Raw genomic sequence first — 55,996 nt, 5'->3', positions numbered from 1 at the left:
GCCTTGGCGAGTTCCGCAAAGCGTCCGCCTTTGGCCACCAGTTCATCGAAAGTTCCGCTTTCGATCACCCGTCCATTGTCGAACACGAGAATGCGGGTGGCGTTGCGAATGGTCGAAAGCCGGTGTGCGATCACGAAAGTGGTGCGGCCCTTCATGACCTCGTCGAGGGCTGCATTGACCTTGGCCTCGGTGACGGCGTCGAGCGCGCTGGTCGCCTCGTCGAGGATCAGGATCGGCGGATCTTTCAACAGCGCGCGGGCGATCGACAGCCGTTGCCGCTCGCCGCCGGACAGCATGCGGCCGCGCTCGCCGGCATGGGTCTCGAATTTCTTGTCGCTGCGTTCGATGAATTCCAGCGCCTGCGCGCGGCCTGCCGCGATGCGCATTTCCTCTTCCGTCGCGTCCGGCTTGCCGACGCGCAGATTGTCGGCGAGCGAGCGATTGAACAACAGCGCCTCCTGGAACACGACGCCGATGTTCCGCCGCAGCGCGGTCAGCTTCAGGCCGCGGATATCCATGCCGTCGATCTTGATGATGCCGGATTGCGGGTCGAAGGCGCGGTGCAGCAGCGCGATCGCAGTGGATTTGCCGGCGCCGGTCGGGCCGACCAGGGCGATGGTCTGGCCGGGCAGGGCGGTAAACGAGACGTCCTCGACCGCAGGCCGCTTGCCGTCATAGGAGAACGAGACGTTGTTGAATTCGACAAGGCCGGAGAGCCGTCCGGCGTCCATGGCGTTGGGCCGGTCGCGCACGGCGGGCACCGCGTCCAATACGTCGAAGAATTCCTGCAGGCGCGGCGCCTCCATGAACACGCTGTTGATGAAGCTCACCACCTGTTCGAGCTTCTGGATCAGCATGGTCGCGAAACTCACGAACATCACGATCTCGCCGACCGTGGTCTCTCCCCGGCCGTGCAGGTAGATGCCGGCGGAGAAGATCGCGAGCACGGTGATGGTCGTCGAGGCGCGGGTGATGACGGTGACCAGCGCCCACCAGCCCAATACCGGCATCTGGACGGCGAGCAGCTTGTCGGCGACGAAGCGCAGGCCCTGAACCTCGGCGTCGATCCGCACGAAACTCTGCACCAGCGCGACGTTGCCGAGCGCGTCGGAGGCGCGCGCCGAGAGATCGCTGTAATGCGCCTCGACCTCGCTCTGCATGCCGTAGGTCTTGCGCACCACCAGCGTGGTCAGCACCGTAAAAATCACGCACAGCGCGAACAGCAGGATCGCCAGCCGCCAGTTGATGTAGAACGCCAGCGGCAGCAGCACCACCAGTGACAGGATCGCCGCAAAATGCTCGCGGAAGAAGCTGAGCCAGAGCCGCCACAGCGAGTCGGTGCCGTTCAGCATCACCTTCATCAGCCGCCCCGAATGAGTGCCGGTGTGGAAGGTCAGCGGCAGTTGCATGATGTGCTCGAAATAATCGGTCAGCACCGCCTGGCGCTGCCGGTGCGCCAGCTTGTCGGCATGGAGCGCGACCAGCGCGCTGCACGCGATGGTGAACAGGCCGAACGCCACCCAGGCCGCCAGCAGCGGCCAGGCCGAGTTCGAGGCCAGCGGCCCGGTCTGCGGCTTGCCGGAGAGCACGTCGACGATCTTGCCGAACAGCACCGGCTCGGCGAATTGCGCACCGGCCAGCAGCAGGTTGGCAAAGGCGAGAATCCAGCCCAGCCGCGCCTCCTTGCCGAGCAGCTCGAGGACGCGGATGTAAAGGCGCAGCATGGACATTCGGGTAAGGACTCAAAAGGAAGCGATCAGCGGCTACTATACTAATCAGGGATCGCGGCGGAGAACCAGAGCGGGATGAATTTTGTTCCGATGGCAGACACACCCACCGACCTCGTCCTGAGGAGGCGCGAAGCGCCGTCTCGAAGGACGGGCCACGGGCTTCATGGTTCTCCCGGCGATGCGAAGCATCGTCCGGACGGCGCTACGCGCCTCCTCACCATGAGGATTTACATCTTCCCTAGTTGATCAAACGGCCGTTGAGCGGCGGCAGGAACTGGTCGTCGAAGATGTCGGACGCCTGCGGCCGCTTCTGAAACTTGAAATCTTCCCCGACCTGGTCGATCGAGCGTTCGAAGCGCGCCGGATCGATCGCGCCGATACCGTTGCGTTTCACTTCGCTGGTCAGGAGGTTGTCGCGCAGGATGGCTTGCAGGCGTTCGAGTTCGAGATCCTTTGAGCCGCCGTCCATGCGATTGGCGACTTCCGCCGCGGCACCTGCAGGGTTCTTGATCGTCAGATGCAGGCCGCCGATTACGGCCCGCACGAATCCCTTCACCGCGTCGGGCCTGGCGGCCGAAAGCTGCGGATTGACGATAACAGCGAAGCCATAGGCCTCGCAGCCATAGTCGGCGAATTTCAGCACCGCCAGATCGTCGGCCGGCACGCCGCGGTCCTTCAAACTGATCGCCGACAGATAGGAAAATCCGGTCACGGCATCGATCTGGCCTGCCGACAGCATCGGCTCGCGCACCGCGGCGCTGATGCTGCTCTGCTTCACGCTCTTGATGTTGATGCCGTTCTGTTTGGCCACCGCCGGCCACAGCCGGATCGACAGGTCGCCTTCGGCGACGCCGAGATTCTTGCCTTCGATGTCGGTCAGCGTGCGGACGCCGCGGCTCTTGCGGGCGATGATGGAATAGGGCGCCTTGTTGAACAGCACGAACACCGCCTTGATCCTGGGGCCGCCCTGCTTGTCCTTGTCGCGAAACCGCATCAACGCGTTGATGTCGACCAGCGCGAAATCGCTGGTGCCTGCCGCGACGCGCGCAATCGCATCCGACGATCCGCTGGCGATGTTGGTCGTGACCGCCAGCGCTTCCGGGCCGAACAGCCCGCCGGCGGTCGCCATCACGAACGGCGCCGCTGCGGCATCGATCGGACGGTCGAGCGAAAACTGGATCTGGAGCGGGGGCCGGGGGTCATCCGCGGCCAGGACATTGCTCGCCATCAAGCCCGCAATTGCGCACAGCCCGGCAAGGGAAGCCAAGAGAACACTCGGGAGAGCGCTCAGGCGGGAGCGGATGGCGTTGGTCCTGATAGCACGCATCGAGGTTACATCAGCACGAGGTGGGACAAGTTGCCGCGCCGGCGATGACTGTTTCGTGACGTCGCCAACGGCATGGATCGCCCTTCGGAAGCCCCTTGGGCGAACCATTCTGCAGCATCTAACCTGAACGGTCGATGACTGCCACGATTTTGCCAGGGATCGTTCAGCTGCCGTTCGGATTGGGGAACCTAGTATCCGCTCAGTGGTTAGCTATCTGAGGCCTGTCGTCAGGCCAGCTCCCACGGAGGATGTCGAGATGTTTGCGCGAAAAGGTGTGTTTTCATCGATCGGCCGCGCCGGCGCGGTGGCCACGGTCGTGGCAGTGGCGCTGACGGCGGTCCAGCCGTCGATGGCCTTCGCCGGCTCCGCGACGTCGGGTAAGGGCGTCACGGCGTCGACCGGGACCAGCGACGCGACCGATATCAGCGCGCGCCGCAGGTACTATCGCGGTGGCGGTGGTGCCGCGGCAGCGGCGGCCTTTGCTGGCATCGTCGGCACGGGGATTGCGATTGCGGCCACTCAGAACCGCCGGGACTATTACTATGACAATGGCTACGGCTACTACGGCGGCGGCCCGGCCTATTACGGCAGCCCGGGCTATTACTCACCTGGCCCTTACTACGGCCGCAGCCACTACTATGGCGGCTGGTAAACCCGATCGTTAAAATCGCAACCGTTAAAGATGAATCCACCGGCCGCCCCGGCCGGTGGATTTTTTATGGTTGCAGGGTCGGCCGTTAACACGCCTACCACGGCTTTGCATTAGGCTTGCAGGATGAGTGATTCGCTCGAACGGCTTTATCAGGCTGTCATCGCGGCCAGGGATCTCGATCCGGCCACGTCGCGAACGGCCCGCCTGTTTCAGCGCGGTCCCTCCAAGATGGCCAAGAAGCTCGCCGAGGAAGCCATCGAAGTCGTCATCGATGCCGTCAACGGCAAGACCGACGCGGTGGTCCGCGAGAGCGCCGATCTGCTCTACAACCTGACCGTCCTGTGGGCTTCGGCCGGCGTGAAGCCGGAGGACGTCTGGCGCGAAATGGAGCGGCGCGAGGATATGCTCGGCATCGCCGAGAAGCTGCCAAAGTCGGCGCTCAAGATGCCCAAGGCGTTTGCCCTTGCCGGTAAGGCGGTGGCTGGCAAGGCTTTGCCCAAGGCGCTACCTGAGGCGACGGCCCCTGTGGGCCGGCGGCGAATTGTCGCGCTGGAAGGCCGCTCGTTGCGCAAACGGCACTAATTCCTCCCGAATTCCGTCCTTTTCCGGCATGGACAAATCCGCCGCATGATGGTTCATGCGGCCATGCTGAAACGGACCTACGATTGGTGCATCGACGCCGCCGACAAGCCCTACGCGCTCTGGATTCTGGCGGCGGTCGCCTTCGCGGAAAGTTCGTTCTTCCCGATTCCCCCCGATATCATGCTGCTGCCGATGTCGCTGGCGCGGCCGAAGAAGGCATGGTGGTTCGCGACCGTGTGCACGATCGCTTCCGTCGCCGGCGGCGTGCTCGGATACGCGATCGGCGCGCTGCTCTACGATTCGATCGGGCAATGGCTCATCACGCTGTACGGCCTCAGTGACAAGGTCGAGACCTTCCGGGCTTCCTATGCCGAATGGGGCGCGGTGATCATCCTGCTAAAGGGGCTGACGCCGATCCCCTACAAGCTCGTGACCATCACCTCGGGCTTCGCGGGCTACAATATCTGGCTGTTTGTCCTGTGTTCCATCGTGGCGCGCGGTGGGCGCTTTTTCATTGTCGCGGTCCTGCTCAACCGCTACGGCGACCTGATCCGGAGCGAGCTGGAAAAGCGGCTCGGCCTGTGGGTCGCCATCGGGGCCGTCGTGCTGGTGCTCGGTTTCGTCATCGCGTTCAAGCTGATCTAGATCGCGATTCAAACCGATCTAGCGCTTTGCCGGCATCCCGGCTTCAGGCTACGTTTCGTGTCATGTCCTATCGAAGCGGCCGTTTGTTCACATTGTCCGGGACGCAGCTTGCGACCGCGGGCCTCGTTGCTTCCATGCTGGCCACCGCTCCCGAAGTCGGTTGGCCGCAGGCCGCGCCTCCACCCACGCTCGGCCTGCAGTCGCCGGCCCAGCAACCGCTGCCGGCTCAGCCCGAGCCGCAGCAGATCGAACCCTCGCCGCCGTCGCGCGAGGAGAACCCGGGCCTGATTAACGAGATCGGCAAGCTGTTCGAGAAATCCAGATCGCTGCTGCCGCCGCTGAAGAGCCCGAGCGAGGCCATCGACGATTTCAACGCGCGCACCAAGGACGCCGGCCAGAGCCTGTCGAACATCGCAAAGCCCTCGACCATGGTGAGCGGGCGGGCGGCGTGTCTCGTGTCCGCCAACGGCGCGCCGGACTGCAAGGCCGGCGCCGACCGGCTGTGCCAGAGCAAGGGCTACAAGGACGGCAAGAGCCTCGACACCGATGCGGCGGAGAAATGCTCGCCGAAAGTGTACCTGCCCGGCTACAAGCGCCAGCCGGGCGACTGCAAGACCGAAAATTACGTGACGAGGGCCGTGTGCCAGTAGCGCATCTCCAACGCCGGAGAAGGTCATGCTCAAACGCATCGCCGCCAGCGTCAAAACGCAATACTTGACACTGGAAAGATTGCCTTGTTGGTTGGTATGACGTCTGGCATCTCTAGGGCCATGCATCGCCCTCCCGACTAAACCGAAGGATCGTCTCGAATGTCCATGCCTGCCTTGTTCAAGGGCCGCCTGTCGCTACCCGTGATCGGTGCGCCACTCTTCATCATCTCCGTGCCGGATCTGGTGATCGCGCAATGCAAGGCCGGCGTGGTCGGCTCGTTCCCCGCGCTCAACGCGCGCCCGCCGGCGCTGCTCGACGAGTGGCTGGCGCGGATCAGGGAAGAACTCGCCGCCTATGACAAGGCGCATCCCGAACGGCCGTCGGCGCCGTTTGCGGTGAACCAGATCGTGCACAAGTCGAACAACCGTCTCGATCAGGATCTGGCGCTTTGCGAGAAGCACAAGGTGCCGATGATGATCACCTCGCTCGGCGCGCGTGAGGAGCTCAACCAGGCGGCGCATGGCTGGGGCTGCATCGTGTTCCACGACGTCATCAACCAGAAGTTCGCGCACAAGGCGGTCGAGAAGGGCGCCGACGGATTGATCCTGGTGTCGGCCGGCGCCGGCGGCCATGCCGGCGAGATTTCGCCGCTGGCCTTCGTGGCGGAGACGCGGGCCTGGTTCGACGGTCCGATCGCCCTGTCGGGCGCGATTGCAAACGGCCGTGCCATCCGCGCCGCGCGGATATTGGGCGCCGACTTCGCCTATATCGGCTCCGCCTTCATCGCCACCAAGGAAGCCAATGCGGTGGAGGGCTACAAGCAGATGATCACGTCCTCGTCGGCGGAAGACATCGTCTATTCCAATCTGTTCACCGGCGTACACGGCAATTATCTGAAGCCGTCGATCGTCGCGGCCGGCATGGATCCCGACAATCTCCCGACCTCCGATCCCTCGAAAATGAGCTTCGGCACCGACGCGTCGGGCGAGCGCGCCAAGCCAAAGGCCTGGAAGGAAATCTGGGGCTCCGGCCAGGGCGTCGGCAGCGTCGCCAAGGTCTTGCCGGCGGCTGAACTGATCGCGCGGTTCAGACAAGAATACGACGAGGCGATCGACCCCGCGCTCTAACGAGCGCCAGCGCCCTCTCCCTTACGAGGAGAGGGCGGCCAAGGCCGGCCTTGTTCATTGCAGGCCTCGGCAAATACGTGTGGCGCTCACACGTTCAGATTCATCCAGACGGCCTTCGGTTCGGTAAAATTCTCCAGCGCGGCCGTGCCGTGTTCGCGGCCGAATCCTGAATCGCGCACGCCGCCCCATGGCAGTCGCACATCGGTATAGCCATACGTGTTGATCCAGACCGTTCCGGCCTTCGCCTTCTTCGCGAAACGCTGCACCCGTCCGATGTCGCGGCTCCAGACGCCGGCGGCGAGGCTGTAGGCCGTGCCGTTGGCGATGCGGAGCGCTTCGGCTTCATCGCGGAACTTGATGACGCTCACCACGGGCCCGAAGATTTCTTCCTGCGAGATGCGCATCTCGTGCTGGACGTCGGCAAACACGGCAGGGCTGATGAAATAGCCGCGGTCGCCGACGCGCTCGCCGCCCGTCGTCAACGTTGCGCCTTCCTTGCGGCCGATATCCACGTAATCGAGGATGCCCTTCATCTGCTTTTCGGAGATGACCGGCCCCATCGCGGTGGCGCGATCGGCGGGATCGCCGATGCGGATGGCCCTGGCGCGCAGCGTCAATCGCTCGACCACTTCGTCATAAACCTTCTCATGGGCCAGCACGCGCGAGCCGGCCGAGCACACCTGCCCGGCATTGAAAAAGATTCCCGACGCCGCCGCCTTGCTGGCCGCCTCGATATCGGCGTCGTCGAAGATGACGTTGGCGGACTTGCCGCCGAGTTCGAGCGACACGCGTTTGAAATTGCCGGCGGCGCCGCGCAGGATTCCGCGGCCGACGCCCGGCGATCCCGTAAATGTCACCTTGTCCACGTCAGGATGATTGACCAGCGCATCGCCAACCACGCGTCCGGGGCCGGTGACGATGTTCAGAACGCCAGGCGGCAATCCGGCTTCGAGTGCGAGCTCGCCGATGCGCAATGCGGAAAGCGATGTCAGTTCGGCAGGCTTCATCACGATGGTGCAACCGCAGGCCAGCGCCGGCGCCAATTTCCACATCCCGATCATCAGCGGGAAATTCCAGGGCACGATGGCGGCAACGACGCCAACCGGCTCCCGCATGGTGTAGGTGAGCGCCTCTTCCCGCGTCGAGACGACCTCGCCGCTGATCTTGTCGGCCCAGCCGGCGTAGTAAGTCAGCGTATCGATGGCGGCGGGCAGGTCCTGCCGCAGCACGCCCGCGATCGGCTTGCCGGCATCGAGGCTTTCCAGGGCTGCGATCTCGTCGGCGTGCTGCTTCATCAGGTCGGCCAGACGGAGCAGGATCTGACCGCGCTCCGAGGCGCGCATGCCGCGCCAGGGGCCCTCGAACGCGCGACGCGCTGCCGCGACGGCGCGATCGACGTCGGCCCCGTTGCCTTCAGCCACCGTTGCGATGACCTGTTCGTTGGCCGGATTGAAGGTCTTGAACGTGCGGCCGGAGGCGGACGGGACGTGCCGGCCGTCGATCAGCAGCAGCCGGGGCTTGGCGGATGCGATGGCGGGCATGGCCTCGCGGTCATAATCATATGCAATTGACATCATATTTCCTCCGTTTGTTGTGTCCTTAAATTAGGAGGAGATGGCCTTTTGTAAATATGATATGGTGTGCCTATGTTTCGCGAAGATATGCAGTTAACTTCATAAAGTGAGCGATCATGCATCACGTCGAGATCGAAACCGTCTGGCGATTTCACAAGGAAGGCAGCCCGGAGACGGCGGTGGTGATGCTCGGCGTTCTCAACGAGATCCGAAAGACCGGAAAGCTCACCAGCGCGGCGAAGCACGCCCAGCTCTCTTATCGGCACGTCTGGAATCTGGTCGAGCAGTGGTCCGAATTCTTCGGCGTTCCGCTGGTGGAGACCCGTCGCGGCAAGGGCACGGTGCTCACCGCCTTCGGCGAAAAGCTGGTCTGGGCCGGAGAGCGCATGCAGGCGCGCCTTGGTCCGCAACTCGAAAATCTCGCGCAGGAACTCGTGACCGAGATCAAGCCGTTCCTGCATCAACGTCCATCCGTCATTCGTGTTCACGCCAGCCATGGCTTTGCGGTTTCGAAATTGCGCGAATTGCTGGACCGCGAGCCCGGCATCGGTGTCGATCTGCGCTATGTCAGCAACCAGAATTCGCTGCTGTCGCTGACGCAGGGCGCTTGCGATCTTTCCGGCGTGCATCTGCCGCGCGGCGAGCTGCGTGCGCAGGGCATTCGGGCCTGCAAGGAATGGCTCGATCCGCGTGAGGACCGCGTGATCAGTTTCGTGACGCGGGAAATGGGGTTGATGGTCAAGCGTGGCAATCCGCTCAAGATCGCATCGATCAAGGATGTCGTCGATCGCAAGGCGCGCTTCGTCAACCGCGACCACGATTCCGGCACGCGTCTGCTGTTCGATCAGTTGCTGGCGCTGCACGGGGTCGATCAGGCCAAAATCAACGGCGCACAGCAAATGGAGTTCACCCACGCCGCCGTCGCCGCCTATGTCGCAAGCGGCATGGCCGATGTGAGCTTTGGCGTCGAGGCCGCCGCCCGGCAGTTCGGGCTCGATTTCATCAGGTTGCTGACCGAGGATTATTTCTTCGTCTGCCGTCGCGCGTTTCTGGAAACCGAGCCGATGCGGCGCATTATCGACATCATGAAGGGCCGCGAGTTCCACGAAGGGGTTGCGAGCCTGCCCGGTTACGTTGCGACAAGCACCGGGACGGTTAGCACCGTAAAGGAGTTTCTGGAGAGCGTGGGCCAATGATATGGTCACGGGCGCAATTCGCGGCAGTTGAGGTCTTCGATCGATGGCGACCGGACAGGATTTGAGCGGACGTGTCGCGCTGGTGACGGGGGCGTCCCGCGGCATCGGCGCGGCGGTTGCGCTGACGCTGGCGGAATTGGGCGCCGCGGTCGCGGTGAATTATCGCGAGCGGGCGCAAGCTGCGGAGGCGATCGTCGGGAAGATTAAAGCTGGCGGCGGCCGCGCCATCGCGGTCGCGGCCGATGTCTCGAAGGTGGCGGCCGTGGCTGCGATGGTCGAACAGGTCGCTTCCGCGTTCGGCCCGATCGACATTCTCGTCAACAATGCCGGCGTCGCGATCGTGCGCGGCGTCGATGATCTGACCGAGGACGATTTCGACCGCACCATCGCGGTCAACCTGAAATCGGCGTTCCTGTGCACGCGGGCCGTTCTGCCCGGCATGCGGGCGCGCCAATGGGGCCGGATCGTCAACATCTCCTCGGGTGCGGCGCGCGGCGCCGGCGCCATCGGCGTGCACTACAACGCCTCCAAGGCCGGCATGGAAGGACTGACCCGCGGCTACGCGGCGCGTCTCGTCAAGGAAGGCATCACCGTCAACGCGGTGGCGCCGTCGCTGATCGCAACCGACATGATGGGCGGCCGGACCGATCTCGCCCGCAACATCCCGCTTGGCCGCATGGGCCAGGCCGAGGAAGTGGCGCAAGCGGTCGCGATGGTGCTCGGCAACAGCTACATGACCGGACAGACCATCGTCCTCAATGGCGGCATGGCCTTCGTTTGAAGCCCGCCGTCCTGCTCTCCGTCTCCCGCGAATGGCGCACGGCACTCTACCTGCCGCGGCCTCGACTCGTTCCGCCGAAGCAGGCAAGAAACTGTTCCCTTTGATCGACAGGACCTCCCACCCGATGGATGCCATCTTTCGCGTCGACGGCAACAACGTCGTCACCAGCCCCTTTGCGGCGGGGCCATGGGACCCGAGCATGCAGCACGGCTCGCCGCCGGCGGCGCTGGCGGTGTGGGCAGCGGAGCGGATTCCAACTGCCGTCCCGATGCGGATCGCCCGTGTCACCGTCGACCTGATGCGTCCCGTGCCGGTGGCGCCGCTGACGATCGAGAGCGAGATCTTGCGCGAGGGGCGCAAGATCCAGCTTTGCGCCGTCAGGCTGCTTGCGAAGGGCGTCGTCGTGGTCGGCGCGACCGTGCTGAAGATTAAGGTGCAGGCCAACGAACTGCCGCCGGAGGCGGTGATCGAGCCGGTCGAACTGCCGGGGCCGGATCAATCACGCATCGAGCGGGTTGATTTCTCTTCCAGCCCTTTCGTCACCGGGATGTCTTTGCGCGCCGCCCGCGGCCATTTCGGCGTGCCGGGGCCGGGCGCGATCTGGTACCGCGTTGACCGGCCGATCGTGGAAGGCGCGCTCGTTTCGCAGGCGATGCGGGCGATGGCGGCGGCGGATTTCTGCAACGGCACCTCGGCGGTGCTGGACTTTCGCGCCTGGACCTTCCTCAACGCCGATCTCACCGTGAACTTTTCGCGCGAGCCGGCCGGCGACTGGATCCTGCTCGATGCCGAATCCTGGATCGGTCCGGACGGTGCGGGGCTCGCCATGGCGCGACTCGCTGACGAGCGCGGCTATTTCGGCCGCGCCATCCAGAGCCTCGTCATCGAAAGGCGCTAGAGCATGATCCGGAAAAGTGGGAACCGGTTTTCCGAAAAGATCATGCTCAAACAAAATGTCCTGCCGCCTATTCCAGATCGACCGGCTGGAAACGGCCGCTCTCGTCGAGCGCCGTGCCCCAGATCTTGTGCGAGGCGGTGTGATCGGAACGGCCGAAATTGAGCGGCACGCCGAGGCCCAGATCGAGATTGCGGGTCGCTTCCAGCGTATCGACCAGCTTTTCGGTATCGAGCTGCGGGCCGGTGCGCTTGATTGCGTCGATCAGGATGTTGGCTGCCACAAAACCTTCCAGCGACGCGTAGTCGGGCGCCTCGCCGGGAAAATATTTCGCGAGTGCATTCTTGTATTCGAGCACCGCGCTCGAATATCCCGACACCGCCGGCACGACCTGGGTCACAAGGACGCCCGTCGTGTAGCGCGGCCCCAGCAGCTTCAGTTCCTCGGCGAGCGACGAGCCGCCGACGCCCGAGATGCTGGTGAAGATCATCTCGGGATAGAGGGCGCGCGTCTTCTCGATGAATTTTGCGGCGGCCCGATAAGAGGCGGACATGATGATCGCCCGGACTGGCACCTTCTGCACGCGCAACAGGTTGACGGCCTCGTCGACCTCGATGGTGTTGCGCGGGTAGTTGAGCCGCAGGATGGCGCTGTCGTTGATGCCCATCGCGCGATAGGCCTTGGCGACGCCCGCATACCCGGCATCCCCAAGATCGTCCGTCTGGGCGAACACGGCGATCTGCCGGACCGGGATGCGGCGCATCTTCACCAGATAGCGCACCGCGGCGTCGGCCTCCTCGGCATAGCTCGGACGGTAGTTGAAGACATAGCGATCGGGAGGATCGCGGCGCACGACATTGCCACCGGTGTAAGCCCCGAAGAACAGCATCCGCCGCTCCAGCGCGAAAGGTACCGCGACCGCCGCGGTCGCGGTACCGATGCTGCCGATGATGCCGAAGATCTGGTCCTTCTCGTAGAGCTGCCGCACGGCCTGCAGCGTGCGCGCCGGCTCGTTGCCGTCATCGGCGGCGATGATCCGCAGCTTCCGTCCCCCGACGCCGCCGGCGTCGTTGACCTGGTTGAAGGCGGTTTCGATGCCGAGCTTCATCTGGCGGCCGCGCTCCCGCACCGGGCCGGTGAAGGCCGCCGTGATGCCGAACCGGATTTCGTTGTCGGATATGCCGCGGACCGCAGTGACCGGATTTCCGAAGCTGACCGCGGGCGCCGGCGCCGCGGCGAAAGCCGGTGCGGCGAGGGCTGCGGCGGCGGCTGGACCGGGTGCGGATGGGGTGAGTGACTGTTCGAGATCCGCCAGCCGGCGTTCCGCCAGCCTGCAATCCGTCCGCCCCGACGTCACCGCGCCGCGGCCGTCCGCAACGTTGCGATCAAACTGTTGCGCGAGGTCGGACCGCTGTGCCTCGTTGGACGCGGCATCCCGGATCACCGCCGCAAACTTCTCGATCACCGACTGGATTCGAGGCCGCGTGATGTCAGGGCAGGCCAGCGCCGAACCGATCACCGGCCCGACGCGGCCTGCAAGGTCGCGTACGAGCTCCATCTTGTCGCCGGGGGCCGCCTCCGCGGCTGTTAGGAAAAAGGCACTAAGTAAAAACGACGTCCAACGCAGGTTCACTAAAATACGCACCACACGACTCTTGGGTTTGAAGTTTCCTGAAAAGTTTCTTGTCAAGTTTCTTGGAATTCCGGCGAGCCGCATCGAGGGCGCAAAAATTGCCCTGACGACGCGGCTGCACCGGTAGCATTTTGATCATTCGAGCTCGAGCGGCTGATAGCGGCCGCTCTCATCGAGCGCCGTGCCCCACACCTTGTTCGAGGCCTGGTGCTCGGAGCGGCCGAAGCTCAGTTGGGTCCCGAGACCGAGGTCGAGATTGCGCATCGTCTCCAACGTGTCGATCAGCTTCTCGGTATCGAGCTGCGGGCCGGTCCGCTTAATGCCCGAGATCAGGACGTTGGCGGCGACATAGCCCTCGAACGAAACGTAGTCGGCGGCTTCGCCTGGGAAGTATTTGGCGAGCGCGTTCTTGTATTCGAGCACGGCGGATGAATAGCCCGACACCGCCGGCACCACCTGCGTCACGATCACGCCGTTGGTGTAGCGCGGTCCCAACAGCTTCAGTTCTTCGGCAAGCGCGGTGGAGCCGACGAACGAAACGTTGGAGTAGATCATCCCGGGATAGAGGTCGCGCGTCTTCTCGATGAACCTTGCCGCGGCCCGGTAGGTCGCGACCATGACAATTGCCTTGATCGGCGGCTTCGCGAGCTTCAACTGATTGACCGCGTCGTCCACGTCGACGGTGTTTCGCGCATAGTTGAGCCGAAGGATCGTGCCGTCGTTCACGCCCATGGAGCGGAACGCCTTCGCGACCCCTGCAAATCCTGAATCGCCGTACGAGTCCTGCTGCGCAAAGACCGCGATCTGGCGCGGCTGCAGCCGGCGTATCTTGACGAGGTAACGAACGACCGCGTCGGTTTCCTGAACATAGCTGGCGCGATAGTTGAAGACGTAACGATCCGGCGGGTCGTTGCGCAGGATGTTGGATCCGGTGAAGGCCCCGAAGAACAGCATCCTGCGTTCGAGTGCATAGGGGATCGCCACTGCCGAGGTCGGCGTGCCGACATTGCCGATGACGCCGAACACCTGGTCCTTTTCATACAGCTGTTTCATGGCGTCGAGCGTGCGCCCAGGCTCGTAGCCGTCGTCGGCGGCGAACAGTTTGAGCATCCGTCCGTCCACGCCGCCGGCATCGTTGATCCGGTTGAAGGCGGTTTCGATTCCGAGCTTCATCTGGCGTCCCAGCTCGCGGGCCGAGCCGGAGAAGGGGGCTGCGATGCCGAAGCGGATTTCCTTTTCGCCCATGCCGCGCGGCTGCGGCCCGGTCGGGACCGGGGCGGTCGGCGCGGTTGCCGCATTCGCTGCGGTCGCAGCGGCAGCAGGCGACGGGCCGATGACGCTAGAGAGGCTCGGTCCGGAGATCGAGCGTTCGAGATCGGCAAGCTGACGGTCGGCCCGGATGCAATCCATCCTGCCCGAGGTCACGGCGGTGCGTCCTTCGGTCACGGTGCGATCGAACACCTGCGTGAGATCGGAACGCTCGGCCTCGTTCGACGAGGCCTCGCGGATCACCTGTGAAAATTTGTCGACAATGGACTGGATGCGGGGACGCGCAATGTCGCGGCAGGCCTGCGCCGAGCCGATCACGGGGCCGACCCGGCTGGCAAGGTCGCGCACGATCGTGATGTCGCCGGCGGCTTGTGCGCTGCCGGCGATGCTGAAGAGCAAGGCCCCGACCAGCAAAAGGACGCGGTGCGAGGTCATGGCAGGCTCCTTGAGCGCCGTAAGTCGGTTCTCGGGCATAGTCAGCCCTCCGTCTGGATTATGGGTTGGTACGTTGTGGCGTGGCCGGATCCGGCTTCTCGCGCCACTGCATGAACTGTTTAAGCAATTCGCTGTCCTGCTCGGACGCCGCCGGAGCGCTCGGCGGCGTGGAGGCGAGAAGGGCCTGGAACTCGTTGATCGCCGGCTTTGAGGAAGCCTCTCCGGACGCAGACAGCGCGTTCTTGATCGACTGTGTCACGTTGGTGAGCGTCGACGGCTCACTATCGCTCTGCCGCGAGCCGGGCACGGCGACGACGAAGAACAGCGCCACGAGGGCCGCGACGCCGATGGCGGCGGCGAAGCGCGCCGCGATCGTCCACAATGCCTTCTTCGACTCCAGGTCGGGTTCCTGCATGAGCTCGGGATCGAGGGGATGGCGCAGCGCATCGGATACCGCGCTCTCGAGCTGGGAGTCGAACGTCACCGCAGAAAACGGCGTCTCGAGGCTTGCGCCGCGCGTAGCCGACCGCTCACGCAGCGAGCGCGGCGCGTAGTACAGCGGATCACGGGGATTGAGATGATCCTGCTCACTCACACTACTCATACCCTTACTCCTCATGACGCTTGGCGGATTAGCACTTGACGGATTAGCACTTGGCGGTTGACCCGGCTGATTGGTTGGCGGCGAAACGGCTGTGGACGTATTGGACAGAAGTTCCAGCTCCTGGAGCAGGTGCGCGGACGAATCCACGTCGGCTCCCCAGGCGCCGCTAGGTGTGGTTGGAACATTTGAATCAACATGTGGGGCGTCGTCTCTGCGTCCGACACCATCCATCTGCGAGATCACGTCTCGCGGCCACACCTTCCGCACGGCTTCCACGCCCTAGCCCCCTGCCGGCAAATGTCCGTCTGCCCGACGGAATGAGCCGCCAGACCCATGGAGTCCGCCAGCACACATAAGTTTGTTGGAGCCGCGCGAGGACTAATTTAGGTCGGAAACGTGACAAAAGTAAGTTGAGCTCCTGTTAACTACAACTCACGAGACCCCTGTTTGCAAAGGCTTTGGCGCGAATTGCCCACGATCGGCAGCAAGAATCGGCCACAAATGCGCCGGATTCACAGCCGTTTACGCCGTTTTCTGCCCGCAGCGCGGGTTGTCGCATTAATTACTCGTTAACCAAGTTGGCCGATTGTTAACCATTCACTAAGAAAGGCGAGTCGAAACATCATGGACGTCCGAGCGGATCCCACGCGACAACTGGTCCGGCTGCGCGGTCGGTCCTACGTCGCGTTCGTATTCAGCCCCGTCGTGCCGATCGTGGAATGGCTCGCCGAGATCGACGCTACGCTGGCGCGCTCGCCGGGCTATTTCGTCGGCAAGCCGATCGTGCTCGATCTCTCAGCCGTCGACCTCTCCGGCTCCGCCATCGCTCATCTCCTCGGCAGCCTCAATGAGCGCAGCATTCGCGTTCTCGGCATCGAGGGCGTGGAGGAAGAGCGCCTTGCGGCAAACATGCCGCCTTTGCTGACCGGCGGTCGCGCCTGCGTGATCACGCGAAACGAGCCGGCGCAGAAGCCCGAGCCCGAAGCCAAGCCGAAGCCGACGTCGCTATTGCTCGAATGCCCGGTCCGTTCGGGTCAGTCGATCGTCTTCATGGAAGGCGACGTCACGGTGCTCGGCTCGGTTGGCTCCGGCGCGGAGATTGTCGCCGGCGGATCGATCCACATCTACGGAACGCTGCGCGGCCGCGCGATGGCGGGCGTCAACGGCAACTCCAATGCGCGGATCTATTGCCAGAGGATCGAGGCGGAGCTGCTCGCCATCGACGGCTACTACCAGACTGCAGAAGAAATCGACGACACGCTCCGCAACCGCCCGGCGCAAGCCTGGCTGCAGGGCGACACCATGAAAATTACCCCGCTGAATTAACCGGCTAAGGAGATCACGTATGGCCAAGGTCCTGGTCGTTACCTCAGGCAAGGGAGGCGTTGGAAAGACCACCTCTACGGCTGCGCTCGGCGCGGCGCTTGCCCAGAAGGGGCAAACCGTCGCGGTGGTTGATTTCGACGTCGGCTTGCGCAACCTCGATCTCGTGATGGGCGCCGAACGCCGCGTGGTGTTCGACCTCATCAACGTGGTGCAGGGCGTCGCCAAGCTGCCGCAGGCCTTGATCCGCGACAAGCGCCTCGAAAATCTCTGGCTGCTCCCGGCCTCCCAGACCCGCGACAAGGATGCGCTGACCGACGAGGGCGTCGGCCGCGTCATCGCCGAGCTCAAGAGCCGGTTCGACTGGATCCTGTGCGACAGCCCGGCCGGCATCGAGCGCGGCGCCACCCTCGCCATGCGCTATGCCGATGAAGCCGTCATCGTCACCAATCCCGAGGTTTCCTCGGTGCGAGATTCCGACCGCATCATCGGCATGCTCGATTCGAAGACGGTGAGGGCGGAGCGCGGCGAGCGGGTGGAGAAACACGTGCTGATCACCCGCTATGATCCGGCGCGCGCGGCGCGCGGCGAGATGCTCAATATCGACGACATCCTGGAAATCCTCGCGACACCTTTGCTCGGCATCATCCCCGAGAGCCAGGATGTCCTGAAGGCGTCCAACGTCGGCACGCCGGTGACGCTCAACAATGCCGAGAGCGCGCCCGCGCGTGCCTATATCGATGCCTCGCGCCGCCTGATGGGCGAGGAAGTCGCGATGGTCGTGCCGGCCGAGCGCAAGGGCTTCATGGATCGGCTACTGGGTCGGAGGGCTGCATGAGCATGAGGCTGCTGCGGCTGTTCAGCGGCCGCGAAGCGACGGCCCCGGTTGCGCGGGAGCGGCTGCAGATTCTGCTGGCGCACGAGCGCGGGCTGCTCGGCCAGTCCGACCTGCTCGTCACGCTGCGGGAGGAGATTCTCGCGGTGGTGTCGAAACACATACAGCTCGATCCCGACAAGGTGATGGTCAAGCTGGATCGCGGCAAGACGGTGTCGACGCTCGAGGTCGACATCGAGGTGCCCAATAATTTCGACAAGAAGGCTCTCGGCGAGAGACGCATGGCCGGCTGACGTAAGGACGACCTTCTCCCGAAGCGAAAGAGGCCGCCAACTGAGGCGGCCTTACTCTTTGTCCTCGGTCCAGGTTCGTTTCCCACACTGACATTCGAAGCGGCGGATGGTCAGGCCACGCGATAAGTCCATCATCTTATAGAGCTGCCGCGGCTGAGCGCCGCATTTGCACAGGCGCTTTGGCGCTAGCGTGGGCCCTGGAGGTTCAACGCGGCTCATCACTCACTCCGGTGAACGAGCTAAAGTTACAAAGTGAACAATTGTTCCTTTTTCGCTCATCTGATTTGCAAAGGAGGATGGAACAAAAATCAAGTTAGGACGGCGCTGAATCGTCTCTCTGATGCGGCGCATCGTTTGGCCGAAACTATCCTTCCGGAAAAAGTTCCATTTTGAAGGAACCGCCTCAACCCGTGAGGCATTGTCAATGGTTTGGGAGGGTACGTTGGTCGAGTCCATTGCGGGTAACGCAAAAACCGGAATTTGGGGCCTGGACGACATCCTGGCCGGCGGGTTCACACGGGAGCACTTGTTTCTGATCGAGGGGACGCCCGGAACGGGTAAAACCACGATCGCGCTCCAGTTCCTGATGGAGGGGGCGCGGGCAGGCGAGAAATGTCTCTACATCACGCTATCCGAAACCGAGCAGGAGCTACGGCTTGGCGCGGCCTCTCACGGCTGGACGCTTGATGAGAGGATTGAGGTGTTCGAGTTGTTGCCGCCGGAAAGCCTGCTCGATGCCGAGCAGCAGCAGAGCCTGCTGTATTCCTCCGACCTCGAACTGGGCGAGACCACCAAACAGATTTTCGCGGCCGTCGATCGCGCGAAGCCGCACCGGGTGGTGCTGGACAGCCTTTCCGAGATCCGGCTGCTGGCGCAAAGCTCGCTGCGCTACCGTCGGCAGATTTTGGCGATCAAACACTATTTCACAAAATTCGGCGCCACGGTGCTTCTGCTCGACGACATGTCCTCCGACCTTGCCGACAAAACCATCCACAGTGTGGCGCACGGCGTGCTGCAGCTGGAGGAACTTGCGCCGGCGTATGGCGCAGAGCGGCGTCGCGCGCGCATCGTCAAATATCGTGGCGTGAAATTTCGCGGCGGCTACCATGACGTCACCATCACCACCGGCGGGCTGAACGTGTTTCCGCGGCTGGTGGCCTCGGAGCATCGAACGAGTTACGCCAGACAGACGCTATCGAGCGGTATCGCCGGACTGGACCAACTCCTTGGCGGTGGCATCGAGACTGGATCGAGCACACTGATCCTGGGGCCGGCGGGGACCGGCAAATCTCTCCTCGCCATCAGTTTTCTCATTGCCGCGGTCGCGCGGGGCGAGAAGGCGGCCTTCTTCGTTTTCGATGAAGAGTTGGGCCTCCTGTTTGACCGCATGAAAGGTCTTGGCGTCGACCTCGAAGCCATGCAGCGCAGCGGCGATCTCCTTATTGAGCAGGTCGATGCCGCGGAGCTGTCGCCCGGCGAATTCGCCCATCGCGTCCGCAAGGGGGTTGACGAAAACAGCGTCAAGACCGTGCTGATCGACAGCCTCAATGGCTATCAGGCCGCGATGCCCGAGGAGAATTCGTTGATCCTGCACGTGCATGAATTACTGCAATATCTCAATCGCCAGGGGGCGGCGACTTTCATGACGGTCGCGCAGCACGGATTGATCGGGGACATGAAAGCGCCGGTCGACGTAACGTATCTTGCGGACACGGTGATCCTGCTGCGCTATTTCGAGGCGATCGGTAGCGTGTGCCGCGCGATGTCGATCATCAAGAAACGTACCGGCGCGCACGAAGCCACGATCCGCGAATATCGCATCGACAACCGCGGCCTTACTGTCGGCGAGCCCCTCACTGAATTCCATGGCGTGTTGCGCGGAATTCCGAACTATGTCGGCGAGAGCAGGACCCTGATAGAGGAGCCAGGCTCGTGAGGGCCGGTCCATCATCCGAGCGGGCCGTCATCCTCGCGCCGCAAGGCCGCGACGCATCTGTTGCCGCTGCCTTGATCCGAGAGGCCGGCTACCACGCGGAAATCTGCGGCGATCTCGCCGCGCTGGTGAGTGAGATCGAGGGTGGCTCCGGTCTTGCCGTGCTCGCCGACGAAGCAATCAAGACCGCAGATTTGCGTGACCTCGTGAACTGGCTCGACGGTCAACCGCCGTGGTCGGATTTTCCGATCGTGCTGCTGACGCGTCAGGGCGGCGGTCCGGAGCGCAACCCGGACGCGGCGAGGCTCGGGCGGGCGCTCGGCAATGTCACTTTCCTCGAACGGCCGTTTCATCCGACCACGCTGGTGAGCATCGTCGGCTCGGCGATCCGCGGCAGGCGGCGTCAGTATGAAACCAGGGCCATCCTGGCCAATCTAACGGCGAGCGAAAATCTGCTGCAGTCGGCGCTGAACGCCGGTCACCTCGGTACGCTCGAATTGCATCTGCCGGACTACGAACTCGAGCCTTCCGACACCTTCGCCGGCTATTTCGGGCGGAAGCCGGGCGAAACGTTTGCCTACAAGGATTTGCTGGCGGCGGTTCATCCCGAGGACAGGACGCGACGCCTCGCGGTGCTCGATCATGCCATTGCGACGGGCGGCGATTACAGCATCGAATACCGTAATCTCTGGCCCGACGGCTCGCAGCACTGGGTCGACGTGCGCGCCCGCGCGGTGCGCAGGCCGGACGGCAGCATCCGCTCGCTTGTCGGCGTTTGCTCCGACATCACCGCCCGCAAGACGGCCGAAATCGAGCGGGAGAATTTGCTCGCCCAACTGGCGGCCGAACGCACCGCGCTGGCCGAATTGACCGCGACCCTCGAACAGCGCGTCGAGCAGCGAACGGCCGATTTGATCAAGGCTGTGACCGCTCGCGAGAAGGCGCAGGAGCAACTGCGCCAGGCCCAGAAGATGGAGACCATCGGCCAGCTTACCGGCGGTATCGCGCACGATTTCAACAATCTGCTGATGGCCGTGATGGGCAATCTCGATCTGCTGCGCAAGCGCCTGCCGAACGATCCGCGCCTGCAGCGGCTGGTCGAAGGCGCCATCCAGGGTGCCGAACGCGGAGCTTCGCTGACCCAGCGGTTACTGGCCTTCGCGCCGCCAGCAGGACTTGCGTGCGGTGTCGGTCGATCTGCGCGCGCTGATCGAAGGCATGGTCGATCTGCTCGAACGCTCGCTCGGGCCTCGTGTGGAGCTGCGGCTCGATATTCCCCACGGCCTGCCGCCGGCGCGGATCGACGCCAACCAGCTCGAGCTTGCGATCCTCAATCTCGCCATCAACTCGCGCGACGCGATGCCCGACGGCGGCAGGATCGACATCGGCGTGGTGGAGTATCAGGCGAAGCGCGATCCGGCGTTGGCTCCGGGCAAATACCTCAGGCTGTCGGTGGCGGATACCGGGAGCGGAATGTCACCGGAAACACTGAAACGGGCGATCGAACCGTTCTTTTCGACAAAGCAGGTCGGGAAAGGTACCGGACTGGGATTGTCCATGGTGCATGGACTTGCGGTGCAGCTTGGCGGCACGCTGCAACTGACGAGCGCCGTCGGAAAAGGAACCTGTGCGACGCTGGTGCTGCCGGTCGCGACCGTCGCGCCGGAAGCGGAAAGTCCGGCGCCCGTGGCGGAAAAGATCAAGCGCAAGGCGGTTATCCTGTTCGTCGACGACGACCCGCTGATCGCGATGTCGACCGTGGAAATGCTGGAAGACCTCGGCCACCGGGTGATCGGCGCCAATTCCGGCCAGCATGCGCTGGACATCCTCAAGAGCGAACAACCGCTCGACCTGATGGTGACGGATCACATGATGCCCGGGATGACCGGACTAGAACTGGCCGCGGCGTCGCGCGAGGTGCGCCCGTCGCTGCCGGTCCTGCTGGCGACCGGCTATGCCGAATTGCCGGAAGGGACGCAGCTCGACCTGCCGCGTCTGGCAAAGCCCTATCATCAGGACCAGTTGCGCGATCAGCTCGATCAATTGCTGGCGTGAGACGCTGCAGCATGATCCGGAAAAGTGGGCACCGGTTTTCCGAAAAGATCATGCTCAAATCAAGCATGATCCGGAAAAGTGGGCACCGGTTTTTCCCTCACGACAAACGCGGAACGCGTTTGCGCGGAGATCATGCTCAAATCAAAGAGCTCTGGAGTGTGATGACGATTCGAAGAAACGTCATCACGCTCTAGCTATCCCACCATCCGGTCGCGGCCGGTCCAGAAGCCAGCCTTCAGTACCTTCTTGTCGACCTTGCCGACGCCGGTCATTGGAAGCTCGGTGACGAACTTGATGTGTTTTGGCGCGTGCGCCGAGCCTTTCTTCGCCTTCACCAGGTTGATCAGTTCATCCGCATTCGGCTTCGCGCCTTCGCGGGCGACGACCACGGCGGTGACGGCCTCGCCCCATTTCTCGTCGGGCACGCCGACCACGGCGACCATCGCGACGTCGGCATGCTGCGACAACACATCTTCGACTTCGCGTGGAAAAATGTTGAAGCCGCCGGAGACGATCATGTCCTTCTTGCGGTCGAGGATGAACATGTAGCCGCGCTCGTCGGCGCGTGCGACGTCGCCGGTGTGCAGCCAGCCGTTCTTCAGCGTCTCCGCCGTGGTGTCCGGTCGCTTCCAATATTCGGCCATCACATGGCCGGCGCGCACGCAGATTTCACCGGCCTCGCCGGTTGCGACTTCCTGGTCGTCATTGTCCAGAACCTTGACCTGGCACGCGGCGATCGGGAATCCGCAGGAAAGGAACAATTCCGGCGTTCTGGGATCGTGGTCGGCCTTGCGCAGCACCGACACCGGATAGCATTCGGTCTGGCCGTAAAGCTGCGAGAACACCGGCCCGATCCGCTCGATGCCCTCGATCAGCCGGCTCGGCGACATCGCAGACGCGCCATACAGCAGCAGTTCGAGCGAGGAGAGGTCGGTCTTGTCGAGCGCGGGATGATCCAGCATCACGTAGATCATGGTCGGTACGAACAAGGTGAGATTGATTTTCTCGCGCTCGATGGTCTTGAACACGGCTTCGGGATCAAAGCCCTTCAGCATGTGCACAGTGCCGCCGCGCATCAATGTCGGCAGCACTTTCGTTCCCGCGACATGGCTGATCGGTGCCACCGTCAGGTAACGCGGCGTGTCGGGAATTTCGAAGTCGGCGAGGATCGCATTGGCAAAGCCGCCATATTCGCGGTGGTGGCGCAGTGCGCCCTTGGATTTGCCCGTCGTGCCGCCGGTGTAGTTGAGCGTGGCGATATCGTCGGGGCCGGCAAAGTTGCACGCCGTGGCGCTGCCAGCCGTCTCGATTGCCTGCAGCAGATCGGCGCCGTAATCAGCTGGACCGAGCGTAAAAACGGTTTTCAAACCCGTGGTACGCGCAGCGAGTTCGCCGCCACGATCGCGGAACGTCGCGCCGTCGACCACCAGCATCTCCGCTTCGGAATCTTCCAGTTGAAACAGTTGATCGTCCAGCGAACCCAAAGGATGCAGCCAGGTGATCGCAAACCGCGACAATTGCGCGGCGCCGCTGGCGCACCAGGCGTCGGCGCGGTTGGCGGAGAGAAAGGCGACGCGGGTGCCGGGCGCAAAGCCCAGTTGCATGAAGACGCTTTGGATGCGGCCGATCATGTCGGTCGCGCCGCGATAGGTGATCGATCCGCCCGGCCAGCTGAACGCCGTCCGCTCGGGGTAGCGCGCCAGTGCCCGCAAGGTCTGCTCGCACGCCACCGGAAACGCGTAAAGCGGATTGCTCATCTTTGTTTCTCCCGCCTGTTTTGTAATTGGCCTTCGCTCGTGCCAATGTTGTGGACACTATAGCGTTTTCGAGCGAAGTGGATACCGGTTCGCGTGAAGAGAGCGCTTCAAAGCGCAACAAGAAGTCGGCTCAAGCCGGGAAGAAGCACTTTGCCAACAATCGATCCCCTCGCGCGCGTTCGCGACCGTCTCAGCCTGCCGCTGATCGCGGCACCGATGTTTCTCGTCTCGGGCGCAGACCTTGTGGTAGCCGCGTGCCGCAACGGCGTGATCGGCGCTTTCCCGACGGTGAACTGTCGCAGCCCCGAGCAACTGGACGAGTGGCTGACGGATATCGATACCAGGTTGAAGGCGCATTCGGATGCAAGCGGCAAACCGGCAGCGCCGGTCTGCGCTAACCTGATCGTGCATCGCTCCAATGTGCGGCTGGAGCAGGATCTGGCCGTGCTGCTGCGCCACCGGCCCGAAATGGTGATCACCTCGGTCGGCTCGCCGGCTCCGGTGATCGGGCCGTTGCATGATGCCGGCGCGCTGGTGTTTGCCGATGTCGCCTCGATCCGCCATGCCGAGCGTGCCGTCGCCACCGGCGCCGACGGCTTGGTGCTGCTGACGGCCGGTGCGGGCGGCCAGACCGGTTGGCTCAACCCGTTCGTGTTCGTGCGCGCCGTGCGCGCGTTCTTCGATGGACCCTTGGTGCTGGCGGGCGGCATCACGGACGGCCACGCCCTTCGCGCCGCCGAGGCGCTCGGCTGCGATCTCGCCTATATGGGCACAAAATTCATCGCCACGCGCGAGAGCATGGCGGATGTCAAATATAAAGAGATGCTGGTTGCCAGCACGGCCGACGATGTCCTGCTGACGACAGCGTTCACGGGCCTGCAGACCAACATGCTGCGCCGGTCGATCGAGGCGGCTGGACTCGATCCGGATAATCTGCCGGAGCGTGGCGCGATCGATATCGGCAAGGACATCGATATCGGCGCCCGCGAGAGCGATCCCAAGCGCTGGAAGGATATCTGGAGCGCAGGTCATTCCGTCTCGGGCGTGACGGAGGTGGTGTCCGTCGACGAGATGGTCGCGCGCACATCAGCGGAATATCGGGCGGCCGACCAGCGCTGGCGATAGGTTTTTTAGCGGACGATCCGGCCGAGGATGCGCGCGGCCTGATCGATCTCCTTGTCATTCCATGCCGCGAAGCCGAGAAACAGGCCTCGCTCTTCGGTCCTGTGGTACAGCATTCTCGTTAGCGCCCGGCTGACGACACCCGCCTCGAGCAGCCGCGCCGATAGTTGCTGGTCATTGGTTCGGGGGCGGCACCTTGCCAGCAACTGCATGCCTCCGGCCGGAGTTTCCACCGCGAGTCGGTTGCCGGCCTCGCTGGCAAGGGCCTGCAGCATGCGATCACGCCGCCCTTTGTAGAGACGCGTCATCCTTCTGATATGACCGAGATAGGCGCCCGCACTGATGAGTTCGGCCAGCGCATCCTGAATCGTGATCGAGGTCAGTATTCCCATCTGCCGTTGTGCGAGTTCAAAGACGTCGATCAGCGCTTCCGGCACGACGACGTAGCCGATGCGAATGTCCGCGTAGGTCGCTTTCGAGAAGGTGCCGAGATAGAATACGCGCGGTGACCGTGCGAGCCCCTGTAGCGCGGCCACCGGGCGGGCCTCATAATGGAATTCGCCATCATAGTCGTCTTCGATGATGCAAGCGCCCGCGGCTTCGGCAAAGCGAAGAAGTTCGAGGCGGCGGCCGATCGGCATCAGCCGCCCGGTCGGATACTGGTGCGACGGGGTGACGAAGATCAGCCGGGGCGTTTCCTTGTGCGAGGAAATGGCCATGCCTTGTGAGTCGAGCGGGATGGCGGAGACGGTGGCGCCGGCGGCCTGAAATGCGACGTTGGCGCCGCCATAGCCCGGGCTTTCGACCCAGGCGCGATCACCCGGATCGAGCAGCGCATTGGCGACCAGAGCCAGGCCGGCTTGCGCCGTGGGCACGAACAGGATCTGGTTGGCCACGGCCTTGATCCCGCGATGAACCACGAGATGCCTGAGCAAGGCTTCCTGCAGCGGCGGATGGTTGATCGGGCGATCGCGGCGTAACGGCGCGTTCCGCGCCGCGCGCCTCAGGCAGCGGCTCCACTCATCGTGCGGAAACTCGCGCTCATCGGCTAGCCCCGGCTGAAACGGCCGAGGCCGCTCCTTGTGAATCGGCGGCCAGACCGATCGGTGGAGGCTGCTCGCCCAGGCCGACATGCTTATCCGCGCGCCTCCGCTGCGGCTGCTTCGCGATGACAGCTTGTGGCGATCGAGCGACAGGCCTTCGGCCACCACCGGACGGCGTCCGGCGGAAAGGGTGACATAGCCCTCCGCGGCCAATTGCTCGATCGCAAACGCGACGGTGTTCCGCGACAGGCCGAGCGATTGCGCAAGCTCTCGGCTCGACGGCAGGCGCTGGCCGGGCGCGAGGTGTCCCCTGGTGATGAGGTCGCGCAACTGGTCGGTGAGCTGGCGCGTCAGCGTTGCGCCGTCGTCGCGCGACAGATGCAGCATTCCGGGCAGCAGGTCGTCCATAACTGGCCTTATCAATTCGTCTGAACTGGTTCTTTCATTAGAGCCAGTTGAAAGGCTAGGCAATGCAGATCGGCTCATGACGGGACGTGTTCGAGATGGCCAGTGGACTTTCAACCCGCAGCGCGGCGGTGCTGTTCGCCGGCGTCGTGCTGGCGTGGGGGACCAACTGGCCGGTGACGAAGATGGTCGTGCAGGACGTGCCGCCGCTGTGGGCGACGGCGCTGCGCTGCATGATCGCCGCCGCCACGCTCGCGCCGATGTTGTGGGTGCAGCGGCAATTCATCGTCCCGAAACGTGGCGACCTGCCGGTCGTGTTCTGCACCTCGATCCTGCATCTGGTGGCGTTTTCGGCGCTGGTCGCGGCCGGGCTGCAATTCGTGCCGGCGGGCAGGGCGATCGTGCTCGGCTACACCACGCCACTATGGGTCGCGATCGGCGCGGCGATGTTCTTGTCGGAACCCATCACGCGGCGCCGCGCGATCGGCATCGGCTGCGGCCTGGCCGGCCTCGCGGTCATCTTCAATCCGCAGACGTTGAACTGGGGCGACCGCAACGCGCTGTTCGGCAGCGGCCTGATTCTGCTCGCGGCATTCTGCTGGGCCGGCAACATCGTCTACGTCCGGGCGCACAAATGGATTTCGACACCCTTCCAGCTCGTATTCTGGCAGGTATTGCTGGCGGCCGCGCTGCTCTCGACCATCGCCTGGATCACGGAAGGCGCGCCGCACATCGTGTGGACCGGACGCCTCGCCGCCTTGATGCTCTATAGCGGGATCGTCTGCACGGCCTTCGCGAACTGGGCGATGACGATGGTGAACCGGAGCCTGCCCGCCGTCACCACGTCGCTGTGCCTGCTGGCGACGCCGCTGCTCGGGATCATCAGCGCGACCGTGATGCTGAACGAGCCGCTGGAGCCGTCGCTGTTTCTGGCGATGACACTGATCATCGGCGGCATCGCGCTCGGCGCGGTTGCTGGCGATTCACTTCGCGCAAAAACGGTCTAGTTCGCCACGAAATACCAGCGCTCGTCATAGCGGACGAGCTGGCTCGGTGGCTTGTCCTCGAACTCGAAGAACTTTTTGGGATCGCCGCCCGGCGGCACGTGCAGGAAGCCGGTGAAATAGTGTTTAAGGCCGCGCGAGGTCAAAAACAGCACATAGGTGCCTTCGTCGGCCTGATCGACGACGATGTCGTTGCCGCCTGCGGAAACGCTGGGTTCGCGATCGCCGAGCGCGATCAGGTTTTCGTTATGGCTGACATTGGGCTTGAGTTCGCCGGTCTCGACCCGGGCCACGATCCGCTCGCGCGTCTTGCGGTGCCAGTCGAAATTCTGCTGCAGCGCGATCTTGTGCAGCGGCGCGTAGACCAGCGCGGCAAGGGTCAACGCGCAGATCAGGAAGGGGAGGGCGAACTTCAGCCCGCTGTTTCGGATTCGCAGCAGCAGCGTCGCCGACCACACGGTGCAGCCGAAGAACACGAGCGCCATTAGCGGCACGACCGCGAGCAGGACGAAGCCGGAAGGCCAGTCCGCCATCGCCAGTTCGAAGGTCGCGACCGACAGCGTGAAGGCTGAGATCGCGACGGCCGCCGCCAACGCGGCGCGAACCGAGGGGCCGGCCGCGGCCGTTGTCGTCTGAGGTCTCGCTTCAGCCATGCCGGGCTGTTCCGCTCCGCCGTTCGTTTTGGGCCCGGGCCGTGCCACGAGCCTTAACGCGCCGTTAACCATATCGGCCCCAACAATAGCCCCAGAGGATGGTCGGCCGCCACGGCCGGCCGGACGGCAAATCGAGGGGCCACGAAATGGATCTGGACCGGTATTTTGGCAAAACCTCCGCTACCCTCGAGGAAATCAGGCGGCGGGTGATGTTTGCGCTCGATCGGCATCCGCTGTGCCGCGGTATCGAATTCGACGTCGTCAGCATGCCCCGTAACCGCAAGAGCAACTGGACGGTCACCCTGCAGGCGGTCGCCCCCGACGCCCTGTGGGAAGCGTCCGATATCGTGGCCGATATCCAGGAGGCCTACGAATTGGCCGTGGCGGCCTGATTCCGGGCTGTTTCGGGACAATTTCCCCAGCTTTTTGATCGCGTTACGGCTCGAAGCGGCATCGTAACGCCTCAATTGTCGTCCAGTTTTCGGCAAAAGGGCCAAACGTCGGCGGGAATGGAGACCTTTTTGACCAAAACCATGACCATCGTTGCGTTGATCTGTTTTCTCGTGGTCGGCGCGGCCGCTACCGCCATTCTCGGTCGCGACAGCATACCCGCGGCGCTGCCCCAACTGGCTTTTGCTTCTGTTGCTTCTGTCGAAACGCCCGCTGCCGTCCAGGCGCCGGTGTCGAACAAGGAAAACAAGAAAGACCGGCTGGCCGTCGTGAGCTACGCGCTGGCGGCCTACGAATCGCCGCAGACCACCGCGGCGCTGAGCGAGCCGTTGCGCCAGGCCTATGCGTCGACCGCTCCTGCCGATATCGGGTTGCCGAAGGAAGTTGCGCCTGCCGCGGCACCGGCCGCCGCGCTGCCGAAGCCCAAGGCCGTCGCCAAGCCGCAGCCGCAGCCGCAGAAAAACTACGCACTCCTGAGCGACGTCCAGATCGCCGGAATCAAGGACCGCCTGAAACTGTCCTCCTCTCAGGAATCCTACTGGCCGCCCGTGGAAACCGCGCTGCGCGCGGTCGCCCGCAAGATTCACGCGGGCCGGCAGGCCAACCCGACGGCGCCGGGCGTGCCGATCGATCCCGAATCCGCAGAAGTCCAGCAGTTGAAATCAGCGGCGATGCCGCTGCTTTTCCAGTTGCGTGAAGACCAGAAGAACGAAGTCCGTTCGCTCGCCCGCATCATCGGTCTGGAAAAAGTCGCCTCGATGATCTGAACGGCAAGCCCTGCGAGTGCAGCGCTGCCGGTTCCGGTTTCTTCACCATGACGTGCCGGAACATCGGCCCATGACACGCGTTGCCCGCGTGGATAAGGGAGCCGAACCATGCGCACATCGATGGCTTATTTTGCAGGCGTGGGAACCGTGATCGCCGCGGTCGGCGCTGGTTTGGGCGGTGGCTATCTGGCTGCGAATATCGCTCACCCGCCTACACAGGCGGTCACCAAGCTGGAACGCAGGATGTCGGCGGAGCCGATAACCGTCTCGGCCGCACCAGCGGAGCCGGTGCGGCAAGTGGCTGCGACGCCTGTGACGAATCCCGCTGCACCCGCCCAGGAGCAGCCGCAAGCGCAGCCGCAGCCGCAAGCGCAGACACAGCAGCAAACAGAGGCGGCGCCATCCGCCAACGCAGCGCCGCCAGCCAATCATGCGCGCACCGAAGAGAAGACAGTCAACAACGTAGCGGCGGCGCAACCCGCTCCGCCTCCGCCACCATCTGCAAAACCTGCCCAACAGGCCAACGAAAGAACCGCAGCGCCACAGGAAGCCTTTGCGAAAGCACGTGACGCCGAGATGAAACGGGCGGCCGCCGAACAGCGTCGTGCGGAGCGGCGACAGCGCTGGGCCGAGAAGCGCCGCATCCAGCAACCGCGTGAGCAGGAACTCGAGGCGGTCGAGGAGAGAGTCCGGGAAGTGACCGAGCCGCGGCGGATCAGAATCCGTGAAGAGGGCGAGCCAAGGGGCGAGCAGCGGGACTTGTTCGCCGAGCCCAGGAGAAGGGACATGTTCGCCGAGCCGGCCAGAAGCGAAACGCCCCGGATCAGGCTGTTCGATCAGGACAATTGATTTCTTTCCGGCGACCCGCGACGGCATCCTGGAGCGTGATGACTTTGAAACGTCATCGCGCTCCAGCTTTTGTTTGCGCATGATTTCCGGAAAATGCTTTGGGTTTGTCGCGAAAGAAACCGGTAACGATTTTTCCCGGACGATGCGCTACCCGCCGTGCGATTCCACCACCTTGCGACAGCCGTCCGACAGCTTCGGCTTGTTCGCGCGCAGGCAGGTATTCATCTGCGGCGGCTTGCCGATATGCTCGGCGCAAAATTTTCCGGCATCCGAACGGCAGGCCATCTGCTCCTGGGGGGAGGGCCCGGATTGCGCGTGGGCCAGCGAGCCTGCGGCGAGCGACAGCATCAGCACGGCAGCAACGTGGATTGATTTTTTCATGGATGACCTTTCGACGGGAGTATGAGGGTTGAAAGCGCGCGGAAGCTCGTCGAGGTTGCGCCCGCGGTCCATGCCATGTTCATGGCGTCGGAAATCGCGCCCCAAATCCCCGCACGCAGGCCCACGCCATTTTCATGGGATGTTGCCGCGCGCGTCGATGGACCATGTACATCCCGCGTCGGCTGCGGTGACCGATCGGCACATCGCAAAGAGCTGCACGCCAATTCGGGAGAGATGACAGATGTTGAAGAAGACAGGTTGGCTGAGCGCTGGTCTGACGCTTGCGGCGTTTTCGGCCGTGGCTTCGTTCGCGCCGGTCGGTGTGGGTTCGGCCCAGGCCGCCGTGGTCTATTGCAAGACGGTCGGCGTGCCGAAGGGGTGCGTGGTGCGGCCGACGGGGGTCGCGGTGGTCGCTACACCGGTCGTCGGCGTCGGCGCTGTCGGCGTCGGTGCTCCCGGCGTTGGCGTTCGTCCCGGCACGCCGATGAACCGCGGCGGTCCGGTCAATCGCGTCGGCCGCCGCTAAGGCAAAACACGTCAGCTAACCGGCAGCGCCGTCACTGTCGGGAAAGCGGTGGGGCAATGTCAGTCTGACGCGCGTGCCCTGATGGTCCCCTTGATCAGTCCCGAGGGCGCAGGAGCTCAGTTCCAGCTCCGCGCCACAGCGCGCCGCGCGGCTTCGCATGTTGCGCAAGCCGCGCGCCGCTTTTATCGCGCCCGCCGCCGCGCCATCCGAGGTGATCTCAAAACCCTTGCCGTCGTCCTCGACGGTGATGCAGCCACGGTCGAGGCCGTCGGCGCCGGCGAGCGTCTCGATCCTCACCGTGATACGCTTCGCGTTGGCGTGTTTGACCGCGTTGGTCACGGCTTCATCCAATAGCCGCACGATCTGGATCACATGCCACGGCCGCAGTTCGGGATGCACCGGCAGGCCCTGCGCCGTGACCGCGCGCCAGTCGAGCGCAATGTCATGCGGGCGCAGCTGCGCCGTGGCGCGTTCACGCCATGAGCCCAGCGCCAGCATCAGATCGCCGCCGATGTCGTCCATTGAGTCGATGACGAGGCGCAGATCCTTCAGCGCCGCGCGCGCCGCATCGCCGATTCCTGCGCTGCCATTGCCGCGCTCGCTCAGCGCCACGATGCTGACGAGCTGGCCGCCGAGCCCGTCATGCAGGTCGCGCATCAGCCGCGTGCGCTCGCGCGCCAGCGCCGCGGCGCGGGCGCGTTCCTCTTCGCGGGCGAAACTGGCCTTCAGCTTCTCTTCCGCTTCGCGGACCTGGGTGACGAGGCGGCCGGCAAAGCCGTCGACCTGGTTCAGCGCGCGGGCGAACCGCCAGGTCAGCCCGGCGCCGATCGCGACCAGCATCACCGAGTAGGACAGCCGCGCGGTGAAGATGCGGTTGGGCATCATCTGGAATACCGAGAGCAGGTCGACAACCCAGCAGGTCAGCATGATCGTGACCGCGCAGCCGAGCAGCAGGCTGGCGACATTCCGCCGCTTCAGCATGGAACGGGCGGTGACAACAGCCATGATGACCAGCGAGATGCCGACCATCGGAACCGCAAGAACGAGGAACAGTGTGCGCGACAGCGCCTGATTGCCGAACAGGCCGCCCAGCGCCAGTGCCATACCCGGAATGAAAATGATCCAGCCCCAGCTCTGCCATTTCCACCCTGAAAACAGCAGTGCGAATGTCAGTACCAGCGCGCTTTCCAGCGGCGCGGAGGAAATCAGAACCACGTTGAGCCGTGAGAGCGGCGTCTCCCCCATCGGCGTCTGCAGGAATGCCTGTGCGACGCCGACCGCCATTGCCGCCGCCAGCACCCCGTAGGCCGGCTCATGGCGCCGCATCACCCACATGATGCCGAGAATGACGGCGAGGATCGCCTGCCAGGACGAGAACACCACCGGCAGGGTGACGAAGATCAACGTTCTCAGATCATAGCTCGGGCGCAGCAATTCGTCCGGGCCGACCCAGATGCGATCGAGGAAGCCTGAAATCGGGCCCCAGATGAACAGCCGGATTGCAATCGCGTTGTCGCCGTCGCGGAGTACCGACGCCGGGATCACCGCAATGGCAGGCGTGTTGCGGTCGGGGCGGTTGGCGGCGGGATCGCGGCGGCTGTCGAGGATCACGACATCGTTGACGGTGACCTCGACGCCGTTGGTGAAGCGCGGCAGGAACACCGACCAGGCCTGCGTGGCTTCGCTGGCCGGGCGAACGAATCGTCCCGTGAAGCGCGGCGGATCGTCCATCGCATTCCGCAACGGCGAGAAATACGGCAGCGTCACCGCGCGCTCGACCCCGGCCTCGGCGAGCTGGAATGCCGTGACCTGATACTGGGCGGGAGGTCCGGGAAGCGACTGCCGCAGCGCGAAGATGCATGCGGCCACGATCAGCGCCTGCAGCAACAGGTATTGGACCAGACGGGACGTCTGCAGCCGCCGCCGTTCGCGGGCGGGCAGTTGGTCCGCCGTCGCGTCCTCGTCGTGGTCGTTCACAGCTTTATCAAGCCTTGCTGGACCGCCTCGAACACCGCCTCACCGCGGGTATGAACCTCGAGCTTGCGGTAGATGTTCTTGATATGCCCGGGCACGGTCTGACGCGACAGGCCGAGATGGCTGGCGATCTCGGCGTAGCTGAAGCCTTTGGCGATGCCCCAGAGGATGTCGATCTCGCGCGGCGTCAGTTTGGCGGTGTTGAGTGCGGGGCCCGGCGGCGGCTCGGGCGTGTTCTGGGTCCGGCGCACGATGAAGCGCGCGATCGAGGCCGAGATCGGCGAGTGCCCGGCGACGAGGTCGCGCACGGTGGCGGCGATATCGGTCGGGAAGGCGTCCTTGAGCAGATAGCCTGTTGCGCCGACGGTGATCGCCGAGATCACGCTTTCCTCGTCGCCGAGGATCGAGATCACCATGATCTCGGTGTCGGGAAAGCGTTGCCGCGTTTCGCGGATCAGGTCGACGCCATGGCCGTCGGGCAGTTGAAGGTCGGTGAGCAGCACTTTCGGCGCGCCCTGCGCGAGACAGGCGCGGGCTTCCGCGAGCGTGCCGGCGGCCCTGACCTGATATCCAGCCTTGGTCAGCGCGTCCTGCAGCCGCCAAAGCGTCGGCGCGTCGTCCTCGACCAGCACGACCGTGATGGCCTCCACCTTCGGCTCATCGTTCAATGAATTCATCTGAAACTCCGGCCGCTGTCCCTGCGGCCCTTGGCCAAGTGTAACGCCGCGGCGGCTTTTTGCGACACCCATGTTCATGGGGCGGGGTTTTTACGAGATTCGGAGGAGGCGCTTCCGGCTGAAAAGGCATATACGGTTGCCTCCTAACGAGGCCCCTGAAATGCCGAAAGCCCCCAAGAATGCCCCGCCGGACCAGCACGCTTCAGAGACGGCGGGCCGGCTTGCCGTCACGCTCGACGATGTCAAAGCCGCCGCCGCTGCCATTTCCAGCTCCGTCATCGTCACCGAGTGCGACCTGAGCCGGACGCTGAGCGAGATCTGCGGCTGCAATCTCTGGCTCAAATTCGAGAACCTGCAGTTCACCTCGACCTTCAAGGAGCGCGGCGCGCTCAATCGGTTGCTGGCGCTATCGCCGGACGAACGACAGCGCGGCGTGATCGCGATGTCGGCCGGCAACCATGCGCAGGGTGTGGCCTATCACGCACACAGGCTCGGTATTCCCGCCGTGATCGTGATGCCGGTCGGCACCCCGATGGTGAAGATGGAGAATACGCGGCGTCACGGTGCGGAGACCATTATTTCAGGCAAGACGCTTGAGGAGGCCGCCGAGTTCGCGCGCGCGCATGGCAAGGCGCAGAACCTCACCATGATTCATCCTTACGACGATCCGCATGTCATCGCGGGGCAGGGCACCATCGCGCTCGAAATGCTCGCTTCGGTGCCGCAGCTCGATACGCTGGTGGTTCCGATCGGCGGCGGCGGACTGATTTCCGGCATGGCGGTAGCGGCCAAATCGCTGAAGCCGGAGTTGCAGATCGTCGGCGTGCAGGCGCAGCTCTATCCTTCGATGTACAACGCCATCAAGGGCGAGAGCCTGCCGATGCGCGGCGACACGCTGGCCGAAGGCATCGCCGTCAAGGCGCCGGGCCGGATCACCACCGACATCATCCGCCGTCTCGTCGACGACATCGTTCTCGTCACGGAGGACCAGATCGAGCGTGCGGTGGCGATGCTGATCGCGATCGAAAAGACCGTGGTCGAGGGCGCCGGCGCGGCGGGCCTTGCCGCGGTGCTGGCGGCGCCGGAGCGTTTTGCCGGGCGCAATGTCGGTCTCGTGCTGACCGGCGGCAACATCGATACGCGGCTGATCGCCTCGGTCTTGACGCGCGAGCTCGTGCGCGAGGGACGGCTGACGCAGATCGCCATCGACATCGTCGACCGGCCGGGGCAACTGGCCGCCGTCTCGGCGCTACTCGCCGAGGCCGGCGCCAACATCATCGAGGTCTCGCATCAGCGCACCTTCTCCGACCTGCCCGCCAAGGGCACGCTGCTCGAAGTCGTGATCGAAACGCGAGACCGCGCGCATCTGGATGAAGTGATGAAACGGCTCGGCGAAGCCGGCTTTGTCGCGTGGCTGCCGGGGCGGCGGTGATGTAGCGTTTTCGAACGAAGCAATTCCGGTTTGCGCAAAGAAACCGTTAAGACAAGGTGGGTAAGCCCGTGGCTTCAAAGTGACCTGTTGAACGCCTGCTTGGGGCCGCATTCCGGACTCAAGTTAGCGCACCATCGCCGCCTGCAGACGAGCCTCAAAACGATCCGCCAGCGCACTGATTGCGCCGACCGCATCGCCTCTAAAAGCCGACCCATGCATCAGTGCAAGCGTGGTCGGCTTCAATTCCCTAAGCTTCCGTATATTAGGGGCAGTTGTCGGTCCGAGGCTGGTCGCCGCGAGAAAATCTTCCGCTTCCATGGCGGGTCCGACGATATCGTTCTCCGTAAGTGGCGGTCCGCCACCGCGCCTCATGAAGAGGTCGCCGCACAAAAGCGTGGCTGTGGTCTCCTCAAAGATGACTCCTGCATCCCAGCCGTGTGGGACATGCGGCGTATCAATATAGCGAATGCGCTTGCCACCGATATCAATAATCTCGCCGTCAGAGAGCACACGCGGTGGACGATCTGCCATGTCCGCAATCGAAACTCTGCAACCGACTGCACCATGCATCAACTCTGCACGAGGGGACGCGGCAAGCCACTCGTTCATCGAGCCACACTCATCGGCCTCGAAGTGGCCAAAACTGAGCCAGCGCAATTCCTTGAGAGGGATAATCTTGGCGACGGTTTCCGAGACTAACGGAAACATCTTCCTCAGCCCGCAGTGAAAGAGCAACGGCTCGTCGCCAACGATCAGAAAGTGATTGAACGTAAACCCGGCCCCTCCTGCGCCCTGAGGCAAGAAAACCGACACGCGATAAATTCCCGCCGCGATTTCGTCAGCCCTGATGTCCATTGTCGATCCTGTCGATAGATGGAGATCGAACGCCTAAAGAAGTTCGTCAGGCTACCATCTGGCGATCCGATGCCATAGTCACGATTGAGGCCCGACAGAATGTCCGTTCTGGTCATCAGCGGATGTCGATGCGGCTTTGAACGATGTCCGCCGTCCCATCGACAGCGGACAGGTTCCCGCTGTCCGGCCGGCCGCTTGGTGCCATCAGCCGCGACGCAGGTGCAGACTTTGAACAAGCGATCAACGGCGAGGTCTATGAACCTGCCGATGCTTTCGTAGGCGGCTCCATCAGCGCCTGCACTGAGAATGGCATTGTTGGAAAACGCGATGAATCCAGAAGTTCACCGCAGCCAGCAAATATCGCTGAGCGGCTTCGGCCGTTACTGCCCGACGCGAATGCGTTGCTCAATGCTGGCCGCCGGTCCTCCCCCGCGGACGTTGCGATTGCCGGGTGGAGGTGTTTGTGAGCCCGCCATGCTTTTCCACGGACCGATCGTTTCGACGATGATATTGATTCCGGCGACCGCGCTGTCGATTTGGCGCTGCACGCTTTCGACCTCGGTCTTCAGGAATTCTTGCATCTTTTGAAGCTCGAAAGCCAACTTGTGAAGTTCGTCTATCGAATTTGTGGTCAACCGGGCAACGGAAGAGTTGAATCGTTCGGCGCTGATCTCCAGCGGCCCAGAAGGATTCGATTTCTCTTTGCCGGGTTGTGTCGTCACGGCCTGCTCCGACGAAGGCATTTTCTCGTCAGGTGCGGCAGACGTTGGAGTATCCATCAGTTCCTCCCTTGGTGCCCGCGGCCCGCTGCAATAGGCGTCGTTGAGTCGTTAGGCTATTTGGTGGCGTGGCGGTGGCCGCATTTGGCTGCGCGCTGACAAGTCCGCACGCTAATTCACTAGCCGCACAACGCCTGTGTCACTGACGTCATAGCCGCCAAGTTCGGCCGCCCGGTCGCGCAGGGTGGTCGCGCGCATGAAGTCGAACAGCGCCTGCGGCCCCTTCATGAAATAGTCGCGCTGCCGCATCACGAGGTCGAAACGTTCCCACGCTAGCGGCAGGAAATCGAGCCCGGCCGACTTCGCCACGCTTCGCGTCGCGATCCCGCAATCGATGCGGCCTGCGCGGATCGCCTGGGCGATATCGGGGCCGGTCGGAAAGGCGGGCTTCGCCAGCTTCAAATCGTCGAGCGCGATGCCGGCGCGCGCCAATAGGGCGAGCAGCAGCAATTGCGCGCCAGCGCCGGCCGGGCGTTGCGCCATGCGCGCGCGCGACGTGCCGATCGAGGCCATGTCGCTCAAGCCCAACGGATTGCCGGGCGCAACGAGAATGCCTTGCTCGCGCCGTGCGAAGCCGAGCACCACCGCATCGTGCAACCCCGGCATATCGGCGACCCCATCGACATTGGCGGTTTCGTCATCCCCATCGAGGCGGTGCAGATGGATCGCGGCAATCATCACCTCGCCCTGCGTCAGCCGCCGCAGACCTTCCTCGCTTCCTTCGGGCAGGCTGGCGAGGCCGGAACTGCTTTCGCGCAACGCCCATTCCAGCAGCGGATCGTGACTGCCGCCGACGATCGGCGGCGCCGCCACCTGCGCCAGCGCCGCGGGCGCGATCAGGCCGGCGGACACCCAGCGGTCGAGGGCTGCGCGCGAAAACAGCCAGCGCCCCGTCACCTTGCTGCAAGGCACGGCGCGGTCCGCCACCAGTTCGTAAAGCTTGCGTTCCGATAGCCGCAGATAGTCGGCGGCCTCGTCGGTCGTCAGGAGTTCCCGCATAGGCATTAATATGCACCTGGATGCAGCGTTTCCGCAAATTGACCATGTCGGTACCGTCTGCGCAAGATGTTTGCCAAACGGAATTCCCATGCCTCAGGACGTAACAGCCCTTCAACTCGTGCTCAGCGGCGACCCCGCGCTGTTCGCCATCGTGCGGCTGTCGCTCTATGTGAGTCTATCAGCGGTGGTGCTGGCCGCGCTGATCGGCATTCCGCTTGGGGCCTGGATTGCGTTGACAAAATTCCCCGGCCGGCAGGGCGTTATCGTCCTGCTCAACGCGCTGATGGGCCTGCCGCCGGTCGTCGTCGGCCTCGCGGTCTATCTTGCGCTGTCGCGCTCCGGGCCGCTCGGCGCGTTCGGCCTGCTGTTCACGCCGCGGGCCATGATCATCGCGCAGACCGTGCTGGTCACGCCGATCGTCGCGGCGCTTGCGCGCCAGACCATCGAGGATCTCTGGATCGAATACCGCGACGAGCTCACCGCGATGAATCTCGGCCCGCTCGGCCGCGTCACGGCGCTGATCTGGGACGCGCGCTTCAGTCTCGTCACCGCACTGCTTGCCGGCTTCGGCCGTGCCGCGGCGGAGGTCGGTGCCATCATCATCGTCGGCGGCAATATCGAAGGCTTTACCCGCACGATGACGACGGCGATTGCGCTGGAAACTTCCAAAGGCGACCTGCCGCTCGCGGTCGGCCTCGGGCTCGTGCTGATCGCGATCGTGATCGCCGTCAACGCGCTGGCCTGGACCGCCCGCCGCGCCGGCGAACGACTGGCGGGATGACCATGCGCGCGCCGTCGAGTGAACTGCCGATTGAATTCGATGGCGTCACGGTGACGGCAGGCGGCGTCACGATCCTCGACAATATCGCGCTCAGCCTGCTGCCGGGCGCGCCCACGGTGCTGATCGGTCCCAACGGCTCCGGCAAATCCACGCTGCTGCGCGTGGCGATGGGGCTGCTCGCGCCCACACGTGGGCGCATCACCTGGGGCGGCCTGGAAAATGTCCCGCCGCTGAAGCGCGCGATCGTGTTTCAGCGCCCGGCGATGCTCCGCCGCAGCGCCGCCGCCAATATCCGCTTCGCGCTGCGCGCTGCCGGCATCCCGCGCGCGGAGCATGCGCGCCGCACCGTTGAGCTGCTCGAACTGGTCGGTCTCGCTCATCTCGCCGACCGCGCCGCGCGAAGGTTATCCGGCGGCGAGCAGCAGCGGCTGGCGCTGGCGCGGGCGCTCGCGCGCGATCCGGCCGCGCTGTTTCTCGACGAGCCGACCGCGAGCCTCGATCCCACCGCCACCAAGGCGGTGGAAGACATCATCCGCACTGTGAGCGAACGCAACATCAAGGTCGTGATGGCGACCCATGATCTCGGCGAAGCGCGCAGGCTCGCCGGCGACGTCGTCATGCTTCACCGCGGTCGCATCGTGGAGACCGGCGCCGCCGCGTCGTTCTTCGACAGGCCGCAAACCGCCGAGGCCAAGACATTCCTCGCGGGCGAATTACTGATTTGATGGGAGAGAACAAATGAACATGCTTACGCGCCGTCTGGCGATCGTAGCCGCCGCCACCCTCGTATTCGCAGGCCACGCGCTCGCACAGGATAAATCGATCGTGGTGGCTTCGACCACCTCGACGCAGGATTCCGGCCTGTTCGGCCACATCCTGCCGACGTTCAAGGCCAAGACCGGCATCGATGTGAAGGTGGTGGCGCAGGGCACGGGACAAGCGCTCGATACCGCGCGCCGCGGCGATGCCGACGTCGTCTTCGTTCACGCAAAGCCTGCGGAAGAAAAATTTCTGTCCGAAGGTTTTGGCGTCAAGCGCTATCCCGTGATGTACAACGATTTCGTCCTGATCGGCCCGAAGGGCGATCCGGCCGGCATCAAGGGATCGAAGGACATCGTTGCCGCGCTCGGTGCGATCAAGGCCAAGGGCGCCGACTTCATTTCGCGCGGTGACAAGTCCGGCACCCATCAGGCCGAGCTCAACCTCTGGAAGGTTGCCGGCATCGACATCGCAAAGGACAAGGGCCCCTGGTACAAGGAGATCGGGCAGGGCATGGGGGCTGCGCTGAATACCGCTTCGGCCTCCAACGCCTATGTGCTCTCCGATCGCGGCACCTGGCTGTCGTTCAAGAACCGCGGCGACCTCGTCATCGCGGTCGAAGGCGACAAGCGGCTGTTCAACCAGTATGGCGTCATGCTGGTGAACCCGGAAAAACATCCGAGCGTGAAAAAGGATCTCGGCCAGCAGCTCATCGATTGGCTGGTGTCGTCGGAGGGTCAGAAGGCCATCGCCGACTACAAGATCAACGGCGAGCAGTTGTTCTATCCCAACGCCAACGATTCCGGCGCGTGATGCGGACGCGGCTTTCTGCAGCTCTCGCGGTTGTCGCGATCATGACGGCGCCTGCAATGGCAGAAGAAACGGTCTTGCTCCATGCGGCCGGCAGCCTGCGTGCCGCGCTGACGGAGGTGGCAAACGCTTTCGAGGCCGCAGGTCTCGGCAAGGTGCAGGCGAAGTTCGGCCCATCAGGTCTGTTAAAGGACGAGATCGCCGCTGGCGCAAAAGCAGAAGTGTTCGCCTCCGCCAACATGGAGCACCCGCAAGCCTTGGCTGCAGAGAAGCGCAGCGGCCCCGTGACGCTGTTCGCGCGCAACCGGCTGTGTGCGCTGGCGCGGCCCGACCTTGCGGTCACGCAAGCCTCGCTGCTGGACCGTATGCTTGATTCTTCGGTCAAGCTCGGCACCTCGACGCCGAAGGCCGATCCCTCCGGCGACTACGCCTGGGAGGTTTTTCGTAAAGCCGAGAACCTCAGCCCGGGCGCCTCAGCGGCGCTGGAAAAGAAAGCGCTGCAGCTCACCGGCGGGCCCGCGAGCCCGCCCGCGCCGCAGGGTCGCTCGGTCTATGGCGAGCTCCTTGCGCAAGGTGCGGCCGATATTTTCCTGACCTATTGCACCAATGCGCTGGCCGCGCAGCGCGAGAACCCGACCCAGCAGATCGTCGCATTGCCCGACGCGCTTGCGGTCGGCGCTGACTACGGCATGACCGTCATGAACGGCGCAACGCCATCGGCATACAAGTTCGCACTCTTCATCCTGTCGGCGGAAGGCCAGCGCACGCTCGCAAAACACGGCTTTGCCGCGCCTGCTCTGACGCAATAGGGGATTTTTGATGCTTCGCCCGTGCCTCGCCGCCATCGCCCTGATCGCCTCGCTCGCATCGGCTGACGCCGCCGACGACGGCTGCGAAAAATTTGCATGGTCGCTGGCGCGCGAACGCGCAGCATTCGCCGCAACCGACAAGACGACGATTGCGGCCGGCGAGGCGCTGGCAGCGTTGCCGGTGAGCGCGCTGGTCATCCGCCTGCAGCCGGGGGCGCAAGCCTCTTTCGACATGCCGCCGGAGCGCAAGCCGCGAACCGAGCAGTGGCACGGCGGCATGGTGCGATTGCCCGCGCTGGCAAAGCCCGGCATCTACCAGATCACGCTGTCCGACGACGCATGGATCGACGTGATCCAGAACGGCCGCTACGCCCGCTCCGTCGGCAGCACCGGCCGTAGCGATTGCCCGGGTGTGCGCAAGAGCGTTCGGCTCGATCTCGATGCGAGCCCAGTCGTGCTGCAGGTGAGTGGCGTGGCGGGGGATACGATCGCGGTGACGATCGGTCCGGTGCAATAGAGCAGAACGAGATTAGGCGTGGGCGAGGACCATCTCGTTCCCACGACGCAAGCGGCCTGAGGGCTGCGCGCCGGGGCCGTTCTACTTTGCATGGGGTTGTTTTCGATATTTTGTGTCCGGGCCCCGCGGTGTACGCCGCCGTTCATGTTCGTGAACATTCGTTAAGCAGCGCGCGGAGCTAAATGTCGCACTCCGGAACGTGACGCCAGCCCGGCGATTAGCATCTCACACGTTAACTGGAGTTCGATAATGAAGAAGCTAGCAATCATCTTGGCCGTCGGTACGGCGGCGCTGATGGGAAGTTCCGTCGCCAACGCCGCTGACAATTGGGCGAAGACGAGATCTTCGACTGATGCGACGCAATCGCGGACTGCCACGCAATCCCCGACTGACATCAGTTCGCGCCACCGCCATGGGCATTGGCGCGGCCATCACCACCACCATCGCCACTGGGGGCATGGTCATTACCGGCCGTACTACAACAGCTATGGCTACTACGCGCCGCGTTCATACGGCTACTACGGCGGTCCTCGCTACTACGGCGGCGGCCCCGGCGTAACATTCAGCTTCGGCAGCGGCGGCTATCGCGGCTGGTAAGAAAGGTTGAACGAAAACGAGAAGCCCGCAGCGATGCGGGCTTTTTGTTTGCTCTGACGGCGAAGGCGCCATTGATCGATGGCGCCTGCGGCCGGACCGGTGTACGCATGGCCCTCGCGCCGGCAGCGTGGCGCCTGTTGCGTAGGGCGGATTGGAGCCGAAGGCGTAATCCGCCATCCGCCCTTCGTTACAAGCGATGCGCGCGAAAGCGTGGCGTGTAAATCAGGTGCGCTGCCACCTGACGCCGCGTCACCTTGTCTCGGCTGGACTCGGTATGACGGCATGGCCCGGATCCTGCTTTGACAGGTTCGCGCTGACCTGATCCATTTCCTTGATCGAGCGCGACGCGGCATTGAGCACCAGTTAGGGAGCAGGCCCCATGAAAGAACGGGAACTTCGAAACCTGATTGCGGACGTCAGGATCGGCCGGTTGTCGCGACGGGCCTTTGTCCAGCGCATGATCGCCGTGGGCCTTTCAGCGCCGATCGCCGGGATGATGCTGAGCCAGTCCGGGGTCGCGATGGCTGCGACCGCGCTTCCCTACAAGCCGACCAAAGCCGGCGGCGGCGGCGTGCTGAAACTGATGTATTGGCAGGCCGTGACCCTGCTCAATCCGCATTTCGCCGTCGGCACCAAGGACCAGGAAGGCTCCAGGATATTTTACGAGCCGCTGGCGGGATGGGACAATGACGGCAATCTGGTGCCGATCCTCGCTGCCGAGATTCCGAGCAAGGAGAATGACGGATTGGCCGAGGACGGCCGATCGGTGATCTGGAAGCTGAAGCGCGGCGTCAAATGGCATGACGGCATGCCGTTCACATCAGACGATGTCGTCTTCAACTGGGAATATGCCAGAACGCCGGAGACCGCGGCGGTCTCGATCGCCAGCTACAAGGACATCACGGTCGAGAAGATCGACGACTTCACCGTCCGCGTCACCTTTGCCAAGCCGACGCCATTCTGGGCCGATGCCTTTGTCGCCAACTACGGCGCGATCATCCCTAAACACCTGTTCAAGGATTACGTCGGCGCCAAATCGCGCGAGGCGCCGCACAATCTGAAGCCGGTCGGCACCGGCCCCTACATGTTCGTCGATTTCAAGCCGGGCGACATGCTCCGCGCCAAAATCAATCCCAACTACCACGTCGCCAACCGGCCGCATTTCGATGAGGTGGAGGTCAAGGGCGGCGGCGACGCGGTGTCGGCGGCGCGCGCGGTGCTGCAGAGCGGCGAGTATGATTATGCCTGGAACATGCAGGTCGAAGACGAGATCCTGCTGAAGATGGAAGCCCTCGGAAAGGGCAAGATCAGCATCACGCCGTCAGGCAACGTCGAATTCATCCAACTCAACTCGACCGATCCTGCGGTCGAGGTCGACGGCGAGCGCGCCAGCATCAAGACCAAACATCCGCTGTTCAGCGATCCGGCCGTGCGGCAGGCCATCAATCTCCTGATCGATCGCGCCTCGATCGAGAAATTCATCTATGGCCGCACGGCGCTGGCGACCGCGAACTTCCTCAACAACCCGCCGCGCTTCCGGTCGAAGAATACCAAGTTCGAATTCAACATCGACAAGGCCAACCAGATCCTCGAGGCCGCCGGCTGGAAAAAGGGCGGCGACGGCATTCGCGCCAGGGACGGCAAGCCGCTCAAGTTCGTGTTCCAGACCTCGATCAACGCGCCCAGGCAGAAGACCCAGTCCATCGTCAAGCAGGCGTGCCAGAAAGCGGGCATCGACGTCGAACTGAAGTCGGTGGTGGGATCGGTGTTCTTCTCCTCCGACGCCGCCAATCCCGACACCTACCCGCATTTCTATTGCGACGCGCAGATGTACAACACCACCATGCCGCAGGCCGATCCGCAGTTCTTCATGAACCAGTATGTGTCGTGGCAGGTGGCGAACAAGGAAAACAAGTGGCAGGGGCGCAATGTCTCGCGCTGGCAAAGCAAGGAATATGACGAGATCTACAAGCAGGTCGACCAGGAGCTCGACGCGGTGAAGCGCGCGGCGTTGTTCATCAAGCTCAACGACCTCGTCGTGTCGGACAATTACATCCAGCCCATCATCTCCCGGACCCGGGTCGCAGCGGTCGGCGGCAAGCTGACCGCGCACTTCTCAGGCTGGGACCTCGATCTGTGGCAGCTTGCGAGCTGGTATCGGGGAGGGGTGAAAGCGAGGTTTCGGATGTGGCGGGCGAATTCGCGAGACAAAAGCCCGCGACCGACGCGGGACTTCTTTGTTCGGCGATAGATCGATAGCTACAATTCCCGCGCCGCCCTCGATGACTTCGTGCGACCAGTGTGGGAAGAAGCTGACGCAAGACGCGTCACGGCTCGTTTCCCCGGCTTGCGCGCCGATCCCTTTCCTGCCAGCAGCACAGCGCGGGCATTTGTCTTTCGCGAGGCCGCGCCGCCACGTCCGGCGGCCGAACTTGCGGCCACGCGCAGCTTCTTCGCGGCGGCGTTCTTCCTGTCCTCGGCCTCTTCAACCTCCGCCTTGCGCAACAGCGCGCTGGCGGAAGGCGTCAGGTCGACATTGACAGCGGCGATCTGGTCTTGCCGCGACAGGCCGCCGACGCCCTCGCATGGCGCCTTCTGTGGCAGGTCGGTCGGCATGTAGACGGTATTCTCTTCATCGGTCCACGCCTCGGCCTTGTGGCCGGTGATGATCTTGACGTAAGCGCGTGTTTCCGCAGGCAATGAACTGCGTCGTGAAAGCCACTTCTCGATTCTGCCGCCGCCCGCATTATACGCGGCCGCAGCAAGCCCGAGATTTCCGAACTGATTGTAAAGCTTGCGAAGAAATTTTGCCGACGCAGGGATCGCCTGCAGCGGATCGAACGGATTTCTCAGACCCATTTCGACGGCCGTCTGCGGCATGAATTGCGCAATGCCCTGCGCGCCTGCCGAACTGACTTCTTCGGAACGAAACCTGCTTTCCTGCCACAGCAGACGGACGAAAAATCCGATCGGGATATCGTGTTCCTCGGCGGCAGCCTTGACCGTTTCGCAGATCACGTCCGCTGGCTTGGACTCGTCGTCTACCGAGGCTGACTCGGACTCGTTGTGGACCGAGGCGGCTGCATGAGCATCGGCGTCGGCTGCCGTTGCCTTCTCGTATGGCGCGGCAACGACATTTGTTATGTCCAATGCTAGCGAAGACTCAACGGACGCGGTCACAGTTTCTGTGTGCGAATTCGACGTGGCGGCGGGTTCCGATTGCGCTTCGGCGACGACGAAAGATGGTTCCCTCCATATCGATCTGATGTTGGAATTTTCAAAATCCAGCGTGATCGCGAACACAGCAATCACGACGGCGAAAAGATATCGCATCAACTTCCATCCATGTTGAGAAGGCCGGTCGGATAGAGGCCGGATGTGGACTTTTCGCGGATGAACTGCGGCAGCGCGATGTTTTCTCGCCCGTAATTCTACCGTGCGCGGAACAATCCGTGAGGTCATCGATTGCGGATTCGCGGTGGTTCCGCTGACGTCAGATCAATTTAAGCGCCTGGTTCTCTTGATTGCGACGCATCGCGCACCCGTGTTCGGCAGGAAACGGTGGGGCGGTGCACTTAGGTGGCGGGCGGTGCCCGCGAAGGCGTGACGGGTCAATTGGATTCATCGTCACCGCAATTCAAAAAAGCAATCGGCGTTCCATTAGAGTGGGCGGATCGGGCCAGTCAGGACGGGTGACTTGATTTAGAAGCCGCTCGCGCTTGGCTCCGCGCGGCCGTCATAACGGCTGCCAATTCCCAGTTCCACCGCTGCATACCAACAGAGGAGAAGCGCAAAGTTTCTGCGATGGGGCAAAGAAAGCGCTTCTGGACCAACAAGGCCGTCAACGAGCGAAGGCGGAATTCGGTGACGGTGCACTCGATAGCGACGAAGCCTCATGCGTTGCGGTGGCGGCTGAATAGCGCCTCGAGTGCTCCGTCGCTCGCAAGGTCTCGCCGCGCGGCGCATTCCTCGATAATTCGCCACGCGTCTTCGCTGATGTCGTCAACGTCACGCACAGGCTCGATCTGGCAGGCGACGCGATCGACGTTCTCCTGATCCGCCTGCGGCCAGGTCAACACGCGATCGAGAATTTCCCTAACCTGCTCTTTGGTCATGATGAGATGATAGCAAGTTCATCGTGCCCGGTGCCACGCCCGATCGGTTGACCCGCATGGCCTGCCAAGCCGAAGCTTCAAAGCAGCGAAGCATGGTGCCCCTGGCCGGCAGGCGCCTACTCCAATAACCATTTGAACTTGAAGTAATTTTCCTCGCCGATTGCTGCCGATACCAACAGAAATACCAACAAGCTGACGCGCGGCATTCGCTCGCAAAAATAAAGCAGCAGGCTCCCCGGCATCGGGCACGCCCTACGCCATTCCGGTCTCCACGATCGCCCTAACTGGAATCGAACCCGGCTCTGACTCGAAGTCACGGCGGGATCGACCTAACGTAATATCGCGAGGTCAAGGGAGGGGCGCCGCCCGTCTGAAATGGCTCGCGAGCGAACGGCCGCTTTGCGCAAAGCTGCCGTTCACGGGCATGTCCGCTTCTGGAGGTGGAACGGAAGGGGGATTTCGAGACCTCAAGGTCCGTTGATGGACCCTCAACGGACATCAGACTCAGCCAGGTCTCTGAAGTCGGTCCGCATCACGGAACTCTGTGACGAGTTGATGCTTGATAGAGGGCAAACCAAGCATGCGACTCCTGCATGATCGATGATCTCTGGTACAAGAGCGGCGTTTTCTATTGCCTGTCCGTCGGCACCTATATGGACGCCAACGGTGACGGCGTCGGCGATTTCAAGGGACTGTTGCGGCGGCTGGACTATCTGCACGGGCTTGGCATCACCACGATCTGGTTGATGCCGTTTCAGCCTTCGCCCGGCAGAGACGACGGCTACGACATTTCCGACTATTACGGCGTCGATCCGCGCTACGGCACGCTCGGCGATTTCGTCGAATTCACTCATGGCTGCCGACAGCGCGGCATCCGCGTCATTATCGATCTCGTCGTCAATCACACCTCGGATGAGCATGCCTGGTTCAAAGATGCACGAAGTCGCAAGGGTTCATCTTATCGCGACTGGTATGTCTGGTCCGACAAGAGGCCGGCGAATGCCAATACCGGCATGGTGTTTCCCGGCGTGCAGAAATCGACCTGGACTAGGGACAGGCAAGCCGGCGCCTGGTATTTTCATCGCTTCTACGATTTTCAGCCCGACCTCAACACTTCGAATCCGTATGTGCAGGCGGAGATCCTCAAGGTCATGGGGTTCTGGATTCAGCTCGGCGTCTCCGGCTTTCGCATGGACGCGGTGCCTTTTGTGATCGCGACCAAGGGCGCGAAGGTGAAGAAGCCCGTGGAGCAATACGACATGCTGCGCTCGTTCCGCGAATTCCTGCAATGGCGGCAGGGCAACGCCATCATCCTTGCCGAAGCGAACGTGTTGCCGAAAACCGACATGGAATATTTCGGCGGCGACGGCGACCGCATGCATATGATGTTCAATTTCCACGTCAACCAACACCTGTTCTATGCGCTGGCGTCCGCCGATTCCCGGCCGCTCGCGAAATCGCTGGCCGCCACAAAGCCGCGGCCGGCCACGGCGCAATGGGGCCTGTTTCTGCGGAATCACGACGAACTCGACCTCGGGCGGCTGACCAAGGCGCAGCGTGAGGCCGTATTCAAGGCGTTCGGTCCCGACAAGAACATGCAACTCTACGACCGCGGCATCCGACGCAGGCTGGCGCCGATGCTGGGCGGCGACCGACGGCGGATCGAGCTCGCCTATAGCCTGATATGTACGCTGCCGGGGACGCCCGTCATCCGCTACGGCGACGAACTTGGCATGGGCGACAATCTCGATCTGCCCGAACGCAATTGCGCACGCACGCCGATGCAGTGGTCGACCGAACCGCATGCCGGATTTACCGAAAGCGACAAACCCTGCCTGCCGGTGATCGACAAGGGTCCTTACGGCTATGAGCACGTCAACGCCGCGAATCAGCGACGCGACCCCAACTCGATGGTCAACTGGACCGAGCGCATCATCCGGATGCGCAAGGAGGTCCCAGAGGTCGGCTGGGGCGATTTCCGGGTGATCGCGACATACGATCCCGCCGTACTGGTCATTCGCTACGACTGGCGCAACAATTCGGTGCTGTTCGTGCATAATCTCGACGAGAAGCCGCGCGAAGTCTCATTCGCAGTCGGTCTTTCCGGCGAGGCCGGCAAACTTCTCGTCAACCTCCTGACCGAGGATCACAGTCGGGCCAATGATCGCGGTAAGCACACGCTGCTGCTCGAGGCCTATGGCTACCGCTGGTACCGCGTCGGCGGGCTCGACTATCTCTTAAAGCGCAGCGATATAGATACCGATGCGGCGGGAAAGACCAGTCATCCGGCGTGAACGTTTGGCGTCGAGCACGCTGAGCGCGATCGCAGCAATAGGTGAGCTATTCAATCACCGCGGACACGCCCGCCTTGCGCTTGTTCTCGTTCGCTTCGAACATCGCTTCGAACATCGCTTCGAAGATTATGATCGGTAAGTAAAACAGAAGCATGGCAATTTCCTCCATGCAACAACAACACTCGGTTATCTGAGCTCGTTCCCAAAATAAACAGCCGAGTTCCTGGAACGCTTCATCGCTTATCTGACTACCTCGTAACTCTTCGCTGGCTTGTGGGGTGGCTTCGGCGTTGCTGCGCTGCATGAGTCCGGAGGTGCGCTAAGCGGACAGTCAGCTAAGTGCTGCCACAAGCCAACATCTGGCCGCCCAAGTCACCCAAACCGATCTTGCGATCTTGGTCCGGATTATTTCGTGGCGGGCGGCAGAAATTTGTGATCGAGCAGGGATTGTAGTGCCTTGCGGAAGGCGTCCTGGGTATCGATTGTCTTTGTGAACCCGGCTTGGCGCAGCTTGATGGTGCTCACGAATGCCCGAGTGCCCGCTGTAAGCGAATGCGAAGTCCGCATGCTGGTCTCCCTGGCCGACAAGCTCACCCAGGCTCCGCGAACAAAGTCCGTACTTTGTGACGATCCGGCCCCAGAGATCCGCATTTTGCTTCAGGTAGGCTGCCACGCTTGTTGGCATGTCAGGCCCCGTTTCGACATCAAGGATTCTGGCCACGGCTGGCCACACGTTCTGCCACTCGAACACGTTGCCGTTGGTGATATTGAACGCCTCGTTCACCCTTCTCACGCCGGATTGCCGCATAGACACAAGCTGCCGCCGACATATACGGTTGGCTTTCCTCGCCTGGTTTAAGGTCCTCCGAACTGGGCTGCGAGCCGAGACTGCATATATGCTCTTGTGGTGCAATCATCACTTAAACCCTTCGATCAACGCCTTCCAACCTGTACATCCTTGCTCATCCACAGCGAGACACCGAGCGCTGCCAAATGGTGCGGCAACTCGCAATCGGGACGGGCATCCATATTGTTGACGAATGAGGAGACCGCGTTTTTGAGGTCACCTCGGTCAAGATAATCAAGTGCGCGTTGCTTACACCGTTCGACATACTTGTCGCGCGGAACATCCGCAATAACAGAACGATCCATTCATCAGATCCCAAACGAATCAGAACGTTGGAGTGGCAGCCGATCAAAATGAAATGGAATTGACCTGTCTGTTCGGAAGTTAACAATCGGGCACGTTTTCAGTCGCGGTGTGGGGATCAGGCCACAGCAGCAGATCAGCGAGTAGTCCATCAACGATACCTTCTCATCTGACGTGCCGCGTCAAGCTGACGATGTCCGTTGGGGTGGTCTCAACCGGAAACGCCGTAGTCGGTCAAACCGACTCGGATGACCGTTGCGGATACGGAATTGGCTCTGGCTGAATAAAAGCCGATGTTCGGCATTCGCCTGGCTGCAAGTGCCAGCTAGTGGTTGGTCCCATGCCTCGATGCAGCTCAACCAATGTTAAGTAGTCGGCCTGACCTTAGCGTGTACGATAGTCCCTTCAGCACGCATAGATGTTCGTTCCCGGTGATTCTCGGAGCAATTTTCCCGTAGATCTACGCAGCCGCCGTTAAGATTAATGTGGCACCTCCGACATACCATCTTGGCAAGCGCTGAATCATAGCGAGCGGTCCAACGAGACCACGGGAATTCCATCGCGAGTTTTGCGCGATGCATTTGGCCCCATTCTCGTCGAGCACGAGTTTGGTGAGTTACTTGAGTCCGTCGGAGCGATCAGCCCAGTTTTGAATGAGGGCAGCTCCGAGCGCTCGTTGAGGGAAACGGAAATGCCCGGTATCAATGCGTCCGCGCAAGTCGCGACAGTGTGGAACATTCGCAATCTTCTCGTTGCAGCGGTCTCGCTGCTGGCCCTCTTCGGCATTGGGATCTGTGGGCACGTCTTGCGGAATGCGACTCTGGAGCGTGCAGCGGCTTCTGACGCCGCATCGGTCAACGAAACCGCGGACATGCTGCTGGAAAGTGCCGGCCAATGGGCTCGCGAGCGCGGCGCGACCAATCTGGCGCTTAATGCCACCGATCCCGCGACCGAGGCCCAGAAGGCTGCGATCGCAAATTTCCGCAAACTCGGCGACCGGCCGTTTGAGCAGGCGTTGGTTCGCATGGGCGAGAGGCATTTTGCCAGCAAGGATCAAATGATTTCCGGTGCAAAGCGGGCGCATGATCAATTGGCGGCCCTTCGCATTCGTGCCGATGCCGAGATCGCTAAACCGACCGATGCGCGCGAGAAAATCGTGGTCTCTCAGTGGGCTCCGACCATCACCGCACTCATCACAGCGAGCCAGGCACTCCGTGTCGCGGCGGCGATGGAAGAGGATGACATCCAGTCGCGCTTGTCGAGCTTGCAGAGTTTCAAGCATTTCATCTGGATCATGAGCGAGTATCTCGGCCGCGAGCGGGCAGCGGTAGCGGCGCTTGTGGCGTCCGGAAAGCCGATGAGTTCGCAGGAAATCAGCAATCTATCCGCATTCCGGGGGCGCCTTGAGGCTTCCTGGGACTACGTGCAGGCCTATGCCGCAAAATCATCGGCGCCGGCAAGGATCGTGACCGGTACCGAGCGCGTTCGCGAGAACGTGTTCCGAGGCTTCGAAGAAACCCGCAAGGGCGTCTATGCCGCGGGCCTCGGTGGCGGGAATTATCCGATCAATTCCACCAGTTGGTTTGATCAATCGACAAAAGCGATCGACGATGTGATCGCACTCAGCGCACTGGCCAGTCAGGAAGCCGCAAAACTAGCCGACGCATCGCAGCGCAACAGCCTGCAAACCTTGCTGCTGAATAGCTTCCTGATGGCTCTATCAATCCTTCTTGCGGTAGGTGCTCTCTGGATCGTTTTCAACCGCATTGTTCGATCCATGAATCAGATGACGGGTGCGATGGGCACGATCGCCGAGGGCGACACCTCGATTGCTGTGCCCTGCATGGATCGCCGCGACGAAATGGGCGCGATGGCGCGCGCATTATTGGTGTTCAAGGAAAATGCGGAAAAGGTACGGTCCATGCAGGCGCAGCGGGAGGCTCTAGAAAAGGCTGCGCAGGCCGAGAAGGTGGCCGCGATGAATCGGCTTGCCGATGATTTCGAAGCCAAGATCGGCGAGATTGTTGAGACGGTTTCGTCGGCCTCGACCGAGCTGGAAGCCTCCGCGAGGACGCTCACCGCGACAGCCGACCGGTCGCAGCAACTGGCAACGGCGGTGGCGGCCGCCTCGGAGCAGGCCACTGCCAATGTGCAGTCGGTCGCCTCCGCGACCGAACAGCTCACGTCTTCGGTGACCGAGATCAGCCGGCAGGTGCAGGAATCGGCCCGGATGGCCGGCGATGCCGTCGATCAGGCGCGGGCCACCAACGACCGCGTCGGCGAATTGTCTAAGGCGGCGGGCCGCATCGGCGACGTGGTCGAACTCATCAACACGATCGCCGCCCAGACCAATATGCTCGCGCTCAACGCCACCATCGAGGCGGCGCGCGCGGGCGAGGCGGGCCGCGGCTTTGCCGTGGTCGCTTCTGAAGTGAAGGCGCTGGCCCAGCAAACCGCTAAGGCGACCGGCGAGATCAGCCAGCAAATCTCGGGCATCCAGGCTGCGACCGGGGAGTCGGTCAGCGCAATCAGGGCAATTTCTGGCACCATCGCGCGCCTTTCAGAAATCTCGTCCACAATCGCGGCGGCGGTTGAAGAGCAGGGCGCGGCGACGCAGGAAATCTCTCGCAACGTGCACGAGGCTGCGCAGGGCACCCAGCAGGTCTCGTCTAACGTTGGCAATGTTGAGCGCGGCGCTGGCGAGACCGGATCGGCTTCTTCGCAAGTCCTGTCGGCGGCGCAGATGCTATCCGGCGACAGCAATCGGCTCAAGGTCGAGGTGGCTAAATTCCTCGAATCCGTCCGTGCCGGTTAATGGCGTACCCCTGAGGAGTTGAGGAAGGCGGAGGATTTATCCCGCCACCCGAGCTGTGCCGCCGGCATGGTGTGATCAGATTCCAACACCTGGTGGACTCTATCGTTATTCGGAACATTGCGCCGATCGCCGTCTGCACGACTTCGAGAAGATATTCATTGAAGGGCGTCAAATCACCGGAAACCGGAGCTGTTATGATTATCATCCATCTAGACCTTCAAAGACGGTGCGAGCGGCGGTGTGCCGCTCGATTGTCCCGGCCGATTCCACGGCCGCACCTCGAAACCAGCGGCCGGTGAGAGAGAATCTGCAGTTGCCGCGCCTGCCCAATTCAAAAGAAAAACCCGCCGGTTGGAAGCGGCAGGCTTGAGACCTTCACCGACGGCGTGAGCGGGACCGAAGCCCCGCGCCTGCGCGTCGAAACCGAGCGTGCCACTATTGCGACCCACCTCGAAGGCTCAATTTCGTATTCCCGATAGATCATTTGATGGCCCTCTTGAGCCGTCCGGTTCTCGCCGGCTTTTTTCGGTATAGTCGGCCACATTGTGGCTGGCAACCAGCGCCAACCCGATCAGAATGACACCGACGCACATCAGATTCATGATCATGATTCCCGCTTCGCCGTCGCCAGGCGGCGAATGCTCACAATCCGAACTCCGGAGGGTCGCAATCCTGCCCCCAGTACGGACTTCAATACTTACCGTGTCCTAAAGGTCCTAAACGGCGCCGTAGGAATCAGTGTCGGCCACCCATGCGCCAGCGCCGATCGACCGGCACCATGACAGCCCGCCACTGGCAGCCGCACCAGCGGCGTTCCCAGAGTCATCCAGGGCGCCGCACAAAGGCGGAGACGTTGGCTTGGAAGAGTAAGGCCACCTCAGCTGGCGGCCTCTTTCGTCCGCTTCCCGAGAAACGGCCCCAGCCCTCTCAAAAACTGGGGCCGTCATTCCAAATGCGCCAGGTCAGGGGCGACGATGACCGGCGCCAGTATCACGCGCCAAGGCTGTTTCCCGTTCTTACGCGCCGCGCTGGAAGGAACGCCGGCCGGTTTCGCGCTGGCGGGCTTTTTGTTCTTATTTTCTACGCCGGCTGTGTTCACTATGGAACTGAACCCGCGGCATCGGCATATTAAAGTTTTGGAACTTGCAAACCCTGCGGTTAGGACCCGCAAAGCCACGAGGTTGTGTCATGGAGCGTCGCCGGTCTGTCCCCCATACCTTTGAAGAGAATATCGCATCCGAGAAAGCCAGGCTGGAAGCGCAAGTTACACAGCTAAAGCCTGGACCAGAGTTAGACGCCCTACGGAGGAAAATCAGGCAGTTAGATACCGCTGCCCACTTAAGCGATTGGCTTTCATCGCCGGGCTTACAGCCACCAAAAGCGCAGAACGAAGGCGCCAATAGCCGGAACTAATGGCGCCCTTTCGCGTTACGCACGCCGGACAGATTTGCGGGGGAGCGCAATGGCTGCCGAACGTATACTTCAAGTCGCCATCTTGGGGCTGTTCATTTTTTCGATCGTCCTGGCGTCTATGTTGATACTGAAGTGATGGATCAAAAAGCGCCCTTGATCATCATCAGCGTATCGAACCCCACGTCTTTTTCGGGGAAGGGCAGCATTATCTTTCTCGAATACATAGACGAGGATGCCGCCTTGAAAGTGGCTCGGAAAATCGCGCGAGAGACGGGACGTCTGGTCACGGTGCAAGGTGAGGACAACCGGTTGATCGATATGATACCGCCAGTGACTACCCACTGATCCGGACGGCGAGCCGCTCAGTTGGCACGGACACTTATTCGCGAACCAGGTTTCCACGGCGTCGACATTCGCGAAGACTTTGAGGTGATCGGGGTCGCCATTGCTTGCTCGTATCGACGTAGATAAGCACGGTCATTGGTCCCTCTTGAGCGACATGACGGTTCCACGCCTTCATCACCCCGATCCGCGCCAGCATAGGGTCGCCACGACGCCGCCACCGGGGTTCAGCGCCTTCATGACCCCAATCCGCGTGTCCAAATCCGTCGAGTTAAGAAAGTGCTACCAGTTAGACGGCGGTCTTGACGCGTTGAGTAGTAGATCATTTAACGTGAGGGGTTGCTGAGCTGGACCAAGGTGCTTGGAGCGTCTCATAATTCGGCGATGGCAAGCAGTATTTGGACGACCGAATATTTTAGCTGTCCCAGTTGCGGGCTGCCTTACAGCGCGACAAGGGAGCACCACTCAGAAAAGCATTCAGGCAGCTTCAAATGTGAGGTTTGCGCCACCAAAGTCCACGTGTGGTCAGGTAATTATGACTTTTCCGATTGGAAAGTCGACCAGGTGAAGTCGCCCGTGTTTGGGAAAAGGTGGGGGTGAACGAGCATCGGGTGCTCGAACCTAATCTGGCCACCGCGCTCATCTACGCTGTTACCTTGTCTTCCTTGTCGGCTCCACGCGCGACGATTTTGAGCGCATCATCCGTCAAGGACCGCTGTAATGCCTTAGCCTCGTCCCACGGCGCAACATCCAAACGTCGCGCTCCTCATCGGTCGTCAGGATCACCGGCATGGCCTTCGGATGAATGGGCTCGACCACGGCGTTCGGTGCCGTTGTGAGAAAGCCGTAGACATCCCCCGGAACTCGTCGACAAGACCTACATGGCGCGGGCCAACTGTCCGGAAGAGGCGATTACTATCGAGACCGATGGCTCACTGAGTTGAAACTCGATAGCTTCACCGCAGCGGGATTTCCGGATGGCGGCGAACTGCCCTGTTCACTCCTTCTAACCTAACAAGCGTTCAGGCCGCTGATGACCGGTTACAAGCCCGATGAAGATATGGTGCTGGCGCTCGACTGCGCCGCGACCGAGTTTTTCAAGGACAGCAATTATGAGGGCGAAGGCCTGGTACGAGAATCACAGTGCAGGCCGAACATCTGACGGGCCTCGTCGGCCGCTATCCGGTCACGTCGATCGAAGACCGAATGTGCGAGGACGACTGGGAAGGCCGGAAGGCCTGACCGGCCTGGTGGGTCGGCGATGCCGGCATGCTGAGCTCGGCGCAACTTGTTCTCGGGATCGGCCCGAACTTAGCTTCACAGTGGCACAGGGGCTAGCCCTGCTTTTACCCTTGTGGCTCAAGTTCGATTTTGGCTTGTCCAACTTGAACAAATGGCTGGCCGCAGTATTGGTTATCCATGGCAGAGTCGTTCGGCAGCGCATTTACCATTGTCGAAGTGACGGCAGACGATTGGTCTGCGGGACGACCAAGGAGGGAGTTTTGGGTCGCTCAGCCAAACCAAGTCAAGCGCTGACGTTCGTGCTTGCAGCCGTCCCGGAGGGCTGGACCGCGGAACTCGTGACTGATCGCGTGACGCAACAGCAACAGGCGTCGCTGGAAAAACTGCATCTCAAGCCCGGCGAAGTCTGCAAACTGACAAAGTGAGGCTGCCACTGGCGGGGTCCGTCATCTCGACAGCTGGCCCCATCTTGAGGCCCAGTTGGTTGGCCGAGGCGCCACGACGGGGCCAAGTGGCCGTATCGGCTTAAGTGCGGAAGGCAAGACACGTCTGCGCGAGGCCGTCGCACCGAAGGAATGACCCTCGGCGTTCTAATCATGTACGGCATAACTAAGGTCAACCAACGAACGGGGGCGGGAATATGTGCTGCCCGCTGCGCGTCGGGCTCGATTCATGACTTTGGTCTAAACCGGTCCAACATTTCGCGCACACGCAAGGCGAGTTTTGCCTGAGAGACAGGCTTCTCTAATAACTCGACTCCCTCGTCCAAGCGTCCTTGGTGGGCCACCGCATTTCGCGAGTAACCTGCCATATACAGGATCTTGATGCCCGGGCGGATCAGTTGTGCGCGTCGACCAAGCTCCCGTCCATTGATTCCAGGCATAACGACGTCGGTCAGTAAGAGATCGACCTTTGGCTCTTCCTGCAGGAGAATGGTCAAGGCAGCTTGGGCGCTGGAAGCCACGACGACCCAATAGTTCAAGTCTCGCAGCAGTTCGGAAACATATACACGCAGGTCCGCATCGTCTTCAACGACGAGTATCGTCTCCAGTTTCTCGCCTTCCGGACGAAATTCGTCTGCGTCACTATCGATCGGTCGAGCATCTCCATGGTATCGGGGGAAATACATTCTGATGCTG

The 55,996-nt window shown here is 62.6% G+C and carries 53 protein-coding genes and 3 pseudogenes (2 of these 56 running past the window's edge); 33 read left to right on the top strand and 23 right to left on the bottom strand.

Going from position 1 to position 55,996, the window contains the following annotated elements; genetic code table 11:
- Positions 1-1,730, bottom strand: partial view of a glucan ABC transporter ATP-binding protein/ permease gene (locus ACVWVY_RS02620; protein WP_456624911.1) — the 5' portion only. It extends 49 nt beyond the left edge of the window; 1,730 of the gene's 1,779 nt are visible here — the first part of the coding sequence; it begins with the start codon at positions 1,728-1,730; the stop codon falls past the left edge of the window.
- Between the two features lie 238 nt (positions 1,731-1,968).
- Positions 1,969-3,057, bottom strand: coding sequence for an ABC transporter substrate-binding protein (locus tag ACVWVY_RS02615; protein WP_456624910.1), 1,089 nt, complete (start codon positions 3,055-3,057; stop codon positions 1,969-1,971).
- Positions 3,058-3,313: 256 nt separating this feature from the next.
- Between ACVWVY_RS02615 and ACVWVY_RS02610 the strand changes: the two genes are divergently transcribed.
- The 5 genes from ACVWVY_RS02610 to ACVWVY_RS02590 all read left to right on the top strand — a co-directional run bounded on the left by ACVWVY_RS02610 (position 3,314) and on the right by ACVWVY_RS02590 (position 6,714).
- Positions 3,314-3,709, top strand: coding sequence for a hypothetical protein (locus ACVWVY_RS02610; RefSeq protein ID WP_456624909.1), 396 nt, complete (start codon positions 3,314-3,316; stop codon positions 3,707-3,709).
- A 123-nt stretch (positions 3,710-3,832) separates the two neighbouring features.
- Positions 3,833-4,291 carry a phosphoribosyl-ATP diphosphatase gene (gene hisE, locus ACVWVY_RS02605; protein WP_456624908.1) on the top strand — a complete coding sequence of 153 codons (459 nt, stop codon included), beginning with the start codon at positions 3,833-3,835 and terminating at the stop codon, positions 4,289-4,291.
- A 63-nt stretch (positions 4,292-4,354) separates the two neighbouring features.
- A complete protein-coding gene (locus ACVWVY_RS02600) occupies positions 4,355-4,936 on the top strand; it encodes a YqaA family protein (protein ID WP_456632080.1) in 582 nt (193 codons plus the stop codon).
- A 62-nt stretch (positions 4,937-4,998) separates the two neighbouring features.
- Positions 4,999-5,586, top strand: coding sequence for a hypothetical protein (locus ACVWVY_RS02595; protein WP_456624907.1), 588 nt, complete (start codon positions 4,999-5,001; stop codon positions 5,584-5,586).
- Positions 5,587-5,745: 159 nt separating this feature from the next.
- Complete coding sequence (locus ACVWVY_RS02590) at positions 5,746-6,714, top strand: NAD(P)H-dependent flavin oxidoreductase (RefSeq protein ID WP_456624906.1); 969 nt, start codon at positions 5,746-5,748, stop codon at positions 6,712-6,714.
- A gap of 86 nt (positions 6,715-6,800) precedes the next feature.
- Here the strand turns inward: ACVWVY_RS02590 and ACVWVY_RS02585 are convergent, their stop codons facing one another.
- Positions 6,801-8,288 carry an aldehyde dehydrogenase family protein gene (locus ACVWVY_RS02585; protein WP_456624905.1) on the bottom strand — a complete coding sequence of 496 codons (1,488 nt, stop codon included), beginning with the start codon at positions 8,286-8,288 and terminating at the stop codon, positions 6,801-6,803.
- A gap of 116 nt (positions 8,289-8,404) precedes the next feature.
- On the opposite strand from ACVWVY_RS02585, the gene ACVWVY_RS02580 reads away from it, so the two are divergent.
- The 3 genes from ACVWVY_RS02580 to ACVWVY_RS02570 all read left to right on the top strand — a co-directional run bounded on the left by ACVWVY_RS02580 (position 8,405) and on the right by ACVWVY_RS02570 (position 11,163).
- The gene (locus ACVWVY_RS02580; RefSeq protein ID WP_456624904.1) at positions 8,405-9,484 is read left to right on the top strand and encodes a substrate-binding domain-containing protein; all 1,080 of its coding nucleotides are present in this window, start codon (positions 8,405-8,407) and stop codon (positions 9,482-9,484) included.
- A 43-nt stretch (positions 9,485-9,527) separates the two neighbouring features.
- On the top strand, positions 9,528-10,265 hold the full coding sequence (locus ACVWVY_RS02575; protein WP_456624903.1) for an SDR family NAD(P)-dependent oxidoreductase: 738 nt from the start codon (positions 9,528-9,530) through the stop codon (positions 10,263-10,265).
- 124 nt (positions 10,266-10,389) lie between these two features.
- The gene (locus ACVWVY_RS02570; RefSeq protein WP_456624902.1) at positions 10,390-11,163 is read left to right on the top strand and encodes a thioesterase family protein; all 774 of its coding nucleotides are present in this window, start codon (positions 10,390-10,392) and stop codon (positions 11,161-11,163) included.
- Between the two features lie 67 nt (positions 11,164-11,230).
- On the opposite strand, the gene ACVWVY_RS02565 is transcribed toward ACVWVY_RS02570, so the two are convergent.
- From ACVWVY_RS02565 to ACVWVY_RS02555, 3 genes are all read right to left on the bottom strand, one after another.
- Positions 11,231-12,718, bottom strand: a complete 1,488-nt coding sequence (locus ACVWVY_RS02565) for an ABC transporter substrate-binding protein (protein WP_456624901.1) — start codon at positions 12,716-12,718, stop codon at positions 11,231-11,233.
- 210 nt (positions 12,719-12,928) lie between these two features.
- A complete protein-coding gene (locus ACVWVY_RS02560) occupies positions 12,929-14,536 on the bottom strand; it encodes an ABC transporter substrate-binding protein (protein ID WP_456624900.1) in 1,608 nt (535 codons plus the stop codon).
- 19 nt (positions 14,537-14,555) lie between these two features.
- Positions 14,556-15,092 (bottom strand): hypothetical protein, encoded by a 537-nt coding sequence (locus ACVWVY_RS02555; protein WP_456624899.1) that lies wholly within the window; start codon positions 15,090-15,092, stop codon positions 14,556-14,558.
- Positions 15,093-15,725: 633 nt separating this feature from the next.
- On the opposite strand from ACVWVY_RS02555, the gene minC reads away from it, so the two are divergent.
- The 4 genes from minC to ACVWVY_RS02535 all read left to right on the top strand — a co-directional run bounded on the left by minC (position 15,726) and on the right by ACVWVY_RS02535 (position 19,488).
- Positions 15,726-16,427, top strand: coding sequence for a septum site-determining protein MinC (gene minC, locus ACVWVY_RS02550; protein WP_456624898.1), 702 nt, complete (start codon positions 15,726-15,728; stop codon positions 16,425-16,427).
- A gap of 19 nt (positions 16,428-16,446) precedes the next feature.
- A complete protein-coding gene (gene minD, locus ACVWVY_RS02545) occupies positions 16,447-17,262 on the top strand; it encodes a septum site-determining protein MinD (RefSeq protein ID WP_456624897.1) in 816 nt (271 codons plus the stop codon).
- Positions 17,259-17,552 (top strand): cell division topological specificity factor MinE, encoded by a 294-nt coding sequence (gene minE, locus ACVWVY_RS02540; protein ID WP_456624896.1) that lies wholly within the window; start codon positions 17,259-17,261, stop codon positions 17,550-17,552. The genes minD and minE overlap by 4 nt, the downstream gene beginning before the upstream one ends.
- Positions 17,553-17,976: 424 nt before the next feature.
- Positions 17,977-19,488, top strand: coding sequence for an ATPase domain-containing protein (locus ACVWVY_RS02535; protein ID WP_456624895.1), 1,512 nt, complete (start codon positions 17,977-17,979; stop codon positions 19,486-19,488).
- A gap of 11 nt (positions 19,489-19,499) precedes the next feature.
- On the opposite strand, the gene ACVWVY_RS02530 is transcribed toward ACVWVY_RS02535, so the two are convergent.
- On the bottom strand, positions 19,500-19,838 hold the full coding sequence (locus ACVWVY_RS02530) for a hypothetical protein (RefSeq protein ID WP_456624894.1): 339 nt from the start codon (positions 19,836-19,838) through the stop codon (positions 19,500-19,502).
- Between ACVWVY_RS02530 and ACVWVY_RS02525 the strand changes: the two are divergent.
- Both ACVWVY_RS02525 and ACVWVY_RS02520 read left to right on the top strand, forming a co-directional pair.
- Positions 19,737-20,588 (top strand): annotated as a pseudogene (locus ACVWVY_RS02525) (PAS domain-containing protein); the annotation flags it as partial. The gene ACVWVY_RS02530 and the pseudogene ACVWVY_RS02525 sit on opposite strands and share 102 nt — an antisense overlap.
- A gap of 82 nt (positions 20,589-20,670) precedes the next feature.
- A complete protein-coding gene (locus ACVWVY_RS02520; RefSeq protein ID WP_456624893.1) occupies positions 20,671-21,540 on the top strand; it encodes an ATP-binding protein in 870 nt (289 codons plus the stop codon).
- A gap of 194 nt (positions 21,541-21,734) precedes the next feature.
- On the opposite strand, the gene ACVWVY_RS02515 is transcribed toward ACVWVY_RS02520, so the two are convergent.
- On the bottom strand, positions 21,735-23,297 hold the full coding sequence (locus ACVWVY_RS02515; protein WP_456624892.1) for an AMP-binding protein: 1,563 nt from the start codon (positions 23,295-23,297) through the stop codon (positions 21,735-21,737).
- 150 nt (positions 23,298-23,447) lie between these two features.
- On the opposite strand from ACVWVY_RS02515, the gene ACVWVY_RS02510 reads away from it, so the two are divergent.
- Positions 23,448-24,422, top strand: coding sequence for an NAD(P)H-dependent flavin oxidoreductase (locus ACVWVY_RS02510; protein ID WP_456624891.1), 975 nt, complete (start codon positions 23,448-23,450; stop codon positions 24,420-24,422).
- A 5-nt stretch (positions 24,423-24,427) separates the two neighbouring features.
- On the opposite strand, the gene pdxR is transcribed toward ACVWVY_RS02510, so the two are convergent.
- Positions 24,428-25,870: a MocR-like pyridoxine biosynthesis transcription factor PdxR gene (gene pdxR, locus ACVWVY_RS02505; RefSeq protein WP_456624890.1), complete on the bottom strand. Its 1,443-nt coding sequence runs from the start codon at positions 25,868-25,870 to the stop codon at positions 24,428-24,430.
- Positions 25,871-25,965: 95 nt separating this feature from the next.
- On the opposite strand from pdxR, the gene ACVWVY_RS02500 reads away from it, so the two are divergent.
- Positions 25,966-26,874 carry a DMT family transporter gene (locus ACVWVY_RS02500; protein WP_456624889.1) on the top strand — a complete coding sequence of 303 codons (909 nt, stop codon included), beginning with the start codon at positions 25,966-25,968 and terminating at the stop codon, positions 26,872-26,874.
- Here the strand turns inward: ACVWVY_RS02500 and ACVWVY_RS02495 are convergent.
- Positions 26,871-27,524: a hypothetical protein gene (locus ACVWVY_RS02495; protein WP_456624888.1), complete on the bottom strand. Its 654-nt coding sequence runs from the start codon at positions 27,522-27,524 to the stop codon at positions 26,871-26,873. The two genes, ACVWVY_RS02500 and ACVWVY_RS02495, sit on opposite strands and share 4 nt — an antisense overlap.
- 146 nt (positions 27,525-27,670) lie before the next feature.
- Here ACVWVY_RS02495 and ACVWVY_RS02490 point away from each other — a divergent pair, with 146 nt between their 5' ends.
- The 3 genes from ACVWVY_RS02490 to ACVWVY_RS02480 all read left to right on the top strand — a co-directional run bounded on the left by ACVWVY_RS02490 (position 27,671) and on the right by ACVWVY_RS02480 (position 29,590).
- A complete protein-coding gene (locus tag ACVWVY_RS02490; RefSeq protein ID WP_456624887.1) occupies positions 27,671-27,916 on the top strand; it encodes a hypothetical protein in 246 nt (81 codons plus the stop codon).
- Between the two features lie 129 nt (positions 27,917-28,045).
- The gene (locus ACVWVY_RS02485) at positions 28,046-28,741 is read left to right on the top strand and encodes a hypothetical protein (RefSeq protein WP_456624886.1); all 696 of its coding nucleotides are present in this window, start codon (positions 28,046-28,048) and stop codon (positions 28,739-28,741) included.
- 108 nt (positions 28,742-28,849) lie between these two features.
- Positions 28,850-29,590, top strand: a complete 741-nt coding sequence (locus ACVWVY_RS02480) for a hypothetical protein (RefSeq protein WP_456624885.1) — start codon at positions 28,850-28,852, stop codon at positions 29,588-29,590.
- 147 nt (positions 29,591-29,737) lie between these two features.
- On the opposite strand, the gene ACVWVY_RS02475 is transcribed toward ACVWVY_RS02480, so the two are convergent.
- Complete coding sequence (locus ACVWVY_RS02475; RefSeq protein ID WP_456624884.1) at positions 29,738-30,043, bottom strand: hypothetical protein; 306 nt, start codon at positions 30,041-30,043, stop codon at positions 29,738-29,740.
- A 169-nt stretch (positions 30,044-30,212) separates the two neighbouring features.
- Between ACVWVY_RS02475 and ACVWVY_RS02470 the strand changes: the two genes are divergently transcribed.
- Positions 30,213-30,497 carry a hypothetical protein gene (locus ACVWVY_RS02470; protein WP_456624883.1) on the top strand — a complete coding sequence of 95 codons (285 nt, stop codon included), beginning with the start codon at positions 30,213-30,215 and terminating at the stop codon, positions 30,495-30,497.
- A 15-nt stretch (positions 30,498-30,512) separates the two neighbouring features.
- Here the strand turns inward: ACVWVY_RS02470 and ACVWVY_RS02465 are convergent, their stop codons facing one another.
- Entirely contained in the window at positions 30,513-32,474 is a 1,962-nt protein-coding gene (locus ACVWVY_RS02465; RefSeq protein ID WP_456624882.1) for an ATP-binding protein, read from the bottom strand.
- The gene (locus ACVWVY_RS02460; protein WP_456624881.1) at positions 32,471-33,148 is read right to left on the bottom strand and encodes a response regulator; all 678 of its coding nucleotides are present in this window, start codon (positions 33,146-33,148) and stop codon (positions 32,471-32,473) included. Before ACVWVY_RS02460 ends, ACVWVY_RS02465 begins: the two co-directional genes overlap by 4 nt.
- 160 nt (positions 33,149-33,308) lie before the next feature.
- Here ACVWVY_RS02460 and ACVWVY_RS02455 point away from each other — a divergent pair, with 160 nt between their 5' ends.
- A complete protein-coding gene (locus tag ACVWVY_RS02455; RefSeq protein ID WP_456624880.1) occupies positions 33,309-34,580 on the top strand; it encodes a threonine ammonia-lyase in 1,272 nt (423 codons plus the stop codon).
- A gap of 123 nt (positions 34,581-34,703) precedes the next feature.
- On the opposite strand, the gene ACVWVY_RS02450 is transcribed toward ACVWVY_RS02455, so the two are convergent.
- From ACVWVY_RS02450 to ACVWVY_RS02440, 3 genes are all read right to left on the bottom strand, one after another.
- Positions 34,704-35,435, bottom strand: a complete 732-nt coding sequence (locus ACVWVY_RS02450; RefSeq protein WP_456624879.1) for an oxygen-binding di-iron domain-containing protein — start codon at positions 35,433-35,435, stop codon at positions 34,704-34,706.
- 380 nt (positions 35,436-35,815) lie between these two features.
- Positions 35,816-36,214 carry a hypothetical protein gene (locus ACVWVY_RS02445; protein ID WP_456624878.1) on the bottom strand — a complete coding sequence of 133 codons (399 nt, stop codon included), beginning with the start codon at positions 36,212-36,214 and terminating at the stop codon, positions 35,816-35,818.
- A gap of 111 nt (positions 36,215-36,325) precedes the next feature.
- A complete protein-coding gene (locus ACVWVY_RS02440) occupies positions 36,326-37,219 on the bottom strand; it encodes a substrate-binding domain-containing protein (protein ID WP_456624877.1) in 894 nt (297 codons plus the stop codon).
- Between the two features lie 82 nt (positions 37,220-37,301).
- Between ACVWVY_RS02440 and ACVWVY_RS02435 the strand changes: the two genes are divergently transcribed.
- The 7 genes from ACVWVY_RS02435 to ACVWVY_RS02405 all read left to right on the top strand — a co-directional run bounded on the left by ACVWVY_RS02435 (position 37,302) and on the right by ACVWVY_RS02405 (position 43,737).
- On the top strand, positions 37,302-37,994 hold the full coding sequence (locus ACVWVY_RS02435) for an ABC transporter permease (protein ID WP_456624876.1): 693 nt from the start codon (positions 37,302-37,304) through the stop codon (positions 37,992-37,994).
- Between the two features lie 2 nt (positions 37,995-37,996).
- Positions 37,997-38,719 carry an energy-coupling factor ABC transporter ATP-binding protein gene (locus ACVWVY_RS02430; RefSeq protein ID WP_456632079.1) on the top strand — a complete coding sequence of 241 codons (723 nt, stop codon included), beginning with the start codon at positions 37,997-37,999 and terminating at the stop codon, positions 38,717-38,719.
- Between the two features lie 19 nt (positions 38,720-38,738).
- Positions 38,739-39,566: a substrate-binding domain-containing protein gene (locus tag ACVWVY_RS02425; protein ID WP_456632078.1), complete on the top strand. Its 828-nt coding sequence runs from the start codon at positions 38,739-38,741 to the stop codon at positions 39,564-39,566.
- Complete coding sequence (locus ACVWVY_RS02420; RefSeq protein ID WP_456632077.1) at positions 39,566-40,372, top strand: molybdate ABC transporter substrate-binding protein; 807 nt, start codon at positions 39,566-39,568, stop codon at positions 40,370-40,372. The genes ACVWVY_RS02425 and ACVWVY_RS02420 overlap by 1 nt, the downstream gene beginning before the upstream one ends.
- A 10-nt stretch (positions 40,373-40,382) precedes the next feature.
- Complete coding sequence (locus ACVWVY_RS02415; RefSeq protein ID WP_456624875.1) at positions 40,383-40,889, top strand: hypothetical protein; 507 nt, start codon at positions 40,383-40,385, stop codon at positions 40,887-40,889.
- A 249-nt stretch (positions 40,890-41,138) separates the two neighbouring features.
- Positions 41,139-41,486: a hypothetical protein gene (locus tag ACVWVY_RS02410; protein WP_456624874.1), complete on the top strand. Its 348-nt coding sequence runs from the start codon at positions 41,139-41,141 to the stop codon at positions 41,484-41,486.
- Between the two features lie 379 nt (positions 41,487-41,865).
- Positions 41,866-43,737: a peptide ABC transporter substrate-binding protein gene (locus ACVWVY_RS02405; protein ID WP_456624873.1), complete on the top strand. Its 1,872-nt coding sequence runs from the start codon at positions 41,866-41,868 to the stop codon at positions 43,735-43,737.
- Positions 43,738-43,745: 8 nt separating this feature from the next.
- Here the strand turns inward: ACVWVY_RS02405 and ACVWVY_RS02400 are convergent, their stop codons facing one another.
- A complete protein-coding gene (locus ACVWVY_RS02400) occupies positions 43,746-44,636 on the bottom strand; it encodes a transglycosylase SLT domain-containing protein (RefSeq protein ID WP_456624872.1) in 891 nt (296 codons plus the stop codon).
- A 743-nt stretch (positions 44,637-45,379) separates the two neighbouring features.
- Positions 45,380-45,601, bottom strand: a complete 222-nt coding sequence (locus tag ACVWVY_RS02395) for a hypothetical protein (protein WP_456624871.1) — start codon at positions 45,599-45,601, stop codon at positions 45,380-45,382.
- A 593-nt stretch (positions 45,602-46,194) separates the two neighbouring features.
- On the opposite strand from ACVWVY_RS02395, the gene ACVWVY_RS02390 reads away from it, so the two are divergent.
- On the top strand, positions 46,195-47,895 hold the full coding sequence (locus ACVWVY_RS02390; protein WP_456624870.1) for an alpha-amylase family protein: 1,701 nt from the start codon (positions 46,195-46,197) through the stop codon (positions 47,893-47,895).
- A gap of 46 nt (positions 47,896-47,941) precedes the next feature.
- On the opposite strand, the gene ACVWVY_RS02385 is transcribed toward ACVWVY_RS02390, so the two are convergent.
- The 3 genes from ACVWVY_RS02385 to ACVWVY_RS02375 all read right to left on the bottom strand — a co-directional run bounded on the left by ACVWVY_RS02385 (position 47,942) and on the right by ACVWVY_RS02375 (position 50,327).
- Entirely contained in the window at positions 47,942-48,199 is a 258-nt protein-coding gene (locus ACVWVY_RS02385) for a hypothetical protein (RefSeq protein ID WP_456624869.1), read from the bottom strand.
- 629 nt (positions 48,200-48,828) lie between these two features.
- The gene (locus ACVWVY_RS02380) at positions 48,829-49,047 is read right to left on the bottom strand and encodes a hypothetical protein (RefSeq protein WP_456624868.1); all 219 of its coding nucleotides are present in this window, start codon (positions 49,045-49,047) and stop codon (positions 48,829-48,831) included.
- 614 nt (positions 49,048-49,661) lie between these two features.
- Positions 49,662-50,327 carry a hypothetical protein gene (locus tag ACVWVY_RS02375; RefSeq protein WP_456632484.1) on the bottom strand — a complete coding sequence of 222 codons (666 nt, stop codon included), beginning with the start codon at positions 50,325-50,327 and terminating at the stop codon, positions 49,662-49,664.
- Between ACVWVY_RS02375 and ACVWVY_RS02370 the strand changes: the two genes are divergently transcribed.
- Together ACVWVY_RS02370 and ACVWVY_RS02365 are read left to right on the top strand one after the other, a co-directional pair.
- Complete coding sequence (locus ACVWVY_RS02370) at positions 50,226-51,860, top strand: methyl-accepting chemotaxis protein (RefSeq protein ID WP_456632076.1); 1,635 nt, start codon at positions 50,226-50,228, stop codon at positions 51,858-51,860. The two genes, ACVWVY_RS02375 and ACVWVY_RS02370, sit on opposite strands and share 102 nt — an antisense overlap.
- Positions 51,861-53,408: 1,548 nt before the next feature.
- Positions 53,409-53,618, top strand: coding sequence for a hypothetical protein (locus ACVWVY_RS02365; RefSeq protein WP_456624867.1), 210 nt, complete (start codon positions 53,409-53,411; stop codon positions 53,616-53,618).
- Between the two features lie 640 nt (positions 53,619-54,258).
- Here ACVWVY_RS02365 and ACVWVY_RS02360 read toward each other — a convergent pair.
- Positions 54,259-54,476, bottom strand: a pseudogene (locus tag ACVWVY_RS02360) (SOS response-associated peptidase); the annotation flags it as partial.
- A gap of 178 nt (positions 54,477-54,654) precedes the next feature.
- Here ACVWVY_RS02360 and eno point away from each other — a divergent pair.
- Positions 54,655-54,883: pseudogene (eno, locus tag ACVWVY_RS02355) on the top strand (phosphopyruvate hydratase); the annotation flags it as partial.
- A gap of 117 nt (positions 54,884-55,000) precedes the next feature.
- Complete coding sequence (locus tag ACVWVY_RS02350; protein ID WP_456632483.1) at positions 55,001-55,282, top strand: hypothetical protein; 282 nt, start codon at positions 55,001-55,003, stop codon at positions 55,280-55,282.
- A 245-nt stretch (positions 55,283-55,527) separates the two neighbouring features.
- Here ACVWVY_RS02350 and ACVWVY_RS02345 read toward each other — a convergent pair whose 3' ends face one another.
- Positions 55,528-55,996, bottom strand: the 3' portion of a protein-coding gene (locus ACVWVY_RS02345) for a response regulator (RefSeq protein WP_456624866.1). The gene runs 281 nt beyond the window's last position; 469 of the gene's 750 nt are visible here — the last part of the coding sequence; the start codon falls outside the window, past its right edge; its stop codon occupies positions 55,528-55,530.

The sequence above is a fragment of the Bradyrhizobium sp. URHC0002 genome (assembly GCF_054059515.1).
This window is presented reverse-complemented; position numbering and strand designations above follow the sequence as displayed.

Bases quoted from the DNA above. Each gene is read 5' to 3' on its own strand.
- ACVWVY_RS02590 (WP_456624906.1), top strand. From the start codon at position 5,746: ATGTCCATGCCTGCCTTGTTCAAGGGCCGCCTGTCGCTACCCGTGATC.
- ACVWVY_RS02380 (WP_456624868.1), bottom strand. From the start codon at position 49,047: ATGGATCGTTCTGTTATTGCGGATGTTCCGCGCGACAAGTATGTCGAA.
- ACVWVY_RS02515 (WP_456624892.1), bottom strand. From the start codon at position 23,297: ATGAGCAATCCGCTTTACGCGTTTCCGGTGGCGTGCGAGCAGACCTTG.
- hisE (WP_456624908.1), top strand. From the start codon at position 3,833: ATGAGTGATTCGCTCGAACGGCTTTATCAGGCTGTCATCGCGGCCAGG.
- ACVWVY_RS02440 (WP_456624877.1), bottom strand. From the start codon at position 37,219: ATGCCTATGCGGGAACTCCTGACGACCGACGAGGCCGCCGACTATCTG.
- minC (WP_456624898.1), top strand. From the start codon at position 15,726: ATGGACGTCCGAGCGGATCCCACGCGACAACTGGTCCGGCTGCGCGGT.
- ACVWVY_RS02460 (WP_456624881.1), bottom strand. From the start codon at position 33,148: ATGAATTCATTGAACGATGAGCCGAAGGTGGAGGCCATCACGGTCGTG.
- ACVWVY_RS02480 (WP_456624885.1), top strand. From the start codon at position 28,850: ATGCGCACATCGATGGCTTATTTTGCAGGCGTGGGAACCGTGATCGCC.
- ACVWVY_RS02405 (WP_456624873.1), top strand. From the start codon at position 41,866: ATGAAAGAACGGGAACTTCGAAACCTGATTGCGGACGTCAGGATCGGC.
- ACVWVY_RS02395 (WP_456624871.1), bottom strand. From the start codon at position 45,601: ATGACCAAAGAGCAGGTTAGGGAAATTCTCGATCGCGTGTTGACCTGG.
- ACVWVY_RS02375 (WP_456632484.1), bottom strand. From the start codon at position 50,327: ATGCTTGAAACTCTGCAAGCTCGACAAGCGCGACTGGATGTCATCCTC.
- ACVWVY_RS02560 (WP_456624900.1), bottom strand. From the start codon at position 14,536: ATGCCCGAGAACCGACTTACGGCGCTCAAGGAGCCTGCCATGACCTCG.
- ACVWVY_RS02475 (WP_456624884.1), bottom strand. From the start codon at position 30,043: ATGGACCGCGGGCGCAACCTCGACGAGCTTCCGCGCGCTTTCAACCCT.
- ACVWVY_RS02610 (WP_456624909.1), top strand. From the start codon at position 3,314: ATGTTTGCGCGAAAAGGTGTGTTTTCATCGATCGGCCGCGCCGGCGCG.
- ACVWVY_RS02575 (WP_456624903.1), top strand. From the start codon at position 9,528: ATGGCGACCGGACAGGATTTGAGCGGACGTGTCGCGCTGGTGACGGGG.
- minD (WP_456624897.1), top strand. From the start codon at position 16,447: ATGGCCAAGGTCCTGGTCGTTACCTCAGGCAAGGGAGGCGTTGGAAAG.
- ACVWVY_RS02420 (WP_456632077.1), top strand. From the start codon at position 39,566: ATGCGGACGCGGCTTTCTGCAGCTCTCGCGGTTGTCGCGATCATGACG.
- minE (WP_456624896.1), top strand. From the start codon at position 17,259: ATGAGCATGAGGCTGCTGCGGCTGTTCAGCGGCCGCGAAGCGACGGCC.
- pdxR (WP_456624890.1), bottom strand. From the start codon at position 25,870: ATGGACGACCTGCTGCCCGGAATGCTGCATCTGTCGCGCGACGACGGC.
- ACVWVY_RS02490 (WP_456624887.1), top strand. From the start codon at position 27,671: ATGGATCTGGACCGGTATTTTGGCAAAACCTCCGCTACCCTCGAGGAA.
- ACVWVY_RS02495 (WP_456624888.1), bottom strand. From the start codon at position 27,524: ATGGCTGAAGCGAGACCTCAGACGACAACGGCCGCGGCCGGCCCCTCG.
- ACVWVY_RS02600 (WP_456632080.1), top strand. From the start codon at position 4,355: ATGCTGAAACGGACCTACGATTGGTGCATCGACGCCGCCGACAAGCCC.
- ACVWVY_RS02535 (WP_456624895.1), top strand. From the start codon at position 17,977: ATGGTTTGGGAGGGTACGTTGGTCGAGTCCATTGCGGGTAACGCAAAA.
- ACVWVY_RS02385 (WP_456624869.1), bottom strand. From the start codon at position 48,199: ATGCAGCGCAGCAACGCCGAAGCCACCCCACAAGCCAGCGAAGAGTTA.
- ACVWVY_RS02445 (WP_456624878.1), bottom strand. From the start codon at position 36,214: ATGGATACTCCAACGTCTGCCGCACCTGACGAGAAAATGCCTTCGTCG.
- ACVWVY_RS02450 (WP_456624879.1), bottom strand. From the start codon at position 35,435: ATGGACATCAGGGCTGACGAAATCGCGGCGGGAATTTATCGCGTGTCG.
- ACVWVY_RS02455 (WP_456624880.1), top strand. From the start codon at position 33,309: ATGCCGAAAGCCCCCAAGAATGCCCCGCCGGACCAGCACGCTTCAGAG.
- ACVWVY_RS02435 (WP_456624876.1), top strand. From the start codon at position 37,302: ATGCCTCAGGACGTAACAGCCCTTCAACTCGTGCTCAGCGGCGACCCC.
- ACVWVY_RS02365 (WP_456624867.1), top strand. From the start codon at position 53,409: ATGGATCAAAAAGCGCCCTTGATCATCATCAGCGTATCGAACCCCACG.
- ACVWVY_RS02425 (WP_456632078.1), top strand. From the start codon at position 38,739: ATGCTTACGCGCCGTCTGGCGATCGTAGCCGCCGCCACCCTCGTATTC.
- ACVWVY_RS02615 (WP_456624910.1), bottom strand. From the start codon at position 3,057: ATGCGTGCTATCAGGACCAACGCCATCCGCTCCCGCCTGAGCGCTCTC.
- ACVWVY_RS02530 (WP_456624894.1), bottom strand. From the start codon at position 19,838: ATGAAACGGCCGTTCGAGGAAAGTGACATTGCCGAGCGCCCGCCCGAG.
- ACVWVY_RS02430 (WP_456632079.1), top strand. From the start codon at position 37,997: ATGCGCGCGCCGTCGAGTGAACTGCCGATTGAATTCGATGGCGTCACG.
- ACVWVY_RS02415 (WP_456624875.1), top strand. From the start codon at position 40,383: ATGCTTCGCCCGTGCCTCGCCGCCATCGCCCTGATCGCCTCGCTCGCA.
- ACVWVY_RS02500 (WP_456624889.1), top strand. From the start codon at position 25,966: ATGGCCAGTGGACTTTCAACCCGCAGCGCGGCGGTGCTGTTCGCCGGC.
- ACVWVY_RS02595 (WP_456624907.1), top strand. From the start codon at position 4,999: ATGTCCTATCGAAGCGGCCGTTTGTTCACATTGTCCGGGACGCAGCTT.
- ACVWVY_RS02570 (WP_456624902.1), top strand. From the start codon at position 10,390: ATGGATGCCATCTTTCGCGTCGACGGCAACAACGTCGTCACCAGCCCC.
- ACVWVY_RS02585 (WP_456624905.1), bottom strand. From the start codon at position 8,288: ATGTCAATTGCATATGATTATGACCGCGAGGCCATGCCCGCCATCGCA.
- ACVWVY_RS02580 (WP_456624904.1), top strand. From the start codon at position 8,405: ATGCATCACGTCGAGATCGAAACCGTCTGGCGATTTCACAAGGAAGGC.
- ACVWVY_RS02565 (WP_456624901.1), bottom strand. From the start codon at position 12,718: ATGGAGCTCGTACGCGACCTTGCAGGCCGCGTCGGGCCGGTGATCGGT.
- ACVWVY_RS02470 (WP_456624883.1), top strand. From the start codon at position 30,213: ATGTTGAAGAAGACAGGTTGGCTGAGCGCTGGTCTGACGCTTGCGGCG.
- ACVWVY_RS02410 (WP_456624874.1), top strand. From the start codon at position 41,139: ATGAAGAAGCTAGCAATCATCTTGGCCGTCGGTACGGCGGCGCTGATG.
- ACVWVY_RS02390 (WP_456624870.1), top strand. From the start codon at position 46,195: ATGATCGATGATCTCTGGTACAAGAGCGGCGTTTTCTATTGCCTGTCC.